Source organism: Deinococcus yavapaiensis KR-236 (assembly GCF_003217515.1).
Classification (GTDB): Bacteria; Deinococcota; Deinococci; order Deinococcales; family Deinococcaceae; genus Deinococcus_A; species Deinococcus_A yavapaiensis.
The window spans coordinates 1-56,869 of record NZ_QJSX01000022.1 but is presented as its reverse complement, the minus strand read 5'-3'; the positions used below and the strand labels follow the sequence as shown (position 1 = coordinate 56,869).

Below are 56,869 nucleotides of genomic sequence, written 5' to 3'. Positions count from 1 at the left end.
CGAAGGCATGATGCTGCCCATGAACCTCGTCCTGGCCGCACTGGCCGGCGTGATCGCCTGGGGCCGCGCCCGCAAAGCCCCCATTCAAGCCCGCTGAACTCGTCCCATCAGGCGGCATTGACTTGAGGCTGAAGCGTCTCCGTCGTGTTAAAGGGCGGAACGTTCAGCTTCAGGTCATGCACGATTCGCACCTCACCAGTTCCCGGAAACGTCCCACCTGATGGCACGACGAGCGTGAACAACGAAGGCCGGTCGACACTTCTTGTGCTGCAGGGTGGACCGGCCTTCGTTGTTCATCCCCGAGTGCGTAGTTGCACGCCCTCCCACTCTTTCTTCCGCTGGAGGTCCGTATGGACAATGATGATCAACAAGTTGGCCAGGTGCTGAGTCGCCGCCGTGCCCTGCAACTGCTCGGTCTGAGTGCGGGGGGCACGGCGGTCGGTGCGGGCTTGTATGGCTGGTGGTTCTTCACGGGCAGGAACAGCGCCGGCACGACTGGGGCCAAAAGCTTGCCGGGTTGCGTGGTCCGCCCAGCTCAGATCGAGGGCCCGTACTTCGTCTCCAATGAACTCAACCGCCGCGACATCCGCGCCAACACGAGTGGCGGGGCCGTTCAGGATGGCGTTCCCCTCACCCTGGAGTTCGTGGTGTCCCGCGTGGCACTCAACACCTGCGAGCCTCGTGCGAATGTCAAGATCGACGTGTGGCAGTGCGACGCGCTGGGCGTGTACAGCGGCGTAGCGGACAACGCCGATCAGTTCGACACTCGCGGGCAGGACTTCCTGCGCGGGTATCAGCTCACCGACGCGAACGGGAAGGCCTCGTTTCGCACCATCTATCCCGGCTGGTACGCCGGGCGCTCCGTGCACCTGCACTTCAGCATGAGTGTGATCACCGACGGGAAGGTCACCGGGGAGTTCACGACGCAGCTCTACTTCCCGGACTCGATCACGGATGTCGTGCATGCCCGCGCGCCGTACAACACTAAGGGACAGCGAGACCGGCTGAACAGCACGGACATCCTCTACCGCAATGGTGGAAGCCAATTGCTGCTGGACCTCAAAGGCAGCCTCACGGAAGGGTACACCGCGACCTTCGACGTCGGCCTGAACATCTGAAACTCTACATGGGCGCGGACGTTGTCCGCGTCTTGGACGCCGATCGGTCACTCTCTCAGCTTCGTCAGGAGTTACATGAATCCGTCTTCCTCTGATCGTCACGCCTCGACTCGCAGAACCGCCCGCCGCATCTTCCGGGTGGGAACGCTGATCTTGCTGGGGGCCATGGCATATCGTCAGTACCGGCTCGCGTCGCGTCCAGTTGACGCCTCCGTTCCCCTGGATTCAAGGATGAGGGTCCTCGACGCCCTGCTCAAAGGACTGCCCGGTCCTGTCGTCGCGGACCTTACCGCGGAAGAGCAGATTCAGCGCTCGAGCGCGCCGCAGTCTGGCTTTGTCTTTCGGCTCATCACTGGCTGGCCTCGGCGTGGGGTGCGCCAGGAAAACCGGATGATTCCAGGGCGTGCGGGTCACATCCCCATCCGTATCTACACGCCCGAGCGTCCTACCAGCGCACCGAGGCCCTTGGTTCTCGCACTGCACGGCGGTGGCTGGGCTCAAGGGGATTTGAACATAGCGGACTGGATGAGCAGCACGGTCGCTGCTGACCTCGACGCCGTGGTCGTCTCGGTGGAGTACCGCTTGGCACCTGCCCATCCGTTCCCGGCGGGGCTGGAAGACTGCTTCGATGCGCTGAAGTGGAGTGCGGCGAACATGGCCGCTCTCGGCGCGGAAGGCCGAATCGGCGTGATGGGTGAAAGTGCAGGTGGCAATCTGGCGGCCGTGCTGTGCTTACTCGCGCGAGATCAGGGTGGCCCTGTCATTCACCATCAAGCGCTGATTTACCCGGCCACGGATTTGAGTCAGGAGTCGGAATCACGTCGACGCCATGCAAATCAAATCATCCTCAACGCGGCTGATATGAAGGCGTACGAACGGTTCTACATTCCGGAAGGAACGTTGAGGACGGACTGGCGGCTTTCGCCACTGCGAGCGCCGAGCCATACGAACTTGCCGCCCGCCCTCATTCAAGTGGCCGGGTACGACGCGTTGCGTGACGACGGCCTGCGGTACGCGGAGGCGCTGCGTGCTGCGAACGTCCCGGTCGTTGTAGGCGACTACCCCGCCATGCCGCATGCCTTCACCAGTTTCCCGTACTTCAGTCGTGATGCAAAACCAGCGTTGAAGCAAGTGGTGGCCGAGCAGCGTCGATACTTGAAGTCTGGCTTGTGATTGACGCCCTGAGGCGGAGGTCAAACGACACGCTGCCTCAGGGTGGGTCCTGCTGGCAGATCCCCGTCACCGCCGGGGAGAGCCGAACGAAGGTGGCCTGACCGGTCTGTGGTGGACTGCTCAAGGCGTTTTCGATGAGCCCATGTATCGGGCAGACCTGGAAGGTCAGTGCGACAGAGTCAAACACGTTGTAGGTTGCTCGAGGTCAAGCGGTGAACTTGCAGGCGTGGAAGGCGGCGGTCTGCGAACAGTGGACTTCTCGCCCCTTTGTCTTAGCTCCACTTTTTTTCGTTGCACGGCTTTTCCGTTCCCCTTGGCTCTTTTCGCTTCCTTCAGGGCGCAGAGGGCACCCTGAGGGAAGGCAGATCCCGGAAGTGAACTTACTTCCGGGATCTGGGCTTGAAGTGGCGTGTTGCTTTGCCGCTCAGCGTTGTTCGTTCAGCCCGTAGATGATGCCTCCAGGGCCACGGAAGTGCCGGTAGGCGTAGTTCATTTCGGGCACCCGGTTGATCTCACCCAGCAGCTCGTACCCGGCAGCTTCGAGTTGCTGACTGGCCACTTCGATGTCGTCCACCCGGAACCCGAAGGCGACATTGCCGTTGTATCCGAAGGGAGGCACAGCCTGGTGGGTGTAGAGTTCCAGCAGCGTCCCGTTGGACGTGCTGAACACCGCAACGCCTTCGAATTCCATCATGGGTTGCAGGCCAAGCACCTGGATGGTGAGTTGCTTGGTGGCTTCGAAGGCTTCAGGTTCCAGAGTGACGGCGTGCCAGGTGATGCCTTGGACGTTCATGGGCGCTCCTTTGGAGGCTGAGGTTCGATGCTCGGCTCCTCGTCCTCGCTCGAATTCAAGATAGATGTTATAACATCTTATGTCAATCGGTGAATGTTGAGGCCACCGACTTGCCCTGGCCTGCCTCCTGCCTGATATAAAGGCAATTTCCTGGATTCTACAGCTATCATTTCCTCAGAAGGAGGCCGCGGACGCCCTTCTTTTCTGTGTTCCACCACCTACTGCCGAGGGCATAGGCGGTACGCAGCCAAAGTGCGTCGATAAACAGGCCGTTCAGGCTTGGTTGACGTAGCCTCGAGCAGCGCATGCTCGCCGCTTTGCAAGCAAGGAGTCCAACAGCCAGATCCCTATCTCTCCAGTGAGGTCTTGTCGTTTGGAACTCCACTCCCTCGAAGGTCGTCCACTTGGGGAAGTCAGCGGGCAGGAAGCGCCCAGCGCAGCGGTCGTGACGACGTAGAGCGTCGCGCCCTCGAGGTCGCGGCGATTCAGTACTTCAGTACAAGTGGACGTCCTGTGTCGAAAGAACCTGGGAGTTGCCGAGTGAAACTCATTCGCCATCGGTGACGTGACCCAGATCGCAGGTCGCCATGCCTCACGGTACGGCCAAGAGTGCGTGTAGAACGAACTCCAATCGTTCATATACGCACTCTGGCACCGCTTGTTCTTCGTTCAAGAACGCCGCGGGCATGAATGCACGCTATGGAAGTCCGCGCCTGAGCATGGCGCGGAACAGTTGCCGCTGCGAGAGGGGTGGGACCGGCAGTGTCCGCGCGCCCTCCGCTCGGAAGCCGTCGAGCGTGAGCGCGAGGTGGCGTCGCCACGCGTTTGGCGCGACTGGCGACGTCGCCGCAACGACCGCTCCGGTTCCTATCAGGACGAAGGCGAGATCTTCCGGCGTGACGTCCGCTCGCAAAGTGCCTTGCTGCTGCGCCCGGGCGATAAGTTGTGACATCTGTTCGCGTAGCCGCGCACGGCCCGCCTCGAGGTGCCGGTTGCCGGGTAGCGTCGTCGTGAGAGCGTCGGGCAAGCCGGCATGGGACGCTTGGTGTTGGCAAACGCGCTCGAAGTAGTGTTCGAGGCCGCGCCAAGCGTCGTCGAAGGCAAGGGCTTCGTCGAGGGCTGTGCCGTATTCGGTGTACTCCTCGTCGTAGAGCGCGCCGACGAGGTCGGCGCGGGTGGGGAAGCGGCGGTAAAGGGTGGCGATGCCGACGCCGGCGCGTTCTGCGACCGCTTCGAGGGAGGCGTGAACGCCGTGGGCGGCGAACACGGCGCGTGCCGCCTCAAGGATGCGGGCGCGGTTGCGTTCCGCGTCTTTCCGGAGCGGAGTCGGCTGGGAAGTGTTCACATTTGTAGTCTAGCAAACGGAGGCATGCCTCCGTTTGTATGCTATGGTATTTCATAAGCGGAGGGTAGCCTCCGCAAGTTGAGAACGACCACGAACCACCATCCTACCGGAGGCCCCATGATCACCGAACCAGCCAACCCCACCCCAAGCACCGTTCCAAGCGACTTCGCCACCCTCGGCCCAGTCCACCTTGACGTCACCAACCCCGAGAAGTCCCTCAAATTCTGGCAAGACACCGTCGGCTTGCGACTGAGAAGCAAGAGCGGCAGCGTACTCGAACTCGGCACCGAGCGCGAAACGCTCCTCGTACTACACGGCGGAGCCACCTCCCCCGTAAGGCGCGGCCACAGCGGCCTCTACCACGTCGCCATCCACCTGCCCAACGAGATCGAATTCGCCCGCGTCCTCGCCCGACTGATCATCCGCCGGGAACCGATCTCCCCGACCGACCACGTGATGTCCAAGGCGATCTACCTCAACGACCCCGACGGCATCGGCCTCGAGTTGACCCTCGAAACGCCCGAACGGCAACGCTCCATGAGCGTCACCGCCGCGGGAATCGAGATCATCGACAGCGAAGGCCGCGTCCGCAGCGGGCGCGACCCGCTGGACGTCCAAGCGCTCCTGGCCGTGCTGCCCGACCGTGACTTCAACCGACCCGTGCCCGAAGGAACCAAGGTTGGGCACGTGCACCTGCACGTCCCGAACCTCGATGCGGCCCTCCGCTTTTACCGCGACGACCTCGGCTTCGAGGAGAACCTCGTCATGCCACAGATGGGCGCGGCCGACTTGCACGCCAACGGACGCTTCCCGCACCGCCTCGCCATCAACACGTGGCAAGGCGTCGGTGCACCACCGCCACGGCCCGGAACGGCTGGACTGCGCCGCTTCACCATCCGCTACGACTCCCCTGCTCGACTTGACGCAGCCCTGCAGCGACTTCCTCGCGCCGAACGCGTCGCCGACGGATTCCTCGTTCGTGACCCGGTGGGCCACACCCTCCTTCTCACTGCCTGATCTCGGGCGCTTCTAGGAGCATCGAATGCACATCGTCTTGTGGGTCCTGCAAGTCCTCCTCGCCCTCGCGTTTCTCGCCAGCGGCCTCGCCAAACTCAGCAAACCTAAGAACCCGGCGATGGCGTGGACGGCCGACTTCGATCCGAGCGCCATCCGCCTGATCGGTGCCGCCGAAGTCCTCGGAGGGCTCGGGCTGATTCTCCCAGCCGCTCTTGGAGTGCTGACGTGGCTCACGCCCGTCGCGGCGCTCGCGCTCGCGGCGCTGATGCTCGGCGCGGTCAGCGTGCACTTGAGACGCCGGGAGACGCCGGTGCCGGCGTTGGTGCTTGCGTTGCTCGCGCTGCTGGTGTTCGCCGGTCGTTTCTGGGTCACGCCCTTCAATTCCTGACCCACGCGCTCGACTGACCACTCCGGTAAGTCTGAAAAAGAGCCTGAACGCGAGACCTACCGAGAGACATGTCCAGAGTGGGCTTGTACTGGCTGAGCGTTGACGGCATGGGTGGGTGCATCGTGGTCGTTAGGTTTCTCCACATGCAGGAAGTGAGCTGATCTGGTCATTCCTGGTCAAGGGTCAGAACTGGAGGGTAGTTCTGTGCTGCGGTTTGAGTTGAGGTGGGGACCCCTTGCATTTCCATGTTGTAACACCTATACTGTTTTCCATGAGCGACACGCTCCGCGAAGAAATCCAACAACAACGCCCCTTCCAAAGCTTGGAAGAAGAAGCGTTGCTCAACTTGCACCGCACCGCCCAACTTCTCGCCGACCAAAGCGAACTTTTCTTACGCGAGTACGGCCTCAGCCCCACCCAGTACAACGTGCTGCGTATCCTGCGCGGTGCCGGTGACGGAGGACTCGGTCGGAACGACATCCGCGATCGGCTCCTGAGTCGCATGCCAGACGTCACCCGCATGCTCGACAAGATGGAAGAAATGGGCCTTGTGAGCCGGGTTCGCAGTACCACTGATCGCCGCTGCGTTCCGACGGCACTGACCGAGAAAGGCCGGACGCTGGTGGATTCTTTGGACGAACCGCTTGCGGCGTTGCATCACGCACAGTTTGGGCATTTGACGCCGGGGCAGTTGTATTCGTTGATCGAAGTGCTCTCGTTGATTCGCAAGCGGCTGGTGGTGAAGTAAGTTTCCTTCTCTTCTTCTGGATGGATGTTTAAACACTAAAGGACGTAACAAGGAGTTGGTGATTCCTTCTCGCACACCAACACCATCCACCTGCACGCCGCCTGAGCTCTCACCACCCCTCACTCACACCTCCAGGAGTACGCCATGACCACCACGACCCGCACCACCGCCCCCCGCACCAACCGCGCTCTGCACATCACCTTCTGGATCCTGCAAGTCCTCCTCGCCGCCGCGTTCCTCATGACCGGCTTGATGAAGATCAGCATGCCTATCGAGCAGCTCGCCACGACGCTACCCTGGGCCGGTGACGTGCCCGCCTTGCTCGTGCGCTTCATTGGCCTCGCTGAAGTGGCCGGTGCGCTCGGCTTGATCCTTCCTGCCGCCTTCCGCGTCCGCCCGGCCCTCACGCCCCTTGCCGCGCTCGGCTTGGTCCTCGTGATGGTGTTCGCTTCGATCTTCCACCTGACGCGCGGCGAAGGCATGATGCTGCCCATGAACCTCATCCTTGCCGCGCTCGCTGGCGTGATCGCCTGGGGCCGCTCCCGCAAAGCTCCCATCCAATCTCGCTAAAGCTTCCCGAAGGATCCATGCCTCGACTGACCCTCGCGTTACTCGCCGCCGCCGTTGCCGGGACTGCCTGGCTCATCAACCGCCGACGCTTCACCAACGAATCTTCCTCGACGCCCGTCACGGCCAGCCCTTCCTCGCCCACTGCCTCACCTCGTAAGGAGCAGCACATGACGAACCCCAACAACCCGAAGATCGCCGTCATCATCGGCAGCACCCGCGACACCCGCTTCGCAGACAAACCCACCGAGTGGTTCATGAAGCGAGCTGCCCAACGCACCGACCTCAACTTCGAAGTGCTCGACTTGCGTGACTTCCCACTGCCACTGTTCAACGAAGTCGCCTCGAACGCTTGGGCACCCACGCAAAACGAAGTCGGTCAACGCTGGCAACAACGACTCGCCGAGTTCGACGGGTACGTGATCATCACCGCCGAGTACAACCACGGCCCGACCGCCGCGCTCAAGAACGCCCTCGATTACGCGTACCCCGAGTGGAACAAGAAGCCCGTCGCCTTCGTCGGGTACGGCTCCGTCGGTGCGGCGCGCGCCATCGAGCACCTGAGGGGAATCGCGGTGGAGTTGCAAATGGCTCCGTTGCGTACGGCGGTACACATTCAAGGTGGGGACTTCTTCGCGGCGTGGCAGCAAGGCAAGAACCTCGATGAACTGACGTACCTGGAGCCGAGCGTGACGGCCCTGTTCGAAGAACTCGCGTGGTGGACGACGGCGCTGAAGACGGCTCGTGAAACGACGAACCCGCCGCAGGAAATTCAGGTGTCCTCCTCGGGCGAGTAAAGATTCAGCCGGGCAGGAAACGCACCGGTAGATTTGAGCAACAGCAGGGTGGGCAGAGGAACGTTCCTCTGCCCACCCTGCTGTTGCCGAAGGGCCAGCACGTCCCTTCGCTTTCTGACCAAAGCTCTCAGGCAATCTAGGGTATACCTCAACTCGACAAGAGGGGAAGGGCGAAAAAGTGTGGAAGTAGAGTCGGTTGAGCGGATTATTTGACCCTCCCGGCGAAAATCTAAAACCCTAACTTGACGCCTTCGTCTTCCATGTTCAGGTCGACGCCTACCTACGGTCTCCACGAAATCCTTCCTGCCCGAGCGTGCGTCACGAGCAGGGATATCAGGCAGTACTGCTCGCCCAGATGCCGCCTATACTCGTCGCGTGCTGCTCGTACCCGCCATGCCCTTCGCCGGCCGCACGCCCGACGAAGCGTACGCTCCCGAAGTCGATGCCGCCGAGCGGCACGGGCTGCCTCACGCGCTGCTCGACCTCGAAGCCCTCCTCGACGGCCACCTCACCCGCGCCCTGCGCTGGCTACCCCGCCACCTCGACGCCTCCCCCCTCGTGTACCGCGGGTGGATGCTGCGCCCCGAAGCGTACGACGCCCTGCACGCCGCGCTGATCGAACGCGGCGCCCGCCTTCTCACCGACCCGAGCGCGTACCGCTTCACGCACCTCCTGCCCAGTTGGTACGACGCGCTGCGCGACGACACCCCCCGCAGCACTTGGATTCCCGGCGACACGCCCAGCGACGTCAACCACGCGCACGTCGACGCCGCCCTCGACACCTTCGGCGGCTCGCCCCTCATCGTCAAGGACTACGTCAAAAGCCGCAAGCACGAGTGGTCCCAGGCCTGCTTCATTCCCGACGCGAGCGACCGCCCGTCCGCTCGGCACGTCATCGACACCTTCCTCGCGCGGCAAGGCCGCGACCTCGTCGGCGGCCTCGTCCTGCGCGAATTCGAACGCTTCGCGGCGCTCAGCGCGCACTCGAAAAGCGGCATGCCGCTCACGCGCGAACACCGCCTCTTCGTCCTCGACGGAAAGGTCGTGCTCAGCAGCGAGTACTGGGAAGAAGGCGAGTACCACGGCGAGACCGTGCCCATCCACGCGTTCGAAGCGCTCGCCGCGCGCGTGCCCAGCCGCTTCTTCACGATGGACGTCGCGAAACGTGAGGACGGCGCGTGGCGCGTGGTGGAACTCGGCGACGGGCAAGTTGCCGGCCTGCCGGAACGCGCGAACGTCGACGCGCTCTTCGCGGCCCTCGCGCGCCTGACCTGACACGACGGCGTACGCCACGCAGCCCATCCCCCCTCCCCGTGGACGCTTTACACTCGACTTCATGAATCGCGCCGCCCGAACCCTGAGCAACCTGTCCTTCAATCGCGCCTTCACCCAGCGAATGAGCACGACAGGAATGCCTTCGTGGGAAGGACGGAGCGCGCGACATCCTCGCTGACGACCTGCCTTCTCCCCCGCCGCTCGAACTCGTGCTCTTCGTCGGGTTGCAAGGCGCCGGCAAGTCCACCTTGTACCAAGCGCGTTTCGCCGCGTCGCACGCCCTCGTCAGCAAGGACCTCTTCCCCAACAACCGCAACAAGACGAGACGGCAGCTTCAACTCGTCGCCGAAGCGCTGCAAGCGGGACGAAGCGTCGTCGTGGACAACACCAACCCGACGGTCGAAGAGCGAGTGGACCTCATCGCCCTCGGGCGGGCATACGAAGCGCGCCTCGTCGGGTACTTCTTCGTGCCGAACGTGCGCGGCTCGCTGGAACGCAATCGACGCCGCGAAGGCAAGGCGCGCGTACCCGACGTCGCCGTCTTCGCGACTTTGAAGCGCCTCCAAGCCCCGACCTTCGCCGAAGGCTTCGACACGCTCTTCGACGTGCGCCTCGAAAGCGACACCTTCCAAATCCAAGAAAGACTTCTGCGATGAACAACAATGACTTCGAAGCGCGCCTGCGCGCCCTGGAGTACTACCACAACCTCAAACTCCTGCCCGGCGCGTGGACGGTCTTGCGCGTCGACGGGCGCGGCTTCTCCACGTTCACGGCGACGCGCTTCGCCAAGCCGTTCGACGAACGCATGAGCGCCTTCATGACTGAAACCGCGCGGGCACTTCTCGAAGAATTCGGGGGCGTGTACGCGTACACGGAAAGCGACGAGATCAGCGTCCTCTTCCCGCCGTCGTGGACGCTGTTCGACCGGGAACTCGAAAAGCTCGTGAGCCTCTCGGCGGGCTTCGCCTCGGCGACGTTCAGCCTCGCGTGCGGGGCACGCGCGACCTTCGACAGCCGCGTGTGGCTCGGCGTGAAGGAGCAGGACGTCGTGGATTACTTTCGCTGGCGGCAAGCGGACGCGGCGCGCTGCGCCCTCAACGGCCTCGCGTACTGGACGCTGCGGCAAGAAGGCAAGAGCGTCGCCGAAGCCACGCGAATTCTCGAAGGGCAAACGGTGGCCTTCAAGAACGAGTTGCTGTTCGAGCGCGGCGTGAACTTCAACGAGGTGCCCGCCTGGCAGCGGCGCGGCGTCGGCGTGTACTGGGAAACGTACGAGAAGGACGGCTTCAATCCCGTCACGAACGAGGTCGTGAAAGCAACGCGCCGCCGCGTGAAGATCGACACCGACCTGCCGATGAAAGACGCGTACGACGCCTTTCTACGGCGCCTACTGGATGACGTGATGTGACCAATCCTCGCTCCTTTCACTGATACGACTTCGTCAAACGCATGGAAAGCCCGTGGAAGGTGGAAGGAACGAGCAGGCGAGCGGCTTCTCGCGTATGACCTCGCCGTTCTATTCGATTGCGAGGAGATGGGTTTTTGGCAGTGGCGGTGTCACGACGAGCTCGCTCTGATGGCCGCCGAACTTAAGCTTGCCGCATGAGACGGACACAAGCGTTGGTCGACGTTCGTGCAACCCCAATGGTCGTACCTCGTCGAAGCTCAAGTCGTACACCTCGCGGTCATGAACCGAGAGACGAGCGTCGATGTGCGAGAAGGGCCGCTCTGGACGTGACGTCCCGGGTGGTTGACGGTGAAGTCACAGCCCAACGAGGGCAGCAAGTCACGCAAGGCGATCTCCACGGCTTGTACGGTCAACGACGCGCTCGACCTCCCAGTTGATTGTGCCGCACGGTCAGCCTGTCGGCCACGCGCTCGTCCGCCGACGTGCGGATGCCCGTTCGCCGCGCCCTTGCTAGCGTAACGACATGAATCACGCGCGCATCGACTTCATTCACTCCCGCCTTGCCGAGGCGCGCCGTCAATCACGTGACGTGTTCGGCTCGGGCGCGCACCACTTCCATCTCGGCCCACCGCTCGGCGAGGCGGACGTCGCCGCGTTCGAAGCGCAGCACGGCGTTCGCCTGCCCGACGCGTACCGTGACTTCCTCGTGCACGTCGGCAACGGCGGCGCCGGGCAAGACTACGGCTTGTACTCGCTGCACGAAGCCGCGCAGGAAGGCCGCGTGGACCGACCGTCCCCGCTGCACCCGAACATGCCCGACGGCGTGGACTGGCGCGTCGCATTGCACCTCCCCGAGGACAGCGACGCCATCTACGACGGGTTCGTGACACTCCTGACGCAAGGCTGCACCTTCGACGTGCTGCTGATCGTGTCGGGCGCGCATCAAGGCAGGATCGTGTACGTCGACTGGAACCTCACGTCGCCGCCGTTCTTCTCGCCCTTCCCGGACTTCTTGACGTGGTACGAAACGTGGCTGCGAGAATTGCTCGCCGGGTACGACATGAACGGCTTCGGGTGGGGCTTGCCGCTGCTGGAACCCGACCTCGTGAACGTCGTGCGGACCGCCGCGCAGGATGTCGAGGTGCGGCGCGCGGCCCTCAGCACACTGCTGCGCGCGCCAACGCTGGACGTCGCGTTGCTGAGCGTTCTTCGCGGTGCGCTGGACGTGGAGGTGGACGCGCACGTCGCGACGTCGCTGCTCACGCTCCTGGCGAAGCACGGCGTGCACGACGTGGCCGCAACCGCGTGGACGTGGCTGCCACGCGTGCAGGAGCATGACCTCGTGCGCCTCGTCGAAGTGCTGCGCGTGCTTGACGCGCCGAACTGGACGCGCGCCGCTCTGGACGTGCTGAAGCGCGATGAGCACGCCGACGCCTCTCAACGCGTGCTGTTCACGTTGCAGCGGCACGACGCCGTGACACCGGACGTCGTCAAGGTCGCGTGGACCTCGCGGCACGCCGAAGTCATCACGACCGGGTTGTACGTCAACCACGAGCAAGCGCACCCCCTGCCGGTCCCTGAGGAATTCTTGCAGCACGAAAGCGAGCGGGTGCGTCGCCGTGCCGTGGAGTACGCGACGGACGCGGACCTCACGCCGATCGTGCCGCGCGTGCTGGTGTTGCTGAGCGAGGAGCGCGTGGCGTACGTGCGGCAAGGCTGGGTGTTGCGCCTCGGCAAATTGAAGGAGCCTGTGGTGCGCGGCGCGCTCGTCCGCCGGCTGGGCGAGGAACCGAACGCAGACGTACGCTCGGCATTACTGCGCGTGATGGAGCAAGGGCGGTACCGGGAAGCCGTGTACGCGCTGATCGCCTTGACGCACGACGAGGATGGCGTGCTGCGCCTCGAAGCGGCGCGCGCCCTCGGAAAGCTCGGGCATCCAGCGGCCATTCCGGCGTTGCAGGCGTTGCTGACGCAGCACGAACGACCGATGCGCGCTTTTGACGGCGAGACGCTTGGCGCGAGCGGGTACGGCATCACGATCGCGAACGTCGCGCACGACGCGTTACATGCCATCGAGCACGCTTCACGTGAACGACGCGGCGAAGCAGGATCATCATGATCTTTCATCGTGACGCCATGCCGTTCCAGCCAGGAGCGCAGCGTGCTTGATGATCTTGCCGCGTTCGAACGCGCGTTGCACGACGGGTTGGGCCGCGCGCTTTTGCACCTTCAACGCGCGAGTGACGCTGAACGCACGGCGGTCCGCGCGGTCGTGCTGGACGCGTGCGTGCGTGACACCGCGTTCGACGCGCAACTCGAAGGGCGCACGAGCGTGTACCTTGCGGACGCCGCGAAACTCACCGGGGTGTGGCCGGACGTACGCCCGCACGTCTTGCGCGCCCTTGATGACCTGCGCGATACGACCGCGCAGTTTTGGGATGCGCGACAACTCGTGGAGTTGCTCAAGTTGCTCGCCTTCGACGGAGACGAACACGCCGCGCGCGAGTTGCGAGCGCGCTTTCGCCAAGCAGCCGACGCGGACGATCAACTCGTGCGGTTCTTCGGACCGGCCCTGCTCGACCTGCGCGGCCTTCGCATCCTCCCCGAGTTACTGCGCGACATCGGCCGGGCGTTGCGGCGTGACGCGGAGCGCGTGGAGGACGGGGAGTTGCTTCAGGATGCGCGTGGATTGTTCGGCGAGGACGTCGTGAATGATCTGCTTCGCGTTCACGAACATGACGAGGATGTGCGCGCATACTTGGACCGCGTCGAAGAGCTCGCAGGGCGCGTCACCGCGAACAGCTCGGAGCGTGCGGCGCTCGACGTGTCCCTGGCGTGGGCACGGCGGGAAGTCGAGCGCAGCCGCACGTTCAATCCGTCCTTGATGCGGTGGGGTGAACGGGCCGCTGACGCGGACGTTGCGGAACTCGCGCGTGACCTCGACGTCGAGCGGGACTCTGGGCGCCTCAAGGCAATGCTGACCGTGTTCCTTCGTCGGCCCTTTCCACGCGATCCAACGCGGTTGATCGCGTTGGCGGAGCACGACGACAGCGTTGTCTCGTACCGGGCCGTGCGCGCCTTGGGGCACCTTCAGCATCCGGACGTGCGCACGCTCGCGCTGCGGTTGCTGCGCACGCCCGGACGGGAAGGCGACGGCGCGGAACTACTGCACGGGCACGTCGAGCTCGGCGATGAAGACCTGTTGACCGACGTGGCGTCGCGCGCCTCGACGTGGTCGCCGGACGAACGGCACGCGTTCGTCAAGAACGTCACGAAGCTCGCCGACGCGCACCCCACCTCGGCCCTCTTGACGCTGCTGGCGTCGTTGTTCGCGCTGCAACCCTGCGCGGCGTGCCGCGCGTTGCTCGTTCGAGCGCTCGCCGTGCACGACGCTTTGCCCGATTGGTTGCGCGAGGAGGCCGCGTGGGACGCGAGCGAGGAGTTGCGGGCGTTCGTCGCATCGCTGATGCATGTCGATGGTCACGAGGACCGTCCGGGTGAGGTGTGACATCATGGACTTCAACGAGATGCCGACGGACGACGAACAACGCCCGATAAGAAGTGGAGACTCGCGTCGATCACGATGTGAACGTCAGGAAGCGTACCTCACTTCCAGAGGAAGCTCATGCCTTTTGGGAACGGCGTTTTTCGAATGTGCACGATCCCAGGTTTTCGTTTGCACGAGCGCGCTTGGTGACGTCAAGGCGTGCGCGCAAGCAACGCCAAGGCCGCCGCCAACGACGCGTCCAGCACAACGTCCGGCTTGTCTGGGAACACGCCCGCGTCGCTCGGCACGATCACGTCCGGCGTCACGCCCACCCCGTGCACGCTGCGTCCACTTGGCGTGAACCACGCGCGCACCGGCACGCTCAACCACCCGCCTTCCGGCGTGCGGAACGGAAAGAACATCACGCCGTTCCCAGCGGTGCGCGCGCCAACCGCGCGCGCGCGACCGTGCGCTTGCAACGCCGCCGCGAGCACTTCACCGCCGTTCTCCGTGCCTTCGTTGACGAGCACCACCAACGGCGCGTCCACGTCGAACATGCCATTCTTCGCTTCAGTCTGCAAGGACGACGGCGTCCACTCGCCGTTCACGTCGTACACCCGCGTGATCACCCCCTCGCGTAAGAAGACGTCCGCGAGATTCGCGCCGTCTTGCACGGAGAGCGACGCGTTCCCCCGCACGTCGAGAATGAATCGCCGTGCGCCTTGCCGCTGCAACCGGTTGATTTCCGCGCCCAACTCGTACGGCAACGCCTGTAGGGAGGACGCGGAGGCGCGCACCCCGATGTACCCGACGCCGTTCGGCAAAAGGACGGTGCTGAACGAATCGTTGATGGGCAGGCGTCGCGTCACGGTAACGTCGAACCGCCGTTCGCCTCGGCGCACCGTGAGCGTGACCGTCGAGCCGTCCGCGCCACACACGGCCGAGAGCAACGCCAGGGGCGTGCGTTCCTCGACGGCTTGCTGGTTCACGCGTTCGATCACGTCTCCGACGCGCACGCCCGCGTTGTACGCCGGGCTGCCCAGTTGCACGCTGATCAAGCCGCGCGTGGCCAACGCGTTCACGTCGTTCGGGACGCCAATGCCGATGCACGCGGGTGCACGCTGCTGAGCGCGCACGGTCGCCGGGTCGACGTACACCGCGCCAGGTAAGGTGCGCGCGAAGTCTCGCACGGCCGCTTCCTGCGCCGCGGGCTCTCGTAGGGTGCGGGTGATCTCGTCGAGGCGTTGCGCGACGACGCGGCTCTCGATGAGTGGTTGCGGCAAGGAGGGTTGCGCGAACGCGATCGTCAACGCGATCGCTGTGACGCACGCGACCGCTCGAGCCTTGAAGTTCGAACGCACCCCTCCACGTTATCCGAAGACAGTCCGTACATGGCGGCAAGTGCCGTGCGGTCAACGACCGTTCCACCGCGGGGGGTGCGCGGCGCCACGCACCCCCGACCGTCGCGCTTCGTCAGCGACCCAAGCGAGCGAGGGCGGCTTTCGCGTCCGCTTGTCCTTGCGCGGCCGCCTTGCGATACCACGCCACCGCTTGCGTCACGTCCTTCGTCACGCCCCGGCCGTCCTCGTACATCGCTCCCACCTCGAACTGTATATCCGCATCCCCTTGCTCCGCCGCTTTGCGGTACCACGACAAGGCGACGCTCAAGTCCACCGGCACGCCCCGGCCATTCTCGTACATCCACCCGGTGTTGATTTGCCCGCCCACGTCTTCTTGTTCCGCGGCTTTTCGGAACCACGCCAAGGCTTGCTGATCATCTTGCGGAACGCCTTCCCCTTCCAGGTACAGCATGCCCACGTTGAATTGCGCTGCAGCATCGCCTTGCTCGGCCGCCTTCCGGTACCACGTGAAGGCGGCCGTTAAGTCTTTCGTGACACCGCGACCGTTCTCGTACATCCAGGCGAGGTTGTAGTACGCGTCGCCGTGCCCTTGCGCGGCCGCCTTGCGGTACCACGCCAGGGCTTGCTGATCGTCTTGCGGCACGCCTTTCCCTTCCGCGTACAGCACGCCGAGGTTATGCTGCGCGAGCGCGTAGCCTTGATCGGCCGCTTTTCGGAACCAAGCGGCCGCTTGCGCTTCGTCGTTTGGCACGCCGCGTCCGCTGAGGTACATCACGCCAAGGTTGGTTTGCGCGTCCGAATCACCTTGCGCGGCCGCCTTGCGGTACCACGCCACGGCTTGCTGGTCGTCGCGTGGCACGCCTTGTCCTTTGGCGTACATCACGCCAAGGTTGAATTGCGCGTTCGCATACCCTTGTTCTGCGGCCTGATGAAACAACGACAACGCCCTCGCGAAGTCGCGCGGAACACCTTGACCGTTGAGGTACAACCCGGCCAGGTTCGACTGCGCACCCGCGTTGTCTTGCTCGGCCGCTTGTTCGTACCAGCGACGGGCTTGCTCGAAGTCTTGCGTGACGTCTTGCCCCAGCTCGTACTTCAAACCCAAGTTGAATTGCGCGGCCGCGTCACCGAGCACGGCGGCTTTCCGGAACCAGACGAGGGCTTGCGCTGGATCCTGAGGCACGCCGCGACCTTGGTCGTAGATCACGCCGAGGTTGTTTTGCGCGCCCGCGTGCTCTTGCTCGGCGGCGTTGCGGTACCACAGCAGCGCTTGCTGGTCGTCTTGGGGAAGGCCGCCCAACCCGCCTTGGTACAGGCGCGCGAGGTAGAACTGCGCGACCGCGTCGCCTTGACGGGCCGGTTCGGCGAGTTCCCGAGCGGCTTGGGTGTACTGCTGACGGTCGAAGGCCTGCACGCCTTCGTTCGTGCCTGCGAACGCGGCCCCGAACGTCAAGGCCAACGTGAGCGAAGCCCAACGCGTGAATTTCATCATCTTCTCGTTCTCCTGGCGGTGTTCATGCCGCGCCGCCTTGTTCGGTCGGCGCGGTCGAGCGCAAGACACGTCGCTTGGACGTGCCCTTGATGCCTTGAGTGTCTGCGTTGCCGTCACGCGGCGCAGACGCCCGCGTTTACTTGAAGGTCTGCAGCAGCGCTTGCTTTCCGAAGGTGCAAGCGCGAATCCACTGACGCGCGTTGGGTTGCAGCGTGTCCTTCGCTTGAATTTCGAACGTGACGGACAGCATCTCCTCGCTCGGTTCGGCGAGCAGGGTGGCTTGAAGGCCAGCGTCGTTGTACGTCCACTTGTAGGTGTCTTGAGGACTGTTGCGGGTCGCGGTTTGCCTCAGGACTGCTTCTTGCCAGCTCTTTCCCTTGCTTTCCGGCTTCCAGCTGTCCACGTCGAAGCAGTGGAACGCGAAGGTCGTCAAGGCGGCGAGCGTCACGAAGAGTGGTTCGCCGTTCGTGGTGACGCTGGCGTTGAGGGTCAACTTGTTGATGAAGGTGCCGTTGGGCGCTTGGGTGGCGATCAGCGTGCCCCTGAGGCCTTCGCCGTTCATGGTGTACGTCCGCTCTCGCTGATCGACCTTGGGATCGCTGATTTGAAATCCGGCGAAGCGTTCGACGACGAGCGGCAAGGGGGCTTGCACGGTGAACATGCCCGCGCCGTACTGTTGCTCGAGGGCGCTTCGTTGCGCCATGCCGGGCAGTTCTTTTAACAGCGTTTCGCCGGTTTTTTGAGGTGCGGCGGCGGTCGCGGAATTTAAGGCAACTGTGAGAAGAAGGAAAAGAAAACGTTGCACAGGAAAGCATGGCATGAGCCTGCAGAACGTGGATGAGTCGAAGGAAGGCGTGGAACGTCAAGCGGCATGGCCGCTCGGCAAGCACCCTCGACGTCGGCCCTCAAGTGAGGGCCTCTCCTATACCGCAGATGGTTGGAAAGCGCCTCTCGACGACTTGCGACACGCCTCAGGCGGTGCCGATTCAGGCGGAGGTTGGGGCTCGGTGACAGCGCTCCCGTTGGCATTTCGTTGTAAGGCCAGACACGCTAGACTCCGCGACGCATGAAACGTCTTCTCCTACAACGTCTCACCACCGCCCTCACCGTTCCCCTCGCGCTGGCTGCCTGTGGCAGCAACCCGACGGCATCAACCCCGGGGTTCACCGTGAACCTCGTGACACTCAACGCGGCCGCGACGCAAGGCGTTCCCGTGCAAAGCCAAGCCATCATCAAGGCCACCGGTGGCTTCAACGGCGCCGTCACCGCGAGCCTCGTCGACCCACCGCTTGGCGTGACCCTCACCGCCGACCCCGTTCAAGTCAACAGCGCCGACGCGTACTTACGGCTCACGTTGAACGTCACGAACGACACGCCGCTCTTCACCAAAGTCAAAGTCCGGTTCAGCGGCCAAGGCGTCACGCAGGAACGGGACGTTCAATTCGTCAGTCAACCGTCGTTCACGCCCCCCGGTCTTCAAGCGGCGGTGCGAATCGAGAAGTTGCTGCGCGCTCCGGACGGCACCCTCTGGCTGAGCGCAGGGCAACATCAAGTGGAAAGTAACGCCATCTTTCGCTTCGACCCTGCCGCCCGCACGTGGCGAACGTACCGCTTGCTGCAACAAGCGTCGTCCTTCACGGACACGGACACCTACGACTTCCTGATCGCTCCGGACGGCATGATTTGGGCGGTCGTTCAAGATCCGGTGGCGTTGCTGCGCCTGAATCCCACGAACGGCGCGGTTGACATCTTCACACCCGAGGACAACGCGAATCTGCTGACGTCCATCAGTCGCGCCAGCAACGGTCACCTCTGGATCAAGCGTCAGAATAATACCTTCACCGAGTTCGACCCGGCCTCGCTCGAGTTCAAGGAGTACACGGTGCCTGATGCGCAGTTAACATCACGAAGCACGATGGACGCTCAGGACAACCTGTGGTTCATGCAGTTCCCTTCCAACCCGGCGCTTGTGCAATTCAACACCACCACGAAGACCTTCAAGAAGTTCCCGATTGGCGGGACGGACATGCCGTATTCCAGTGTCGATGCGAAAGATCACGTGTGGTACGTCGACTCGCGCACGAACACGCTCGGTGTGCTCGATCCCTCTACGGGGACGATTGATCAGCGTCTGCTGCCCAAGTCTTTCAAAGGAGGTGACTTCAAGCTCGATCCTTTTGGTGGCATGTGGACGTTGCAGGAAGGCGCGTTGAAACTGTTCGACCTTGAGGAAGACCGCCTGCTGTCCTTACCAACGGTCGGTAACGCCCTGAGTCTGGAGTTCGCTCCGAACGGCGACATTTGGTATGTGAACAGCGATGGACGCCTCGTGTCCTTTCCGTTGGAGTAACGCGAAACCGACCCTTCTATGTCGAAAGGCCCTCTCTTGAGGGCCTTCTTCTTTCCGCACGCCTCAAATTGTTTCTCTTGACGATTTGCGACATGCCCTTAGGCTGTGGCCGCTCGAGAGGGGTCATCACGTAGGAAACGGCCTACAAAGCGGCGTCATGCCTTCTGACGCGTGATGCGACTTTTGCCTCTCGATTCCGTCTCCGACTCTCTATCTTGAGGCGTGACTTCTGAAACCAACCGCAAGCCTGGCATCATGCTCGGCCCATGGATCGAGCGGCGCCGCAACGTGTTTCAATTCGTAACACCCATCCTCATCCTCCTGGTGACCCTCGCCTTTGAGCCAGGTGACGCACCAGCCAAGCTTGCGGAGCCGCTAACCAATGCCTTCTTCGTCCTCTGCATCAATGTCGTGGCGTTGAGAGTCACGCGCACCACGTCCAAGCACTATTGGCTCTGGGACATTCCCTACATCATGTTCTTGCTCTTTTACGTGTGCACTTTCCTGTGGTTCTTGGGATTTATCGGCGCAAGCAACATCTCACAGTAAGACGGTGTCTTCCACGGCGTGCTGGTCAGCCATTCAAACCTCGTGTTGCTTCCGCGCAGCAGCGGTCCAATGCCTCCTCGCCACTCGTCCACAACAGCACGGCGAGGTCAAGCGTAGCGAGGTCTTCCGTCGTGCCCGTCACGTCAAGCACGTCACTCGGGCGCCGCCCGTACCGTTTCGCGAGACCATCAGCGGATTCAAGGCGTTGATGGCCGTCATCAGCACGTCGTAATCCGGTCCAAGACCAAGGTCCGCGTCGCAATCGTCGATGCGCGCGCCGTACCGATCCATGAGCTCCTCAAGGCGTGGGAACACCAAGGCGCTGCGAAGAACGCGTTGCGCGACCATGATTTCGCTTTCCGCTTCCAGAGCGCACAGCGTCTGCTCGTCCGTCGGGCGTGGCAGGCTCTTGCTTTGCTGCGCGAGCGCATCACTGCCTTCCTGTGCATCCTCCGACGCGAACTTGAGGAGGGTACTGGCATTGCTCACGGATGCGATGGTTGTCCGCGAGGAGTGCCCGCGCGACGTTCTCGAGCGAGCCGTGACGCTCGAGGAGGCTAGCGAGATCCACGGGTGTCATGGCCGTGGCCGGGGGTGACGGACAGAGGGGTGACAGGCGACGTGGATGGCGTGACGCTCGGGGTCGTATCGTCGAAGAACACGCCGTCGAGACCACCGAGTCCCGCGAAGAGGGACACGGCGTCGAGAGGGTGATGCGCGCCTTGCGCGTGGCTGTCGGGGAACGCTTTGCGTCATGCAACGAGCGTCAAGGCGCCGGGGAGGGGTGCGCACACGAAAAAAGCCGCCCTTGTGTTGGCGGCTTGGAAGCTACTGAAGAATTACTTGTTGTACGTGATCACGCGGGAGTACATGTCTGGGTCTTTCCCGTTCAGCTTGCCAATCCTGGTCATCCAGTTCCCGTGAGCGTCCACTTTCGTGTACTCAAGCGTGAATAAGGAAGACTTGGCGCTGAAACCGTCTTTGGTTTCAACGCTGACCGGCCAGCCCTTTTCGTTGTACAAGCCGACGGACGTGGAGTACACGGAACCATCGTCGTTGTACGTTGTCTTCTTGTACTGGCTGCGGAGGCCGTTCTTATACTCGAACGTTTGAACGCTTTCCAACTTCAGGGGTTGCCCGCGCGTGGCCCTGTAAGTCGTGTAGCGAATGAGTTGCCCTCGCGTGTCGAACTCACCAACAGCTCGGACCGCGTCTGGTCCCAGCAAATCGTCCTCCTGCACCACGTTTTCTTGGGGGTAGGTGCAGACGAGATGCTCGATCACGCCAAGTTCGGGAACAAGGAAGTCGCTCTTGAACACTTCGAGCTTCTCGCTCGTCATGCGACCTTGCGCGTCGAACGTGTACGTCCTGACGTGGTGCTTCTTGTCTGAACGCGTTTCGATGGAGATCAGTTGCCCTTGGGTGTTGTATGTGTACGTGTCGAACTCGTGGTCAGCGTCAGTGCTGGAGTACCGCCAGGAGAAGCGTGTCACGTTGCCGTTGGCGTAGAGGGTGGTGGTGACGGGACCATCGACGCCTCTGTAGTCGATTGAGGAGTCTTGGACGGACGCGATGGCTTTCGCGTCTTGCAAGATGTCTTGGTCACGTGGTTGGAGGCAGCCTGGGAGCGCGGCGGATGCGGACGTTGCGACGGCGAGGAGGATGACAGTGAGGAGGATGCGCATGAGATCGCCGCTACTCTATCAGCGCGTTGTCGTGCTGCCTGCGCATTTGTCAACGTGTAGGTCACGTTCGAGCGCATGGTGGTGTGCACTTCCTGCCAGGTGTCACGGTCATCCATCCACGCCGTGAGCGCGGCGGTCGCCTCACGGATGCGTGCTTGCTCGTCAGGGGTGGGCTCCTGGCCTTCCTGCAGTTCACGCGTGACGGTGAGACTCCAGGCGGGCTCGCGGCCGATGACGCTGCTCGCGTGGCGTGCGAGCCCTTCGTCGAGGAGGTTGCGTCCGACGAGAGTGCGTTTGATTTGCTCGACGACGCGTGCCGCTTCCGCGGTGGTGTCGGTGGGGAGGGGACCCGTCCAGCCGTTCCCGTCCGCCCAGAGGTCACCACGAACGAGTTTCGCGGTGATGTCGAGGGTGCGTGTGCGCGCACCGCGATCGCTCGTGGCGCGTGTCGCGAGGCGCGCGATGGGATGGTCGGCAGGCGCGGTTATGCTGACACGCTCGCCCGTACGGGCAGGGGTGGCGTTTCAGTGCAACAGGAGCCAACCGAGCGCATTTGCATCGGCATCAACGAAGACGAACGCTAGATTGAGGCGGTGAAACGCCTGTGTCTTTCCCTTCTCCTTCTTGGTGGGGTCGTCTTGTCCAGTTGCGCGCCTTCAGCGACCGCTTCTCTTCAATCGCCGTTGAACACCATCCCACTTCGACAAGGTCAAACTTGGTTGGTTGAAGGGATGTATCAAAGCCAAGTGGTCAAGCTGGGCGTTAACTTGAACCCGTTGGTTCAGAGTGGCGGAGCACCGTACAGCACCATTGGACATCAGGATTACCAGGCACTTGTGAATGCGAGTTTCGAACGAAGGGCGGTGCGGCAGCCCATGGTGGGATTCGACCCTGCGCGAAGCATGATCCGTTTCGTGTGGGCGTGGCCGATAGTTCGGGGGCCAGGGCGAGGTGAAGCGGCAACTGCGCTGTTCGACTGTCGAATCAGGCAGTACAACGCGACGGATACGCAAATGTCGGGAACGCTTCACTTGCGCGGATGGGCGCTGCTGCCGTCTGGTGAGTTCGCGCAGGATACGTGGACGGCTTCAGGTCAATTTGTCGATGCGGGCGCCTGGGAGGAGGTAGGGTCGTGCACGGCGACGTTGGGCAGTTGATGTACGGCTGTTAGAAGCGCTTCGAGATCTTCGGGGGATCAGGGCGGGCGCGGGGAGCGTTGTGAGGGCGTGGTGCACCTCAACGTCATCGTCATGCACGCCATTGGTGGCGGAGCAGCGCGTGTACGACGTGAAGCGCGCGGACGTTGCCGCGCGCTTCGGGGAGACACCACGTCAGCTTCAGCTGAGTTCGTCGCCGGTGTCCTGGTACTTCGGATTGATGACCTTCAGGTGCAGCCGCGCGCCGTCCTGCGCGCGCCGCTCGGGATCCTTCGGACGCACGACGACGCCTTCCTTGATGTGCAGTCCCTTCCCGGACACCGTCTCCGTGCCTTTCGCGAGGGTTTGCACGAGCGCGAAGTCGAGCGGCCCTTTGAACAGCACGGGCACCCACAAGGCGCGCAGGTCGTCCGTGACGTCGCCTCGGTCCACGGTGCGGCCGTCCACGCGCACTTCGAACAGGCGCACGGTCGGCTGCGTGAAGCCGTACGAGAATCCCTTCTGCACGGGGATCACCTCGCCGAAGAGTTGCACGTCCCGGCTTGGAAAGGCCGCGCGGGCGAGGTCCGGCAAACGCGTCGAGCGAACGGCGCGCCAGTACGCGTTGTGCGCTTCCTCGCGAAGCCCGAGGCCACGCGCGCCGATGCCTTTCGACGTGACGCTTTCGCGCTGGGGCGTGACGTACACGTTGACTTGCGAGCCATGCAACTTCTCCGTCACGATCACGTCCTGCCCGTCGAGTTCCGTGAGGTACGCGCCGAGGTGCAGCACGTCATGCTGACCGAAGAAGGTGGTGTCAGCGAGGCGTTCGAGTTGTCCGGCGAGGGCGAGGGGGATGGGCGGTTCGTACTTCGTGATGCCGAGCGCGGTGGCGACGTTCTCGCCGACGTCCGCGTTCGACACGGCACGCTCGACTTCCTCGCCGAGGCGCGCGAGGTCCGACAAGGGCCACGTGACGCCGCACGAGAATTCGCCGCGCAGGCGCATGTGCGTCACACGGTCGCGATTCGGGCCGACGAGGTACGCTGCGAACGCGTCACGCACGGGACCTTCGGGCAGGACGGACTTCTCAGCGATGAACAGCACGACGTCCCCGTCTTGATACGTGCCTTTTTTGACGACGAGTTGGGACGTGCCGACCTTGGCGAGGTCGAGGGCGTCAGCGTTCGGGTGGGGGCGCAGTTCGATGCGCTGCTTCGAGACGGTCCATTCCATGAAGACAGCTCCTTTCGGAAGGGTCATTGTGCCCGATGGCGCGACCCGAACAGGAGCGCATGATGGCGGAGGACGCCGTGCGGCATTCGGCGTAGCCGTCACCGTTGTATGGCTGGAGCCGCGCCACACGAGGAGACGATGATCGCTTCAAAGAACCTGTGACGGTTGGCGTGCTTGGCGGGTCAGAAGAAGCGGTCGTCGAACGGTTCAAAGCCACCACGGAAGAAGTTCGTTTGATGCACGCCTTTCAAGACGCTTAGAAGGTTGCTGAGGACGCCGTGGAAGGCACGCTGGGCGAGCACGCCCAGAGGGTCATGACTACCATTGACGCATGACGCATACGACGCGATGTCGAAGGGATCAGCGGTCAGGAATGGCCGCTTTCTTCATTCCCGGGCACTGTAATGGGACTATCGAGCGAAATTGTGCCGTCATACTTGCGTCTTTATCGAATATCAGTAATATTGATATTCGATAAGGAGTCGTCCATGCTGTCCACCGAAGCGGCCCGCACCGTCCTCAAGCTCTTCTTGACCCTCGGCCTGATCATCATCAGCCTCTCCTTGATCGCCAGCCTCATCTTTGCCGGTCGCAGCCTCCTAAACGACAGTGAACCCATCCACTTGTCTTGGGGCGTACCCATCGACATGAGTCTTGGCGTGCAGCAGCAAACCTTCCGCATCTCGGAAGTTCGCGTGAATTACACGGCCACTCCTTGGATGTACACCACCTTCGTACTGTTGGGTGCGGCGACCCTTGGTGTCCTCTTCCTCGTGTACCGCCGCGCGCTGCGCTTCGTGCACCGCCTGCTCGACGACCCTTTCGCCGAAGCCAACCGCGCGGACTTGCAAGCCGCAGCCCGCTTGGCGCTCGCGTGGCAAGGCGTGCTGCTGATCACCAAAAGCGTGATGTGGTGGACAACCTCCCAGCAAGAACGCCAGAACGGCCCCCTGTGGGTGCCTTTGTACGAAGCGGTTCGAGGCGTCGAAGGCGTGACGTTCATCTCTGAGGACGTGCGCTTCAACATCGACCCGTGGAGCCTCTTGAATCAATTGCTGGGTGTGGACTTCACGCCCCTCCTCGTCGCGGCAGGGCTGACGATCCTTGCCACTGTGTTCAAGCGCGCCCATGACGTGCGCGAACAAGAGCGGCAGTTGCGGCGTGAGCAAGAACTGACGATCTGATGCCGATCCGCGTTCACCTCGATCGTGTGCTGAACGAGCGGCGCATGACCCTCTCGGAACTGTCCGAGCGGGTCGACATCACCCTCGCGAACCTCAGCATCCTCAAAACCGGCAAGGCGAGGGCCGTACGTTTCAGCACACTCGAAGCAATTTGCGCAGTGCTGGACTGTCAACCCGGGGACTTGTTGGAATGGACACCAGGACCGCCAGACCCCGAGGAGTGAACGTCCCGCCTTCTTCGACGTGGTCATGGCGGTCCTTTCAGATCGAGCACCAACGGTGCGCTCGCGAAGCCCTTGACATTTGGAAGGCAATTACGCCTCAACCACCATGAGCACACGACCTAATTGTCAACCGATCACTTGGCATGCGGGCGCGTCAGGTAATGACGCCTCTTTTTTTCAGGTGTCAACCTCGACAAGCGAGCCGCACCGCTCTTTTTTTAGGTGTCAGAGTTGTCTGTTTCGGACGACGAGGCGCGCGTGATCGGCATGAGTGGAAAGACTTACCCGATATTTCAGAGCTTATTCGAGCGCAGAATACTTCCTATGATCGAGTTGCTGTCTAGCGAGGAATTGACGAGCGAACAACTCGAAAAGTTACGTTGGCTGAGCACACTCAAGTTCGATGTCTACCTTGTGAAGCCTTATGGTCAGGAGCCAGGTAAAGTCATCGCACTCACAGGCCCGGATGCTGACCTCAGCAAGTTGCTCGGCAAGGCCTTGGAGTGGATGAATGTCTTACAGGGCCATACCTGAACGCACGTCAGAGGTCGAAGGCGTCCTCGTGAACGTGGAAGTTAAAGCCGGGCGGTGTGGATCGACGAGACAAAGGTGTGACGGTGAGCACGCGGGTCACGCTGGCGGGGGAAGTTGAACGCCGAGCCGCTCGAAGCATGAGAAAAGCGCCCTTTCGAGGCGCTGATAAGGAAAAGATAGCGTCGTATGCACGGTGGGTCAACTCGATCCGCAGACTTCTAAAAATTTCTACTCATGGGCGCTTACCCGTACGGTGTGCACGATGTCGCAGTGGACTCGCTTGTCCTCCCGCTCGTGAGTTATTTTTAAGCCGACCTTTACAAAAAGGCGGACGAGTGAGTGAAGCTTAAGGGTACGCTCAACAAGTCGATTGACAACCGGGATACAACGGCCTCCACCCCAGCACGGTCATTTAGGGTAGAGCGAGCGAATAGTGAGACCGTCCCGGAGGAGGTCCGTATGAAACAGGCTCCTGCACGCCGTTCACACGCTTCCCAAGACTTCACCATTCACCTTGTCCCCCTCAAAGCGCTCACCGTAACGCTCGCCGTCGGCGCATTCACGGCTCTCGCTGGCGGCGCAGGCCCATCCACAGTGACATCCATGCCCATGCAAGCGGTCAAGCCCGCACCGGCAACTACGGGCATCAAAGTGATGTCTTCCCTGGAAGGGCAAACCACGCTTCCCCTGAGAACCAAGTGGACTGTCACCACCAACATCGATCCGGAGCAAGTTGCTTCTGTCACGTACGCCATCGACGGTGTAACACGTTGGAGCGAGAAGAAAAGCCCATACTCGTACGGATTCGACGCCGGGTACTTGATCACCACCTTTCTCAGCCCTGGTCCGCACAAATTCACGGCGACTGTGACAGCCAACGACGGAAGGACCGCCTCCAATACCGTCACAGCTACCGTCAGCAAAGCGCCTGCGCCTCCTCCCGCCCTTGCTGGACGCTGGCGACGCACCCGAGAAAATGTGAACTTCGAGGGTGAATGGGACATCATCTTCGATGAAGTGGGCGCATGGATCATCGATCCAATGAAGGGTGGTGTTGTCGAGCAGATCAACGTGCAGGGCGATGTGATCCGAGTGTTCGCGCCCATACAAATGGGCTTGGCTGACCTCGGCGTGTCCGCGTATGGCGCGAAGGACATCCAAGGCGTCATTTGCCAGGAGGGTGGCCCGGAAGGGGCGTTCAAGTGGGCGCGGCAAGGAAATCAACTGAAGTTGACGTGGCTGAGCGGCTTTTGTGGAGGACGCGTCGATATTTGGCAAGGCACGTGGACACGCGTTGAATCCTCCGCTCCGCGTGGACCATTGACTCCGCGAAAATAAGTCGTCTTAAATTGGAAGGGGTTGTGGCAAGTTGTTCGGGTAGGGTGACGCCGTGCTAAGCGGTCAGAAGCTTCCCGGCTATCGTTTTCCTCTCGCGGTGATCATCTATGCCGTGTGGTTGTACCACCGCTTCACGCTCAGCTATCGGGATGTCGAAGAACTGCTGTTGGAGCGAGGAATTTGTGTCACCCGTGAATCCATCCGGACGTGGTGCATCAAGTTCAGCGACCTCTTTGCTCAGGAACTGCGCCACCGAGAACCCCGACGAGGTTCTCGGTGGCATCTCGACGAAATGCACGTGGAAGTCGGCGGGGTCAAACACTGGCTGTGGCGAGCCGTCGATGAACGTGGAGCTGTGCTGGACGTCTTCCTCCAGCAACACCGGGATACTGAGGCCGCCCGCTCGTTCTTCGCTCGCCTGCTCGGTGACTACAAGGTTCCCGACATCATCCATACGGACAAGCTCTGGAGTTATGGTGCAGCGCTCCGGGAACATCCTGTGCTCCACACCGTGGAGCACGTCCAAGTTGTCTCCACAGCCCGTTGCAATAATTTGATCGAACAGTCCCATCGACCGACACGCCAGCAGGAACGACAACAGCGAGGATTCAGGTCACGAAAACGCGCTCAGGGCTTCCTCGACCTGCATGCCCGCGTCAGCAACCTCCATCACCCAGCCCGCTCCACCGTTCCCGCTTACGACCGTCGTCATCATCAACAAGCCGCCTTTAAGACGTGGCAGGAAGCCGTGTGGCAGGCGGCCTGAACTTTAGGCCACCTGCCTTCCTGCAACCCCCCTACTCCCTTGAAGCCAACAACTTGCCACAACCCTCCCCCACTAAGAATTTCTTTTTCTGTTCGATAATCACTGTTATCATCCAAAACATGACCCCCCCCGAGGAGACCCAAGGCCGACCGTCGTACACCCTCGACCGACCCCGGCGGCACCTCCTCGACGAAGCCAGCACTTGGATTTCCCTGACGGACGACGAGCGACGCCGTCGCGCCATGGAAGCCGCGAGAGATAAAGACGTCATGGCGTTGTGGAGCTTGACGCAGGCCTACCTGTCCACCATGACCACCGTAGGCATCACCATCAGCCCACACACCCTGCGCGCTTACCGCACCGGCGTCCGGCAGTTCCTGCGGCACGCCGAGTTCCGCGCGTGGAACCTCCTGCGACCCCGGCGCAACGACGCCGCGTACTGGGTGGCGAGCCTCACCGTCGGCAGCGACACCGAACGTGCGAAGTCACCGGCGACCGTGCGTTCGCGCGTCGCCGCCGCGAACGCCCTCTACGCCGCCCTGCGCTGGGCCGAAGCGACGACCGAGCATCCCTTCGAGGACGTCAAGCAACCCCGTGAACGCACCAGCGCCATCATGAAACGCCCGCCGTACCGTGAAACGACTGTGCACCGCGCCCTCGCCGCCGCCGAACGCGCGGACCGCAGCGACCTGCGCGTCCTGATCCTCCTCACCGCACACGCGGGCTTGCGCATCGACGAAGCCCTGCAACTCAAGTGGACGGACGTCGATGTCGCTGCACGCCGTGTCACCGTGCGTGGCAAAGGCGGCAAAACCAGAATCGTCGGCTTGTCCGGCACGCTCGTCGACGCGTTGCGCGCCCACGAGGGGCGCGGTGAAGACGGGCGGCTGTTCACGTTTCGCTACCGTTCGGGCGCCGCGTACCACTTGCGGCGCCTCATAGAACTCGAAGGGTTGCGCTGGGAAGGCTTTCACGCCTTTCGAAAGTTCAACGGAACGCTGCTGTACCGCCGCACGCGAGACTTCGCGCGCGTCGCGCATCACCTTGGACATGCGAGCGTCAACACCACCCGCGCTTATGTGGAAGTTCCCGCTGACGACCTCGCCGACGAACTCGCGGACTTGTAAACGTTGGCCCGTATGCCCGAGCGACTCTCATTGAGCAAGGTAGTGTGCATCCTGGCGTGGCTGGGCTGTGCTCCCTTGTTTTTAGGCCAGGGGACAAAGGGGGAACTTCCCGACCAGCGGGTACGCTGGCAGAAAGGTCCTCCTCATGCCTGGAAGAATACACAGCAAAGAGTTCAAGCTCGATATTCTGCCATCCGCCAGTTCAGTGCGGACGGAAATCCGTACGTGATTGACGACCACACTCAAGCGGAGATAGGCACGAAGGCTGTGCCGTTCGTCACCGCGTTCGTACGCCGCTTCTACATGGCACGTACAAGACTGCAACATGGCGAGCTTCTCGCGTTGCTGCCGCAGCAACACCGACTCCCACGTCTTGATCTCCTCGGCTTTTATGAAGAGAGTCTAGACTAGTTTATGGTACCGCCTCACGTGCTGCTCATCGAGGATGAGACCTTAGACATCGAACTCATTCGCGAAGGACTCCTGGCCGTCCGCCCCGACCTCACCCTGACTGTGACGCGTCGAGGCGTGCGAGGACTCGAACGTGCCCAGCGAGAACACCCTGACTTGATTCTCCTCGACCTCGCCCTGCCCGACCTCAACGGCCTCAACGTCCTGACCGCCTTGAAAGCGAGCAGTTGGACGCGGTACATCCCCGTCCTCGTTCTAACCAACCACGCGCAGGAGGACACGATTTGGCGGTCGTACCATGAGTACGCCTCGGCCGTTCTCGTGAAGCCGACGAAGACGGCAGACTTCCTGAACCTGCTGCGCACGACGTGCGCCTTCTGGTTCTCAGCGGCGGCGTTGCAAGGACGGCTCCCGAGTGGCTGTCGTCCTGCCTGACGCCGAGCAGGATGCTGGACTCGCAGCATGGTGAGGGGGGCTCTACCTTAGGGCAGCTCTTCGAAGTCACGACGAAGTCATAAGGCGAGGGGGTAATCAGGGGTGACGCTCAGCACCCGTGCGAGACGTTCGACTTCCTCGCGCCTCACCCAGCGTTTCCCGCAGAGCGTGAATTGCACGCATGCGACGTGCCCACGGTCAGCTTGTCCCCTCGGCGTCTTGTAACTCATGCAGAGCACGTGGGCAATCACGCTGAGCGAAAGGACGTTCGGCACACCGTCGCTCACGCGGCCCCTCAGCGGTGCGTGTCCTTGCCACTTCCAGCCCAGCGACTTCCACCGCGATAGACACGACGAGCGAGGGAGGATGCATCGGGTACATCTGGGCAGTTCGCGCCTCGCTTGCCTTCACGTACTCGAGGAGGGCCGTGCCCGCATTCGTCACGTCCTCGAAACTCGGCGGCCATATGGCGAAGGTGATCGTGTGAGTGTAGGCGTACCCCATCGCGGTAATCGTCGTGAAGTACAACGCGCCCGTGGGCCGCTCGGCAGACTCGCGGAGAGTGAAGCTCAGCCCAGCGTACACGACGCCCTTCGGCGTCGTCTTCACACGCTCAGCAGGAAGTTCAGGAGGGAAGGTTTCTTCACTCACCCTTGATGAAGTAGGGCACGGCGACATTCGGTAACCATGGATTGATCACGCCCCGTCGCCTACCTTCCTTTCACGAATGGGAGGAGCCATGAACAGACTGAGGAACGCCGCCTTACTCGCGGTCTTGCTCGCTTCGACCGCCTTGGCGCAGACGAACGAGCGCTGGGTCGGCTGGAGCGACGCGTCGCCCGCCGCGACCGCCACGCTCACAGAGAGCCAGCTCGAGTACGCCTTCGCGAACCGCTTCCCGAACCGCCCGGACATCAAGGCCGAGTTTTCCGTGATTGTCGCGTACGAGCGCGCGCTCGCCACGATGAAGCCCACCGACCCGAACTACAAAACGACGCAAGCCGAGCTGAGCAAACTCAAAGCCACCGCGAAGGGCAACTTGCCCGGCTCGCCGAGCCCCGTGAAGGGCTCGGTGAAGCCCATCGCCTTCGCTGAGGCCCTCAACAACGCTCGCCAAATCGCATACCTGAACGCATCGCAAAAGGACATCGACGCCCTCGCGAAGTTGTTTCAGGGGAAGACGACCGCACACCTACAAGGCGTCGTCGCGACCGCCGTGCTGAAGGACCGTCCTGCAATCGCCCTCGCCGCCCTGCTCGCAGCGCACACGAGGGACGCGAAGAATCCGAACCACCTTGTGAACGCCGCCGGCCTCTTGAGCTTGCTCGGAATGCCATACGAAGCGCTCGCCTTTCTCGACGAGGCGGGAAAACTCGGAAGCGTCGAGAGCACCTTCGTCGCCCGCGCCGTCGTGCTCAACGCCCGAGGTCACGCGCTCCTCACCCTCGGCAAGTTCGCGGAGGCCGAGAGCGTGCTGCGAGAAGCCGTGAAGCTTGATCCTACCCTCTCGGAAGCCAAGCGCAACCTCGCCCTCGCCTTACGCGCGCAGAACAAGAGGCAGGAGGCGATGACTTTCTTCGCTGCCGGAAGCCGCCGAGCTCCGGTTCCCAAGCTCGTGGCGTCGACTCCACCTGCGCCGCCCGCTCCCGGAACACCGACCTCGCCGCCGTCCGCTTCGACGCCTCAAGCGCCGAGCGGCGTCGAACCAGCCCTCGCGTTCCTGCCCGCCCAGGAGGTGTACGACCTCTCGCGTGGACGCGGCTGGAAGCTGCCCTCGCTGAAGTACCCGAAGAACGTGCAGGACGGCCCCGCCTTCTTCGACCAAATCGAGGCGCTCAGGGCGTACTACCGCTTCCGGATGAACGCTCGGCAAGAGCGGATCATCGCGTTGGGGCAGCAAAAGGTCGCTCAGACGATGGCGCGCATCGGCCAGCCTCCTTCGCCTGGCCAGGCCCTCGCCGACGAGCGCGTTCACGACATCTTGTTTCGCCTCTCGGCCTTGCCGCTCGAGCCGGCTTTGAAGCGGCGCTTCGCGCTCGTGGACGAGGAACTGTCGCGTGACGAGGGCGCCGTGAATTTCGGCGGCTCGCAGTTCGATCCCACGAAGAATCACACCCAGAAGACGGTGGTCTATAATCCGCGCACGCCGAGCGGGCATTGGAACATCGCGATGTTGGAAATCGCCGGCTCCGAAGCGAGGGCGCACGCGGCGTGCACGACCTCGCTTTGCCACGAGGCCGTGAAGCGCGAGCACGACGCCCGCCGCTGCCCGGTCTTCGCGGAGGCGCATCGCCGTTGGCGCACGGCGATGCTGCGGCTCGACGGCGCGTACGGCGAGCTTCTCGATCCAGTGAACCGGGTTGCCACGGGCCTCGCGAGCAATATCGGCGATCCGCTCGACTTCGAACTCGCTCAGCTTCACGCACGCCAACAATCCGAGCTCTTGATCGACGGGTTGCTCGCCGTTGCCATGTCCCCCGGCGGCTTGTGGGGACAGTACGAGTCGCACGTGCAGGGCGGCATGGTGTGTGACCCTTCACGCGAGCAAGCCGTGCAACCTCAGGAGGAGGCGCCCGAGGCGTTCAAGTGCCCGGTCACCGGGGCGTACAAGCTCAAGGTGGATTTCAAGATCGCCGAGCTCAGCGGCAACTGCGAGAAGATCGCGGTCGAGTTCACGCTTGGCGGGGACATCCTGATCTTCGAGGGCGGGGCCTTCACGGAACTCGAGTACGCCTTCGAAGGAGAAGTGACGCTCACGCTCGGTGGGAAGATCGAGGCGAGCGCGGGCGCCACGGCGGGCGCGAAGGCGGGCGTCTACATCAAGGTCGGCGCGGACGGCTCGTTCAAGGACTTTGGCGTGAAGCAGTCCACGGCGTCGGGCGTGATGCTCGGACCGGTGGGCGGCGAAATCGAGATCGAGAAGAACTTCAGCCTCATTCCCGGCTGAGTCGGACTCTTCAGAAAGCGGGCCGCGCCTTCATGGACGGCCCGCTTTCCTTTTCGCGATCACCACGCGACCATGCGTCGATCATGGTGCGCGTTGTGGATGACTTGGTTTTGCGTACCTGAGGCAACGCCACGAGAATCAAAGCGAGGGGGCGTGTGGGACAGCGCAAACGGTACAGCAAGGAGTTCAAACAGGAGGCCGCGCGGGTCGCCAAGGAGCGCAATCAAAGTGCCCTCGAGGTTGTGCACGACTTGGGAATAAGACGCGGTTTCATAACCCGATGTGATCAAGCCGTACGCCACTCTGGCCGTCCGACGTCCAAGATGCGCTCGATCCGCTGGTCCTCTTCGTCGCCGTTCCCCAGTTCCTCTTGCAGCATTTCCACGGTTTCATCGTCCAAGGACAACTGATCGAGCAGGTCCGTCAAACTGTTCGCCACCATCACGAACTCCGACTCCGTGTTCCAGCCCGTCCAGGCCGGATGGCCCATCACGAACGCCACCACGCGACCATCGCCCTGCTCGGTCAAATCCAAAAAGACGAAATCATGCCAATTCGAGTTCGCGATCGGCAGCACCTCACGCGGAACTCCGAACGTCTTGCATGTGAAGTCGAGCGCGTCCTCGAACGTCGTCGGCCCTTCCACCCCATGCCACTCCCTCAAGGCGATCCTGCGGGTGCTGCCGTCCACGAGGGTGACGTTCGTCGAGAAGGCGCAATCACCGCCGCCAACCGCCAACAGGAAGTCAACGACATCGCGCGGCAGGCGCGCTCCGAGCGCAGCCTCCAGGTGGGCGATGTCCTGGGGTGAGGCGGGACGGGAGACGTTGTCAAACACGACGTTGCGGTAGATGGCGTGCACGTCCTCACTCTAATGGTGGGCCCGTCGCGTCGGCGCGTGGTTGACGTGCTTGTCCCCGATGCGCTTTGGGCGATTGTGCAGCCCTTGCTTCCCATGCCTGTTCATCCTCGTGGTGGACGACCTTTCGCTGATCCTCGAGCGACATTGGCGGGCATCATCTACGTGCTGCGTGAAGGTATTCGGTGGGCGGCCTTGCCCTGCTCGTTGGGCTTTCCCAGCGGCGTGACGTGCTGGCGACGGCTGCGTGACTGGCAGACACAAGGCGTGTGGCCGCGGATGTGGGGGCGTGTCTTGGAGGGGCTGGCATCCAGAAGCGCGATCGACTGGTCACGGGCGTCGGTGGATTCCGCGAGCGTTCGAGCCTTAAGCCGAGGAGACGTGACTGGACCGAACCCCACGGATCGAGGACGACTGGGCACCAAGAGGCACTTGGTGGTCGACGGGCAAGGCGTACCGCTGGGCGTGGTGCTGTCCGGAGCAAACCGTCACGACAGCGCGTGCTTCGAAGCGGTGCTGGACGCCATCCCCGGCATTCGAGACGGTCGCCCAGGTCGGCCGAGACGAAGACCGGAGAAGGTGCATGGCGACAAGGCGTACAACCTTGGTCGCTGTCGTGGAGCGTGTCGTACACGGGGCATCACGGCCCGGCTCGCTCGGCGTGGCGTGGAATCGAGTGAGCGGTTGGGACGGCATCGCTGGGTGGTTGAGCGCACGCTGTCGTGGTTGAACGGGTTTCGGCGTCTACGAATTCGGTACGCGCGGTACGCGTCGCAGTTCGAGGCGTTTCATCTCCTGGCGTTGGCGCTGATCTGCTTCCGCAGGCTGGTGCGGTTGTGAAACCGCGTCTTAATCTAAGGCTTTGTTAGACGCTCTAAGGTGTCCACGGCGGCACCTCCAATTGAGGGCCGTGAGGATCGAGCTCACTCGTCGGACACGGCAGGTCGTTCGAGCGGCTGGGTTCCTCACGAGGTCTGGCGGCGAACGGACGCGAACTTCGACAATTGAGTACGCTCGAGAGGCGGTGTCCGCCGAAACCAAATCAATCTAGAGAGCAAAGGCGCCGCGAAGGCGGTGCAAGCAGTACGATACATCTCACATTGCGTGCGCTCGAGCCGCAACGCGACGGCCTCACTCGTCAGGAGAGGGAAGTTCCAAAACATTGCCTTCGCGTTGGTGATGTCCGGTTGCGTGGCTGTTCAGCTCGATTCATTGCGGCTCTCCTTATCGCTGCACAGCGAGGCTGCTGCCTCAGCGCATTTTGTCCGGTGCGCTTGGAGCGCGAGCGTCAGGACCAGGTAAACTCGTGTCATTCATGCGCACCCTCACTTTTATGAATCACGCGGGTGGCGCCGCGAAAACGACGACCGCGCTCAACATTGGGTACACGATGAGCGCCAGCGGGTATCGAGTGTTGCTCATCGACGCGGATCCACAAAGCAATTTGACGCGTTGGTTGGGCCTAAACGTGCCGGATGGGCCGGAAGCGAAGCTGGAGACGTTGTACGCGGCCGTACTCGGCCCGGCGGATCAGCTGTCACTGCCGGCGCCTGTGCAGGCGCACGGCATGGACGTCGTGCGGTCGTGCCTGGACCTTGCTGAGGTCGAGCCGCTTTTGCCCGGCCAGGTGATGGGGCAGATGAGGCTGCGAGCGGCCGTGCGGAAGCTTGCGGATCGGTACGACTTCGTGTTGATCGACCCGCCGCCGAGCCTCGGTCAGCTGTCGACGCTCGCCGTGCTCGCAGCGGACGACCTCGTCGTGCCCGTTCCGGCGGGCAATAAGGGCTTGGAGGGCTTGGCGGGCGTGACGCGCCTCGTGGCGACGTTCCGTCAAGTGGCCGTCCCTGACCTGCGCATTGCGCTCATGGTGCCAACGCGCGTGAACACTACGGTGCTCAGTCGTGACAGCGTAGAGGCGCTGCGTGCCGCTAAGATCGCGCCTGTGAGCACACCGTTGACGGAGCGGCCGAGCCTCTACCCGAACTCGCAGTTGCACGGCATGCCAATCGCGGTGTACGACCCGAAGTCGCCGGCGGTGGCGGAGGTGCGCTCCGTGGCGCGTGAGTTGTTGGAAGCGCTGGGGGAGGTGCCGCGTGCCGAAGCCCAAGGGTGACGCCCGCAGAGGCGCGCTCGGCGCGTTGATCGCGAACATCACGCCGGTGGCGTCGAGCGAGCTGCCGCGCGAGCTTGACGTGGCGGCGTTGACGCCGAGCCGTGTGCAGCCGCGGCGGCACTTCGACGAGGGAGCGCTGCGGGACTTGGCGGCGAGCGTGCGCGCGAACGGCGTGCTGCAGCCGTTGCTCGTTCGGCCCGTCGGGGATGCTTTCGAGATCGTCGCGGGTGAACGGCGGTGGCGTGCCGCGCAGCTTGCGGGTCTTGAGCGCGTGCCCGTGGTGGTTCGTGTCTTGAGCGATGAGGACGCGCGGGATGCGGCGGCAGTGGAGAACTTGCAGCGCGCGGACCTCAACGTCATCGACGAGGTGGACATTACTGTCGCGCTCGCTGCGCGCGTGCTGGCAGTGCCGGTCGATGACGCGCCCAGCCGTCTGTATCTGCTCGCGAACCGACCGACGGAGGATCTGGAGGCCGTGGCACAGTTGGAGGACTTGTTTGCGCGCCTTGGGCGGGGGACGTGGACGTCATTCGTGAAGAACAAGCTGCGGGTGCTGCGGTGGCCGGAGGACGTCCTCACGGCGATGCGTCACGACGGCTTAGGGTATAGCGTGGCCGGCGTCGTGGCCGCCTCGCCAGAGGAGCGCCGCGAGGAGCTGCTGCGCATGGCGCTGGGCGGTGCCACGAAGGCCGAGCTGCGAGAGTACCTTCTAACTTTCCGGAAAGGTAAACCGATCGACGCCACGTCCCGAGTGGCCAAAGCCCTGCAGAACAAGCGTCTGCTCGACTCCTTGAGCCTCAAGGATCGACGTCGTGTCACGACCCTCGTCGCCGAACTCGAACGCCTGCTCGGGCAGCCGACCGACGACCACAACTCGGCCTGACTCGCTCACCTATAGATCGTCGGTAGTAGACGTTATCAGAGCACCTTTTCAAGAACATCGAAGGCTTGAGGCCGCGCGATTGCACGCCGCCTCGCTACGTCACGGCCAGGGTTGTGTTAAGGTGTTGCCTTCGAAGGCGCAGAGGAAGATGGGAAGGCAGGCGAGCTGAAGTTCAGCTCGCCTGCCGCAGCGTTTCATGCCACGTCTTGAAGGCGGCCAGTTGATGATGACGTTGGCGTGCGGAAATGGTGGAGCGAGCTGGGTGGAGAAAACTCGCGATCCGAGCATGGAGGGGGAGAAAACCGTGTGCTCGGTATCGCGACCGGAATTCTCGCTGTCGACGTTGCTGACGTCGTGTCGGGCGATGAGAATGCCCAATCAGTTTGGTGCAGCAAGTGATCGACACGACCTGGACGTGCTAGACACCATGGACCACGGGAACTTCCCAAAATGCCGCACGATCACTCCCGAGTTTGTCGGAATGCAGGACCTCCGGCACTTCGTAAGCTCCCAGAAGTCGTTGAAAGAACGCTCTGGCGGGCTTAGTGTCGCGGTGGTGCTGGAGGAAGAAGGAAGACGTCCAGCACGGCTCTATGTTCGTTGACACCGCGCCACAGCCACTACTTAATACCGCCTAGGTCCACGGACATTTCATCGAGGTGCCATCGAGGTGCCACCGGGAACCACGTCGTGGTTCCCGGTGGCGGAGTTCCTGGGCGAATAGATCGCCAAACTTGATGCACCAGTGGCGGATGGATTCACGGGTGACGACAATGCCTCGCTCCAACAGGAGCTCTTCAATGTCGTGATCGCTGAGGGTGAAGCGATGGTCGAGCCACCTCTCGTCCCCGAGGACGGAGACGGGGAATCAGTTGCCGGGGAGTTTCTGACCGCTCAGCACCACGGCACCCTACCCCGACAACGTGCCACAACCCGTCACATCACCTGGACGGGTCGCTCAACCGGGTCCTACCGCTCAGCAGCGTGCACGCCAACGCTAAACCCGAGAAGCGCCGTGAGCAACGCCTGTAAAGATTGTTGTCGCTGACCACGGCGTTAACACAACTTGCGAATCTGCCAACAAGCTTCGGAATAGTGCTTCTAGGGTGACAAAGAGGGGAGGGGGGTGTATGCTCAAAACACAAAAACGCTCTCCTAGAGCGCATTTTTGTGTTGACCTTTGAGGGCAACAGGTGTAGGCTAGTCCCAAACGCAATCACGCCTCGGCCGGCAAGCTGAGGCGTGAAAGTCCGAGGTATGCAAACCCCCGAGATCGCAAAATCAGGGTTGCACACCTCGGCGGAAAGGTCAAGCCGTGCAAACCCCACAATCCAGCCATTCCTTCGCGGCCAAGAAGGCCGCGTGGCTTGCCAGCATGCTCTCGCTCCGCCGTGAAGGTGAGGCCATCCGCGTACCCACCTCCACGGGCGTCGCACCTTCACCAGCCTCAACGCCCACAGAATCCTCTTCAACTTGCTCCGAAACCCCGCCGCACGCTGCTCAAAGCGAATGCGAAGCCATTCTAGCGGGCATGAAGGTACCACCCAAAGTGCGCGAGGTGTTCGAAGCACTCCTCGAGATCGCCCTTCGCGTCGTCGAAGGCCGTGCGTACCGCGTCCGCCCCGACACCGTCTGCTTCCACGGCGTGCAGGAACTCCTGGCCGCACACCTCAGGATCGGCCGCACGACCCTGTGGCGCTACCTCGGAAAGCTGAAGACGCTCGGCGTGATCGACAAATGCCAACACAAAGGCACGTCAAGGGGCGTGACACGCAACACCGGAACGCTGTTCAAAGTCGCAACGCGTTCGAACCTCAGGGTGAAGCTACTCGCGGAGGAACTTAGGTACGCTTACCGTGACCTGGACGCTGACCGTGAAGTGGGCCGCACCGCCTTCGCCTTTTTGAAACAGTCAGAGAAACACTCGGTAAGTCGAGTGAAAATTCAGGATCTTGCAGGTTGGGCGTTGGGAAAAAATATTGTACAACCCGCCGTTCTTGTTCCTGACCGTTCCATGTCGGCAAGCGAGGTCGTGGACGCCTTGCCCCAGCTGCTCTACACGCCACCCGCCAAGCGCGTGCAGTTGATCGGATCGATGGCGAGCGTCCTCAGCGTCGCGTTGCGCGACCAGCACAGCCGCGGGTTCTACATCCTCGTGCTGGAGAAGGCCGTGAAGGCCGAATTCCAGGGTCTGCGGATGTTGAGTCGCGTGCAGTGCGTGCTGCGCCTCCTCGTGGTCGCGGCAAGGCAAGACGAGTGGCGCGACTTGAAGAGACCCGGCGCGATGGTGGTGCGGAAGCTGGGCGCGGACCTCGACATCCTGCGCGCATGCTGACGAAAGTCAATTACGGCATGGGCGCCTGAGGACTCCCGCGGAGAAGGAACCGCTCTTACGTGCACGCCTGGAAGTTCAAAGCCTCAACCTCTCGGCGGGACATCGCCATGCCGACCCTACTGGCCCTCGCATCAACGAAGCAATAGGGCTTTCGCCGTGTCAGCACGATGACTAAGCTCCAGCGACTCCCTGTGTCATCGCATTCGACCAGACGCCCCTCCCCCCGTGATTTGCCTCAAACGCCATGACGAGGCCTCCCTATCACGGATGTCGATCAAACGAGGGCGCATCACCGACGTCGCACCTTATTGGCAACCAGACGTTGCCCGAAGTTAAATCGAACGCGCTGGATCTGGCAGCGCCACACCGTTAGAACACAACCCACACCTCCCACCGTCCATGGCGGATCTTGAGGACGGATAGGACGGAAACAACGGCGCGTTCGATTCACATGCGTTCCAAGGAACAGTTGGGGAAGAAACGAAGAGCTCAGGGTTCTCATCGTCGGCGCACACCCGAAAGTAACGTCACGTAACGGGGAACGAGTGACCCCCAACGAAGATTTTCACGAACAAGAACCAGGCAGGACATCAAAAGCACCCTACACCCCCCCCTTGCTCCCCCCTGCTCATTCTGGTAAACACCGTCTAGACGCGGGTCTGAGCGCAGAGCACCCTGGTGCTGCTTCGGGCGGGCTTGGGGGAGACCCACTCCTTTTCCTGGGGAGAACCTCGCAGCGATACTAACCCCCTTGACCCCACCCCCTCACCCCACTCCCTCACCGCTCGAGAGTCGAGTCACGCACGTCCCGCCCCGGCCACTGTCGCTCGAAGCATGCAAGATCACGTGAACGTTCACGCGTCCCTCGTCCATGGATCGACGCGCCCTCACGACTTCCATCCCCACCACCTAGCGCGTCCCCAAGCCCTTCGAGCGATCCCATCGACCAACCACCAACGACGACCTCGGCCACACACCGTCTATTTTTCACGCTTGAGGGGCGCCTCGAGTTGCGTGTACCGGCAAGAAGGACGGGCGCCCTAGCCGTTCTCCTTCGCGTTCGCGTCGGCTGAGGCTTGGGGCAAGGGGGTGGTGTGTGGCCGAGGGGGTTAGGCGGCGCGGTAGACCTCGTTCCACCAGCCGCTCAGTTTGAGTTCGCGGATGATGATGGCGCCGGGTCGGCGGGGTGGCGTTTCGCGCATGTGGATGAGGACGCGTTGTAGTGTGAATTGCAGGCGTGACAAGGCGGGGATGCCTTGGAATTCGGCGGTGACGGCGCGGTGCAGGAGGCGGCAGTAGTGTTTGATGCTGCCGGGATCGCGGTAGAGGCGGGCGAGGGCGGTGGCGGCCGCTTCGATGGCGTCGCCGCGCGCTTGCGGAGTGGTGGACAGCACCGCGGAGAGGTTCCAGACGACGTCGGCCGGGTCGTTGGCGGCGGTGAGGGAATCAACTCCAACGGAGGGAGTTGAAGTGGGATTTTCTAACGTCCACTGCAAAAGGCCTTTAATTCCAACCTTCCTATCTGGATAGGAAGATGATTCCCTCACGCGCTTTTCGGCGACTTCCTTTCGAAGTTGCCAGGCGGTGCGGCCGCGTTTTCGGTCCGCGTCGAGATCGCGGGGCGCGGCGGTGAGGTCCTCGGGGCGGAGGTGGGCGCGCGCGCCCACGCGGGCGCGGAGGAGGACGCACACGAAGACGCCTCCGCAGCAGCGTTGCGGCTCGAACGTACCATCGGCGGTGGGGAAGCGCGCGCTGGTGTACCAGCGGCGGGTGTGTACCAGGCCGACGTCGCGCAGGTCGCTGAGGGCGCGTTCGCACGTGGCGGCGCTGAGGTTCGTGGCGACCGGCAAGGCGTCGAGGACGGTGAAGTACACGTAGCTGGTGACGTGTTCGCTGTGGCCGCGCAGCGCGACGAGGGTGTACGCGGCTTCGACGAGGGCGGCGTACACGGTGCGGGCGCGGTCGTGCACGCCGGGGCGCAGGCGCGCGAAGTGCGCTTCGGCGAGTGTGAGGGCGCGCTGCGTGCGGTCGAGGACGTCGACTTCCGGTTGGGCGTGCGGCACGCGGCGCGTCGGAATGACCTTCGCGGGTCGAGGCGACGCGATCGGCGTGGGTAGCTTGACGGGGGGTCGGGAGAGCACGCTGGGGAAGGGGAGGGGGCGTTGCTCGCTTTCGCGGAGAACGCGGCGGAATTCGAGGTCCGCTTGGCGTTTGGTGAGCAGGTCGCGTTGCGCTTGCTGCAAGCGCGCTTCGTCGGATGGAGGGAGGTGCGACACGACGGGATGTCCGTCGCTCAGTGAAGAGACGGTCATGTGAGCCTCCTTGAGGAACAAGAGGTTGTCTCGGTAGGATGACCGTTGCGTAGGTCGCTCTACCGAGCGTGCAGTCCCCGGTTGCCGCCGGAGATGTTTATTGGCTTATGAGCGCGTTGGGAGCTAGGACCTCCTGGAGGGCGGGAGCGCTGATCGTGTTCGACGTTGCTTGACGTTCACTGGCCAAGTTCGTAATGGCACTCATGAGAGTGTGCTTATCAGTTCACGTTGCGCCCAGTGTACACACGCCCTTTTCGCATCCAGAGTGCCGCTGAGACGTGGAGCGCCGACATTCACCTAGCGATGGTGAATGTCGTTCAAGCGCGTCCACGCAGATGTTTGTATTGACGAGTCCGTGGTGGTTCGGCAGCCAGGTGGGGTGGAAACACCTGCGCATTCGGCAGTCAGGTGGGGTGGAAACACCCGCGCGTTCGGCAGTCAGGTGGGGATGTAAACGCACGCGTTCGGCAGTCAGGTGGGGGTGCGTTCGGCACGTGGGTGGGGGTATAACGCCGCGCGTTCGGCAGTCAGGTGGGGGTGAAACGCGGAATCCCGTGAAGTGGTGACATTCAGGGCACGTCACCTTGACGCTTCAGCTTGCCGTCGCGCTCGCACCGCCGTGTCGCGGTGCGGTAACGTGTCGCGTTCGGCAGTCAGGTGGGGTCAGCGCGTCCGGCTCGTGCGTTCCACGAGCGCTTGCGTCGCGGCGAGTAGGGGCGCGGGCACGCGAATTTCGATCACGCTTTGCAGCCATGCGTCGTAGAACTCTGGCTTGCCTTGCAGGCGATCGAGGAGAGCAGCGCTGTCCGGCACGTACCGCCATCCGTCGTGCACGCCGAGGTCATGCAGCAAGTCAAGCGTGCCTTCCAAGCGTTCGAGCGCTCGGTTGAAGTTTTTGTTGGCGCGCATGTCGTTGACGTCGTTGAGCAGGCTGGCCCGTTCGAGCAACGCGTGCACGCTGACAAAGCGCACGTCGCCTTCAAGGTCGGCGGTTTCACGCACGAGGTACGTGAGTTCCGTGCCGACTTGCTTCGCCCATAAATTCGTGGCGGAATTCGCCGGAAGCTCAACGAGGCTGCGGAAGATAGGCGCGTAACTCTTGGGGAAGTACTTCGCCCACTCGCCGAGCACGACCGTCCACGAGTTCGGGATGAACTGACCGTCGATTTGTCGCGTGTACCCGCGTTCCATCACGGCGAGGACGCGCTTGCGGGTCACGCGGTCCGGGAAGCGCGTGTCGGGCATCGTCAACCACAAGCGCTCGAGGTGATGTAGGGACCGCGAGCAGTGCACGAGGTCTTTGCCGCGCATGCCGCCCTTCGGGTGCGGTTTGAGACCGAGGGCGCGCGCGAGTTCGTCCGGGCGGATGGTGATCGGCGCGAAGACGTCGTCGCCGTCCGCTTCGAGGGCGCGCGCCGTGAGGAGGCGCCACACGTCGCTGGTGCGCGGGTCGAGGGTCATGAGTTGCTGCCGGAGCTGCTCGGGCGCGGCGTCTTCCTCGAAGTAATCGAGGGCGAGCGTTTCCTCGAACGCGTCCCGGTATTGCAGCGTGACTTCGTCCCAACCGTGCGTGCCGCGCGTTGCGCGATCGATGAACACACCGGGTTTGTTCGCGAAGACCGTGAGGAAGGGGCCGGGCGCTTGCGGGGCGGACGCGGTCGTGACTGCGTCGGGTGCGACGACGGCGGGGAAGTGCGCGTTTTGCACGCCTGAGCGCAGCACCCATTGAGGCACGCGCGCGGGCAGGCGGTAGTACGCTCGCAGCGGTTGCACGTACAACGCCCGCTCTTTCCACAGGGCTTTCTCGTCGCTGTTGCCTGCGCGTACACGCCGCACGCCTTTCAAGGGCGCGACGACGTCCTCGTGAAGTTCTTGTCCGTTGATCCGCACCCACTCGACGGCCATCCACCCGAAGTACTCCGCTTTGAGGAGTTCCGCCGCGCTGTTGGCGTCGGTGGCGCTCGGGTACGCGTCACGCCAAGTGCTGGCGTTGAGTAACGCGGCGCGCGCGTCGTCATCGGCGAATCGTTCCAGCGCCACGCGCACGGCGTGGGTCATTTCCGGAATGCTCGGCGTCTTTTGACGAGGCACAACCGCATTCTAGGTCATGTAGGCCAAGGGGGAAGACGACGCGTCAGCGCTGTGTAGAGCGCAGGTAGAATGAGTTGCTTCCAAGAGGTCATGCTGAGGCATGACGACCCTGCCCACGTCGTACACCCTCCGTGACGCGCACCCCGACGATCTCGCCGCGTACGTCGCCATCCTCAACACCGACGAGACCGAGCCGTACACGCCGCAAGCATTCGCCGAGTCCGAGCGCTTCCCTCGGCAGATCGCCAGCTACTTTCAGCGCCTCGTCCTCGAAGACGCCGACGGGAACGTGCAAGGCACCGCCGTGCTCTTCACCAACGCCATGCGGCCGGGCGTCTTCATCACGCACCCGGTCGTCGCGCCCGACGCGCGCGGACGTGGGTACGGCGAGGCGTTGCTCACGCGCGTCCTCGACCTCGCGCTTGCCCAGGGTGCGCACACGTTGGAAGTCAGCGTGCGCGACGTCAACCCCGAAGGACGGGCCTGGGCGGAGCGGCGAGGCTTCGCGCTGCACTTCCACCGCTTCGAATCCACCCTCGACCTCACCACCTTCGACGAAGCCGCACACGCCGACGTCGAGCGCCGCGTGGCCGACGCCGGAATCACCTTCGAGGACATGCGGACGCTGGGCAGCGACGAGGCGAACTGGTCGCGGCTGTACGACTTCCGCAACGACCGAGTGGCGGAAACGCCGGACTACCGAGGGATGCCGCGCATGCCGGTGGAGCAGGTACGGCGCATCATGCGTGAATCCCCGATGGTGCGGCCCGAGTGGATCGTGCTGGCGACGCGCGGGCAGGAGTGGTTGGGACTGAGCGTGATGGCGTCGTTGCCGCACGGCGCGTACAACGCCATCACGGGCGTGGCACCCGAAGCACGGGGGATGGGCGTCGCGCGGGCGTTGAAGGTGAACGTGATTCGTCGGGCGCGTGCGGCGGGATTTTCGACGATGAGCACGAACAACCTGAGCATCAACGCGCCGATGCTAGCGGTGAATCGCCGCTTGGGCTTCGAGGCGCGGCCGGGCTTCTGGGTGATGCAGCGCACGCTGGCGTAGCGTACACCCTTGGCCAACACGACCTAAAGTGCGTATATGAACGACTACGAGTCGTCCTGTACGCACTTTTTCACCGTACCGTGAGGCATGTCGACCTCCTATCCAAGCGACCTCACCGACGTGGAATGGGCTTTGCTCGAACCGCAACTCCCCGGTCCCTTTGACACAGGCCGACCACGTGTCCTCAATCGCCGCGACCTTGAGGGCGCGATGCTCTACGTCCTCAAGACCGGTTGCGCCTGGCGCTTCCTGCCCGCCGACTTTCCCAAGTGGACGACCGTGTACGCCCTCTATCGGCGCTGGCGACTCAACGGCACCTGGGAAAGCCTCCACACGTACTTCCGCGAGTTGCTCCGCATGCGACTCGGGCGCAATCCTCAACCGACCGCGGGCATCATCGACTCGCAAAGCGCCAAGACCACCGAAGCGGGCGGTGCGCGAGGGTTCGACGGCGCCAAGAAAGTCAACGGCCGCAAGCGGCACATCCTCGGCTTGATTCTTCGTGTCGCGGTACATCCGGCCGACATGCAGGACCGAGACGGCGGCAAGCTCGTACTGGAAGGCTTGCACGACGAGTACCCGAACCTGCGACACGTCTGGGCGGACCAGGGGTACACGGGGAACTTCTTGCGCTGGGCGAAAAGCGAGCAGGGTGTGACGCTCGAAGTGGTGTACCCCTGGTGGCGGCAAGCGCAACGTTACGACCCGGAACTCCTCAAGCAAGTCGAACAGCGCGGTACGTTCAACGTCCTGCGGAGGCGCTGGGTCGTTGAGCGGACCTTCTCGTGGCTGAACAAATGCCGTCGGCTTTCGAAGGATGACGAAGCGCTAGCGGCCACGACGGAGGTTCTCGTGTACCTCGCGATGATCCGCTTGATGCTCCGTCGCCTCGTCCGGGCACCGCCACAGGTTCTCAATTGACGTCACGAAAACGTGGCAGCCCTCGTTCGCCAGCCTCGTTTCTCCAGGCTGCGTACATCTTCGTGCCGAGCGATCGACGTGAGGTAGTACGTCAGCGCTTCGAGTTCCGTGTCCATTTCGTCGCCCGTCCACGGTGAGACCTTGACGAGGTGTCCATAACCGCAGGCGTAATTCGACGCGACGTCATCGACAACGAGAACGCGATGACGAGGGTATTTGCTGCGAATCCACCCGGCGTTGAACTTGCGTGCGGGCTTGCGGAACGCGTACGCACCGTCCTCGGTGCGCTTCCAGGTACACCGCTCGCGGTGCCACAGGAAGAACGCGCGTTCCGCAAGGTCGAATTCGGCCGCTTCACGAATGGCGGTGAGGCCCGCGTGCATCCAGTCTTCGGTCGCCGCCGTCCACACGGCAAGGTCATAGTGCTGACCAACCGTTTCGAGGAAGGTGCGGAGGTGAGGCCGGAGGAGAAAACGGACGCCCGTCGGCTGTGTCGGATCGTCGATGCCGTGCCAAAGCGTTTCGTCGAGGTCCAGCACGAGGAGGGGACGAGAGGTGGACACGGCTTGCATGCCTTCATCGTGTCAGAGGACGACGTACTTCATTGGTCACCGCTTCGCAAGGCGTTCATACACGCTCTTTAGTCAGTGAGCGTGGTGCTCATGGCTGTTTCCGCTCCGACCTTCGTCACTTCGTAGCCGGAGCGTGAGATGCGCGAACCGTCGGCTCGGCAGCCGAGCGTGATGTCCCATCGGTACTTCTTGCCGACTGAGCGAACGGTGCCTCGGCCGTTCGGCTTGCGGCGCGACGACGGATCTCGCGTGTCGGCAGGCAGCGCGTCACGAGCAGAGAGGACGGGCAGGCGGCGCTGTTGATGCTGCTGCTCGACGTAAGGAACAGCCTGCCTGCCGTGAAGGAATCGTCCTTGCAACCGCGGAGTAACAACACGTTCGTTTCGTGAGTGAAAGCGCGTGGACTGAACGGTTCACGCGCCTTGGTTGCTCTCGGCGTGTGAAGATCACGGAGCGTCGTTCAGGTCGCGCGAATGGTGAAGACGGGCGCGCGTGTCGCGAACAACAAGCGCGTACCAGGCGGCATGAGGAAGGCGTGTTCGCGGCGCGGCGCGAGGCGATCGTCGAACAGGCCATCCGTGACGATGAGCATCGGCGTGTCCGGGTGAATGCCGTCGGGTTCGTGTTCGAGTTGCTCGGTGAGCATCAACGCCGGGATGAGGGACGTGCCGCCGCCACCTTTCAGGACGAGGCGGTCCCCGGCGCGCCACGGCGCGCTCCACCCGTGGTCGGTGACGCCCGCGTCGCATGACAGCACCCGCACGCGGTCGACGCCCAAGACCTGACAGGTGGTGCGCACGCCGCCGAGCGCTTCGGCGAGGTCACGGTCGCCGACGCTGCCGGACGTGTCCACCACGAGCACGAGCGAGTGGCGCGGGCCGGGTTCGTCACGGCCGCGTCCCGCGCGTGGTTCGTTCGGGTTGAGGCTGCTGCGGCGACTCGGGTGCGCGTACGTGCGGCGACGCACGCGTACCGGCACGACCTTCGAAAGGTACGCTTGCAACGCGGGTCGCCACGGAATCGGTTCGGCCCCGCGTTCGCGAAGCGCGCGGTTCAACCCGGCGGGCATGGAGCCCGCCCAGCGAAGCGCGTCGGCTTCTTCCATGCCGCGCGCGGCCGCGTCACGCCACGCGCGGTCTTCTTCGTCGGTCAAGGCGCGCGCGGCGTCTTCACCCGCGCCGATCAAGTCGGGCAGGCTGGCGCCACGCAAGCTGGGACGGCGCCGCAAGAGGCTCGGGTCGTCGAGCAGACGCAAATAAATCGCTTCGGCCGAGTCGAGGTTCGACAGCGTCGCGTCGTACGGCGCGCCGTCGGGTCGCGTGCCGTACCCCATGCGCTCGAGCCACCCGGCGAGCAGCAAATCACACGCGTAATTCCACGCGTTTGGTTGCTTGTCATGTCCGCGCGCGGGGTGACCGAGCGCGAGGTGCAGCGCGAGTTCAGCGAAGGCGTACGTGAGTTGCTCGTGCTCGAAGCCCGCGCCGAGGTTGACGTACACGACCTTCAAGGTCGGGTCGAGGGCGACGCCGGACACGCGGGCGCGCAAGCACCGCACGGGGTCGAGTTCGAGTTGCAACTCGGCGAGGGTCGGGCGAAGGTGCGGGATGTTCTGACCGACGTCACTCCACGCGAGCAGCACCGCGTCCACGCGGCGTTCGTTGGCTTCATTGTCGCGGTCGCCGCGTTTGCCCGCCAAGACGGGCTGCAAGGCGGTGGAGAGTTCTTGCATGGCGCTCGCGAGGCCACTCGGGGCGTCCTCACGCGCGTGCGACGCGTGGTGTTCAAGGCGTTCTTGCGCGCGGCTCATGGCCGCTTCGCGCGCGGCACGTCCGAGTTGGTACGCGAGGCGTGACGTGACCGTGGAACGGCGCGTGTTCGCCGTTCTTTCGAAGCGGTGCGAGGCGTCGGGGTGCTCGTGCGCCCACGCGACGTTCGCTTCACCGCCTTCACCGCCTTGCGCGGCGCGCGGGTGGCCTTGCACGGCGCGGTTGAGGCGGCGAAGGGTGTTCGCGATGCCGCTGGGCACGCCTTCGAAGGCGCCGTCGGGGAAGACGCCGGTCGCGTCGAGCATCGGTCCCCACGGTTCGATGAGTTGAGGCGTCAACCGTCCGCTTTGCACGCTGGCGAGCGCGTCTCGCCAGCCGTGGCGACCGAGGGGCACGCGACCTTGATCGGCCCACGCGGCGTGCCCGCTCGGGTCGTCGTCGAGGAAACCGCCGTGGGCGTGCACTTCGCCGTCAGCGACGATGATCATCGCGGCGGACGCGGTGCGTTCGAGCAGCGCGAACGCGTCGAGGTTCGCGTCACGCCACGCGTTCACGTCGCGCGCGCGCAACTCATCGGCGATCCACGCGCTCGCGAGGCGCGGCAAGTCCAGTTTCACGCTCGCTCGGGCGAGCGTGGCGAGGTAGTGCCACCACAAAGCGTTGACGTGCTCGGAAGCGGCGAGGCGCAGCGGTTCGGCGAGCGTCCACGCGCCGCTGGACACGCGCAGTGGGCGCGTGCGGGCGTAGGGCGCGCCGGCCCGCGTGGTGTTCGCGGCGATGATGACGTCCGCTGGGTCGAAGTCGTCGTCCCAACGCCAATCGATGACCGTGACGTGCCGTTCGAGGAGCGTGCGCAGCACGCGCGCGTCCATCGCGCGGGCGGGCGCGATGGGCGTCCAGATGGTCGGAGTCGTCAAGGTCGCCTCTTTCAGTTGTGCACGGCCGCGAGGCGCGCGCCGACCCGCTCGAGGAACCACGCGGGCACGCGCTCGCTCGCGAGGAGGGCGTTGCCGAGCTCGGGGGCGCTCACGGCGAGGGTCTGCACGAAGCTCACGGCTTGCGCGGCGAAGACCTTCGCGTCGCCGCGCAAGTCCGCCTCGAGGCGCGGCAGTTCGTGCTCGAGGCGGCTGCGCAGCAGCGTCACGAGGTGCGCGACGAGCGCGCGGTGCTCGAGGGGATCGGGTAGTTTCTGCTCGCCGCGCAGCACCGCTTGCAGCGACAAGTTCTGCGAGCGCCTGGACAGCCACGCGCCGAACTCTTCGGCGTCTCGCGGCGCGACGGCACCACGCACGATCTGCGCGACGCGCTTGGCGTGCTCGGCGCTGCCCGCGTTTGGCGCGCGGTCGATTTGCCAGCCGTACAACGCCTTGGACGCGATCGCCCACGCGCGTGGATTCGTGGCGAGCTCGTCGTCATCGCCAGGCTTGCCGATGAGGTACTTCAGGCCCGCTTCTGCGATGAATTCACGCACGAGGGGGTGCACGCCGTTCGCGTCGGCCCATGCGAGCCAACCGCGCGTGGAGGTGATCTTGAGGTGCACGTGGAACATGCGGCTCATCAGGGGCGCGGGAATGGGTCGCGCGACGGAGTTGTGCGACGTGGGGTTGGCGGCGCATACGACGACGGTGCCGCGCGGAAAGAAGTGCCCTCCGATGCGGCGTTCGTTGATGAGCGGGAAGAAGGCGCGCATCACGTCCGGTTCGGCGGCGTTGAGTTCGTCGATGAACACCACGCTCGGCTCGGCGCGCATGAGGGTCGCGGGCGGGCACATGCGTGTGGTGTACGTGGCGGGGTCGATGAGGGGCACGGCGAGATCTTCAGGGCTCATTTGCGAGCCGAGCAGGATGGACACGGGCATGCCGAGTTCACGGCCGAAGGTTTCGATGACTTCGCTTTTCCCGACGCCCGGCGGACCCCACACCATCAACGTCTGCTCGGTGCCCATGGAAACGAGGAGGTCTTTGAGGCTGTCGTGGTCGACTGCCGGGATGGATTCGATGTTCAAGGAAGCTCCTGAAGATTGACCGGGCAGTGGCGTGAAGGAAGCAGTACGGTGACATTCAGTATGCCGCGCTTGTTTCTTGCGTGCGTAGGTGAAGTGGCATACGCCACGCGCGCGGCCCGGGACGGCCGGTGGTTGGCTCTTCCTTGGGGCGTTTACGCAGCTCACCGGGTACGGCGCCTGCAACGTCCTTTTCTTCATGCTCGCGCTCCTCACGTGGCGGCGCGTGGTACTTCAAAAGCATGAACGCGAAAACGAAGGGCGTGCTGCTCGCGCTGATAAGCGTCATCATGGCAGTCAACGTGGCGCTGATCATCTTCGTGCCAACGTTTTCCGAACGCGCGGCGTCGCCGACGCCCAGCGAGCCGCCGCCAGCCATGGCGCCGCCGGAAGCGGCGGAAATGCCGGATTACGTGGAGGCGCTGCGGGCGTTGCGTGACATCTGGAGCCCGAACGAACCGGTGCGAAGCGTGACGACCGATGCGTACGACGCGCCGATGGGCACGTGAGGCTTCATGTCTCACTATGCGCACTTTTGTCCGCTTTCCAGCGTATCGAGTTGACCCACCGCGCATACAACGCTATCTTTTCCTTATCAGCGCCTCGAAAGGGCGCTTTTTTCATGCTTCGAGCGGCCCGGCGTTTTTCCCGGCGTTCACCTTCCCTCTCTAGCGTACTCGGCGTGTTACTGACATCGGTCGAAGTGAAGCGGGAGGCGCCCGCGTATTTGCTCCGCGATAATGGCGGCCTCAGTCCCATGCCGCCCGCGTAACTTTTGCGGTTATCAATAACCGTCACGCCCCTGTCTCGTCGATCCCATCCGCCCGGCTTTGACTTCCACATTCACGAGGATCACTTCGACCTCGCGCACGTCCACATTCACGAAGACGGCACAGCCCGCGTGAGCTTCCTCGAACCGCCCACGCGTGCCTTCACCGTCACCTTCGACGAGGGCACGCCCAGCGAGATGCGCGCGCACCTCACGCCCATCCTTGTGAAGCTGCTGATGAACACCTCGCCTGCGACAGTTCCTGTTGCTTGCAGAGAAATTAGGCATCCCCATGCGACGCTTGACTCTCCCGTAACTGGAGCCCTCACCCTTGGAAGCAAGGAGGGCAACATGGACACCGCTCAAGCCCGCTTTCAATACGAGTTGTTCCGCATCCAAGACCGCGTCACCGAACAACTGACCGACGCCCCCATTGACGCTCCATTCGATGCACCCCTCAAGGCACCTCAAGGCTCAGTGTGGCGGCACACCCTCGCTTCGCTGCTCCACCGACTCGCCTTGCGCATCGACTCTGTCACCCGTCAGCCCGCCTGAGTTCATCACGCTCTCCCCGGCGAGACCTATCGTGACGGGACGGAGGCAGGGATGGACGTATCCAAGGAGGCGCTGTTCAGCATCGGGCAGTTCGCCAAGCTGAGCAACATCAGCATCAAGACGCTGCGGTACTACGACGCGGAAGGGCTGCTCAAACCCGCCTATATCGATGCGCAAAGCAATTATCGGTACTACACGCCGACGCAACTCGAGCACGCGCGCCTCCTGCAGAAACTGCGCTTCATCCACGTGCCCCTCGACGTCCTTCGAGACTTCATGCAGTGCCCCACCGAGGCGTACTTGCAAGAAGTCCTGGATCGGTACGAACGGCAGTTGCAGCAGGAACTCGAAACCCTCACGGGACGCATCGAGGGCATTCGCCGCAGACGCGCGTACCCACGAGATCTGCGCCCTTATGACGTGCGCGTGGAAATTCGTCCCTCCGTGCCCTTCGTGTACCTGCACTACCAAGTGGGGCTTTCACGAATCGAGGAAGCGCGGGACCTCGCGTTCAAGGAACTGCGCGCGTACCTCGCTCGCTTCAGCATGGAGCCCGCGAGCCCTCCGATGTGCTTCGGTCCACCACACCCACCGTCACGCGACGATCAGGTTGTACACCAGGTGATCGCCGGGTTCGAAGTTTCGCAGCCGGTTCCTGATGAAGGCCGCATCTTGTCGGGGTGGACGCCGGGCGGAACATGGTACACGGCGCGGCATCACGGGTTGTACGACTACATCGGGTACGCCAAAGCGCCGACGTTTCAACGCGCTCGGGAGGACGGCGTACCCATCGGTAAAGGGTCAGAGGAGTTTTGGCATGCCGAGGTGTACCGAATTGGACCGTGGGACACGCCGGACCTCGGGCAGTTGCTGACGGACGTCCGGTGGTTACTCGAGGCGGACACGCTCGGCACGCTTGCTCTCCCTACCTGAATTGCTGTTCCACACGGTATGCACCACCTCGCGCCGATCCTCGTGAAGCTCCTACAAGACGGCCTGCCCCTCGTCGATCCGCTCGAGGTTGCTACGTTTTGCTAAGGTTTCGAGCGCGACCTGACAACACCTGACGCGCATGGTCCGCGATCCTGTTTCATCCTGTTCCGCTGCTGTCACCTTCATTTCTTCAGGGCTGAAACTTCCAGGAACCGCCCGCGCTCCCTGTCGAGCTGCCCGGCGCACCTAAGATTCCCTAAGATCAGCCCGCGTGGTGAGCACCCCCAGCGCTGCCCGGCGAAACAGACAAAACAGACACCATAAAAAGGGGCGTTAGTACATGACGTGCTCTCGTGGTACGCAGGCCTTCATTTCTTCAGCGCTGAAATTTCGAGGAACCACCCCCGAAACGTTCCAGCTCGGTACCCCATGACAGATACCCGTGAAAGCGGTTGACAACTATCAACCACTCCTTTGAAGGTAGGAATGTTGCGCTTCACCACCCGCACGCCCGCGCGTACCACAGTCTGGGTTGACGTTCAGGGAGCAATGCCCAGCCACCTCAACCGACTCCGACGGATGAACTGACAGCGTGCCCCCGGTCGCACCACGAAGCGGTACCGCAAGTCGTACAGTGAAATTAATATGAAAAACCTACGCCAGATCGCCAGCTTGTTGTCAGTTGCCCTGGCGCTTGGTAGCTGCGCTCAGACTCCTGTCGCCACGCCGCCCTCCCTGACCTTCGGCAACAACGGGACGGTCAGCTTCAACGGCACCGCAGGTCAGACCGAGACCCGGAGCGTCACCGTCACCAACAACGGCACGAGCGCCGTCACAGTGAACGTGGAGGGCCTCAACAACCTGCCCACCTGGATCACGGTGAGTGGCGTCACGAACGGCAGCATCACCGTGCAGCCCAACGCCACTGCCACCCTGGGCTTCAGCGCCGCCTGCCCAGCAACCGGCACTGGCTACAACCAGGACAAGACGCTCACCCTGACTGCCGGCACCGGCGCCAACACGCTGACCAAGACCATTACGGTCCATATCGTCTGCGCCGCGCCCAACCCTACGCCCACGACCATCGGTAACGGCACCTCTTCGGCCACCAATCTGCTTCCCGGCCAGAACACCACGCTGAGCGTCACCACCAACAGTGATCAGGCCGTGACCTACACGGTGACCGGCGCCAACGCGAGTAGCGCCACCATCACCACCAACACCGGTAACAACCAGCAGGCCACCTTCAGCGCCACCCAGCCCGGCACCTACACCATCACCGCCACCAGCGGTGGTGTCAGCACCACCTTCACCGTCACGGTCAACGCCAACCCGACGGTCACCCAGCCGCAGGCCAACCCCAACCCCGGGACCGTGGGCGCCGTGACGACCCTGACCACCACGACCACCGGCGGGGCCAACGTCGCCTTCAACGTCACCCGGCCGGACGGCACCACCTTCACCCTTGGCGCAACAACCACCAACGGCACCTCCACGGCGACCTTCACCCCTGCCCAGGTCGGCGTGTACGTGATCGGCGCGACCGCCACCAGCGCGGACACCACCGCGGTGGCCACGAGCACCACCATCAACTACACCGTCAACCCCTCGCCCGCGGTCGTGAGTAACACTGCCTGTAGCACGGACCTCGTGGCGGGCAACCAGGGCAGCATCACCAGCACGGTCACCGGCAGCACCGCGGGCGTCACCTTCACCGCTACCGGCCCGGCCACCTTGACCTTTACGTCCAACCCGAACAACAACAACGCCGCCACCTTCACCCCGACCACGGCGGGCACCTACACCATCACCGCCACCCCGAAGGGCGGCGGCACGGCCCAGACCACCACCTGCGACGTTGCCGCGACGACGATCACCGTGGCGACCAACGCGACCACCGTGACCGTGAACGAGGCCAGCACACTGACGGTCACCACCAACAGCACCCAGGTCCCCGTCATCGTCGTCAGGAATGCTAACAACAACGTCATCACGTCCGGCTTCACCCTCACTGACAACAACAACGGCACCTACACCATCGCGTTCAGCACCGCAGGGACCTACAGCGTTGCGGCCCGGGTGAACGGTACCACCAGCGGCCCGGCGACCATCACGGTGCACTCGGTCTTCGCTACCACCAGCTGCCCGGCCGTGACCTCGGGCCAGACCGGCACCATCAGCAGCACGGTGACCGGCAGCAACACTGGCGTGACCTACACGGCCAACGGCCTGACCTTCACCCCTGACCCGGCCAACGCCAACAACGCCACCTTCATCGCACCCAACGTCCCCGTCCCCGCCCAGTCGGCCTACAGCGTGACCGCCACCAACATCCAGGGCGGCGTGACCACCACGACCAGCATTACCTGCATCGTCAACCCGGTGAACAACACGCTGGTCGCCAACCCGACCAGCGTGCCGGTGAACCAGCCCAGCACGCTGACGGTGACCACCAACGGCACCACGACCCCCACCTTCACCGTCAGGGATGCGAACGGCAACGTCGTGCCCATAGCCAACTACACCCTCACCACCAACAACAACGGCACCTACACCTTCATGGCGAGCATCGCTGGCACCTACAGCATCAGCGAAGTCGTGAACGGTTTGACCAGCAACACGGTGACGGTCACCGTCACCCCGGCGCCGGTAAGCTCGGTGACCATCGCCCCGACCAGCGCGACGGTGGCCGTGAACACCCAGCAGACCTTCACCGCCACTGTGAACGGCGGGAATGGCTCAGGCATGACCTTCAGCACCACTGCGGCCGACGCCGTCCTGGTCAGCAGCACCGCCACGAGCGCCACCTACAGCTTCCCCACCGCAGGCAGCTACAGCGTGACGGCCACCAGCGTGCAGGATCCGACCAAGACCGCCACCTCCACACCCGTGAAGGTCAATCCGACCATCGCCAACGTGGTGTGCAGTCCGAACTTGGTGGCGGGCAACCAGGGCACCATCACCTCCACGGTGACCGGCAGCACGGCCGGCGTGACCTACAGCGCTACCGGACCGGCCACGCTGACCTTCAGCAACGTCGCGGGCAGCAACAGCTCGACCTTCACCCCGACCGTGGCCGGCATCTACACCATCACCGCCACCCCCAACGGTGGTGGCACTGCCGTCACGACCACTTGCACGGTCGCCGCGACCACCATCGCGGGCGGCACGTCGACTCCCAGCCCGGTCGCGGTGAACCACAGCAGCACCCTGAGCGTCACCACCAACAGCACCAAGGCGGTCTCGTACTTCGTGTACACCGGACCAGCCGGCGCTGCAGTCAGCGTCGTGCCTGACCCGAACAACAACCAGCAGGCGACCTTCATCGGCGGCACTGCCGGCGACTACACCATCGTGGCCCAGGTGAACGGCGTCAGCACCAGCTTCACTGTGACGGTCATCCCGACCATCGCCAACCTGGTGTGCAGTCCGACTACAGGCGTGGTGGGAACGCAGAGCACGGTCAGCTCCACGGTGACGGGCAGCACCGCTGGCGTGACGTACACGGCCACTGACCCCAACGGCAACACGGTGACCTTCACCCCCACCGCCGCAGGCAGCAACAGCTCCACTTTCACCCCGACGGTGGCCGGTACCTACACCATCACCGGCACCACCAATCAGGGCGGCCAGACCACCACCACCTGCACCATCAACCCGGTGATCAACACCCTGGTCGCCGACCCGGCCATCGTGGCCGTGAACCAGGCCAGCACACTGACGGTGACCACCAACGGCAGCACGGCCCCCACCTTCACCGTCAAGGACGCCAACGGCAACGTCATCACGGCTGGCTACACCCGCACCGACAGCTTCAATGGCACCTACACCATCGTGTTCAGCACCCCGGGCACCTACACCATCACTGAAGTCGTGAACGGGGTGACCAGCAACGCGGCCACCGTGACCGTCACCGCGCCGGTGACAGCTGTAACCCTCTCATGCCCTAAGTTACTCTCCGCGGGCGGTGAGGGTTTCATCGTGGCAACTGTCACCGGCGGCGACGGCGTTTCGGGTGTGTTATTCGATGTCTTTCCGATAAACGACCTCCCCTACGACCTGATCGTCAATTCGGCGACAACCGCCACATTCATTGGTACGGGTGAGAGCTACTTGATCGGTGCCCATAGCGTTGAGAACCCGGACGTCTCTGGTGGCTGCGTCATCGCGGTGCGCTGAGACTTTCAGGCACTGTCTTTAAGCCCGGTTCCTGCACACGCGGGGGCCGGTTGCTGCTGTCCACCCGGCCCACTTCCAGGCAGGTGAACCTCTGGCGGCAGCAGGGTGAAGCTCGACATTCTGCCTTCCAGATGTCGGTCCCGCCGCCGTGGTCTGTGAAGCTCCTCCAGGACGGCCCCGCCCTCATCGATCCGCGCGAGGTTGTGAAGTTTTGACAAGGTTTCGAGCTTTCCCGGCGATCTGCTCGAAGGTCATCAGGTTTTATAAGGTTCCGAGTGCGACCGAACAAGAGAGATCAAACAGATCCTTCCTCTCCAGGTCAGAGGGGCGATTTTATGCCTAACTCCGCAGTTCAGATTGCGTTGCAGACGTTGAACGGCACCGTCAACACTCGTTTACGACATGCACACGTCAGAGGTGTCCCGCCCGGAGAAATCAATCGTAATGCCGTTGAGCGCCAAGCCCGGCAAGCGGTAGTCAGCACGCTCGCCCCTGGATTCAAGAGCAAGAACGCCGAGTACCGAACGGCGGTGAATGCAGTCAAGGATGCGCTGACTGCGCACGGCGTGACGCGCATCTTGTGGGTACTGGACCGTGGCTTCGACGCCTTGGACTTCCTGCGCTTTTTGCA

49 protein-coding genes and 2 pseudogenes are annotated in these 56,869 nt (G+C 63.2%); 34 read left to right on the top strand and 17 right to left on the bottom strand.

Annotation, left to right across the window (positions count from 1 at the left end; all coding sequences use genetic code 11):
* The first annotated feature begins 350 nt into the window (after positions 1 to 350).
* A complete protein-coding gene (locus DES52_RS20290) occupies positions 351 to 1,118 on the top strand; it encodes an intradiol ring-cleavage dioxygenase (RefSeq protein WP_110888657.1) in 768 nt (255 codons plus the stop codon).
* A gap of 75 nt (positions 1,119 to 1,193) precedes the next feature.
* Entirely contained in the window at positions 1,194 to 2,291 is a 1,098-nt protein-coding gene (locus DES52_RS20285; protein ID WP_110888656.1) for an alpha/beta hydrolase, read from the top strand.
* 424 nt (positions 2,292 to 2,715) lie between these two features.
* Here DES52_RS20285 and DES52_RS20280 read toward each other — a convergent pair whose 3' ends face one another.
* Positions 2,716 to 3,084, bottom strand: coding sequence for a VOC family protein (locus DES52_RS20280; protein ID WP_110888655.1), 369 nt, complete (start codon positions 3,082 to 3,084; stop codon positions 2,716 to 2,718).
* 697 nt (positions 3,085 to 3,781) lie between these two features.
* Entirely contained in the window at positions 3,782 to 4,429 is a 648-nt protein-coding gene (locus tag DES52_RS20275; protein ID WP_110888654.1) for a TetR/AcrR family transcriptional regulator, read from the bottom strand.
* Positions 4,430 to 4,546: 117 nt separating this feature from the next.
* Between DES52_RS20275 and DES52_RS20270 the strand changes: the two genes are divergently transcribed.
* The 10 genes from DES52_RS20270 to DES52_RS20225 all read left to right on the top strand — a co-directional run bounded on the left by DES52_RS20270 (position 4,547) and on the right by DES52_RS20225 (position 14,137).
* Positions 4,547 to 5,446 carry a VOC family protein gene (locus tag DES52_RS20270; RefSeq protein ID WP_110888653.1) on the top strand — a complete coding sequence of 300 codons (900 nt, stop codon included), beginning with the start codon at positions 4,547 to 4,549 and terminating at the stop codon, positions 5,444 to 5,446.
* 25 nt (positions 5,447 to 5,471) lie between these two features.
* Positions 5,472 to 5,834 (top strand): DoxX family protein, encoded by a 363-nt coding sequence (locus DES52_RS20265; RefSeq protein ID WP_110888652.1) that lies wholly within the window; start codon positions 5,472 to 5,474, stop codon positions 5,832 to 5,834.
* A 271-nt stretch (positions 5,835 to 6,105) separates the two neighbouring features.
* Positions 6,106 to 6,582 carry a MarR family winged helix-turn-helix transcriptional regulator gene (locus DES52_RS20260; protein WP_110888651.1) on the top strand — a complete coding sequence of 159 codons (477 nt, stop codon included), beginning with the start codon at positions 6,106 to 6,108 and terminating at the stop codon, positions 6,580 to 6,582.
* 144 nt (positions 6,583 to 6,726) lie between these two features.
* Positions 6,727 to 7,152, top strand: coding sequence for a DoxX family protein (locus DES52_RS20255; RefSeq protein WP_110888650.1), 426 nt, complete (start codon positions 6,727 to 6,729; stop codon positions 7,150 to 7,152).
* Between the two features lie 17 nt (positions 7,153 to 7,169).
* Positions 7,170 to 7,946 (top strand): NADPH-dependent FMN reductase, encoded by a 777-nt coding sequence (locus DES52_RS20250; RefSeq protein ID WP_245901189.1) that lies wholly within the window; start codon positions 7,170 to 7,172, stop codon positions 7,944 to 7,946.
* Between the two features lie 375 nt (positions 7,947 to 8,321).
* A complete protein-coding gene (locus DES52_RS20245) occupies positions 8,322 to 9,221 on the top strand; it encodes an ATP-grasp domain-containing protein (RefSeq protein ID WP_110888648.1) in 900 nt (299 codons plus the stop codon).
* Between the two features lie 209 nt (positions 9,222 to 9,430).
* Positions 9,431 to 9,877 (top strand): ATP-binding protein, encoded by a 447-nt coding sequence (locus tag DES52_RS20240; protein ID WP_245901186.1) that lies wholly within the window; start codon positions 9,431 to 9,433, stop codon positions 9,875 to 9,877.
* Positions 9,874 to 10,629, top strand: coding sequence for a tRNA(His) guanylyltransferase Thg1 family protein (locus DES52_RS20235; protein ID WP_110888646.1), 756 nt, complete (start codon positions 9,874 to 9,876; stop codon positions 10,627 to 10,629). Before DES52_RS20240 ends, DES52_RS20235 begins: the two co-directional genes overlap by 4 nt.
* 523 nt (positions 10,630 to 11,152) lie before the next feature.
* Complete coding sequence (locus DES52_RS20230) at positions 11,153 to 12,748, top strand: HEAT repeat domain-containing protein (RefSeq protein ID WP_110888645.1); 1,596 nt, start codon at positions 11,153 to 11,155, stop codon at positions 12,746 to 12,748.
* Between the two features lie 42 nt (positions 12,749 to 12,790).
* Positions 12,791 to 14,137, top strand: coding sequence for a hypothetical protein (locus DES52_RS20225; RefSeq protein ID WP_110888644.1), 1,347 nt, complete (start codon positions 12,791 to 12,793; stop codon positions 14,135 to 14,137).
* A gap of 191 nt (positions 14,138 to 14,328) precedes the next feature.
* On the opposite strand, the gene DES52_RS20220 is transcribed toward DES52_RS20225, so the two are convergent.
* The 3 genes from DES52_RS20220 to DES52_RS20210 all read right to left on the bottom strand — a co-directional run bounded on the left by DES52_RS20220 (position 14,329) and on the right by DES52_RS20210 (position 17,672).
* A complete protein-coding gene (locus tag DES52_RS20220) occupies positions 14,329 to 15,477 on the bottom strand; it encodes a S41 family peptidase (protein ID WP_110888643.1) in 1,149 nt (382 codons plus the stop codon).
* A 112-nt stretch (positions 15,478 to 15,589) separates the two neighbouring features.
* On the bottom strand, positions 15,590 to 16,969 hold the full coding sequence (locus tag DES52_RS20215; RefSeq protein ID WP_110888642.1) for an SEL1-like repeat protein: 1,380 nt from the start codon (positions 16,967 to 16,969) through the stop codon (positions 15,590 to 15,592).
* 136 nt (positions 16,970 to 17,105) lie between these two features.
* Positions 17,106 to 17,672 carry a hypothetical protein gene (locus DES52_RS20210; protein ID WP_110888641.1) on the bottom strand — a complete coding sequence of 189 codons (567 nt, stop codon included), beginning with the start codon at positions 17,670 to 17,672 and terminating at the stop codon, positions 17,106 to 17,108.
* 363 nt (positions 17,673 to 18,035) lie between these two features.
* Here DES52_RS20210 and DES52_RS20205 point away from each other — a divergent pair, with 363 nt between their 5' ends.
* Together DES52_RS20205 and DES52_RS20200 are read left to right on the top strand one after the other, a co-directional pair.
* On the top strand, positions 18,036 to 19,319 hold the full coding sequence (locus DES52_RS20205; RefSeq protein WP_146237404.1) for an NHL repeat-containing protein: 1,284 nt from the start codon (positions 18,036 to 18,038) through the stop codon (positions 19,317 to 19,319).
* A 222-nt stretch (positions 19,320 to 19,541) separates the two neighbouring features.
* Positions 19,542 to 19,868 carry a hypothetical protein gene (locus tag DES52_RS20200; RefSeq protein ID WP_146237403.1) on the top strand — a complete coding sequence of 109 codons (327 nt, stop codon included), beginning with the start codon at positions 19,542 to 19,544 and terminating at the stop codon, positions 19,866 to 19,868.
* Between the two features lie 138 nt (positions 19,869 to 20,006).
* On the opposite strand, the gene DES52_RS20195 is transcribed toward DES52_RS20200, so the two are convergent.
* The 3 genes from DES52_RS20195 to DES52_RS20175 all read right to left on the bottom strand — a co-directional run bounded on the left by DES52_RS20195 (position 20,007) and on the right by DES52_RS20175 (position 23,925).
* Positions 20,007 to 20,357 carry a hypothetical protein gene (locus DES52_RS20195; RefSeq protein WP_110888638.1) on the bottom strand — a complete coding sequence of 117 codons (351 nt, stop codon included), beginning with the start codon at positions 20,355 to 20,357 and terminating at the stop codon, positions 20,007 to 20,009.
* Between the two features lie 350 nt (positions 20,358 to 20,707).
* Positions 20,708 to 21,553 carry a hypothetical protein gene (locus DES52_RS20190; RefSeq protein WP_110888637.1) on the bottom strand — a complete coding sequence of 282 codons (846 nt, stop codon included), beginning with the start codon at positions 21,551 to 21,553 and terminating at the stop codon, positions 20,708 to 20,710.
* A gap of 1,337 nt (positions 21,554 to 22,890) precedes the next feature.
* Positions 22,891 to 23,925, bottom strand: a complete 1,035-nt coding sequence (locus DES52_RS20175; protein ID WP_110888634.1) for an RNA ligase (ATP) — start codon at positions 23,923 to 23,925, stop codon at positions 22,891 to 22,893.
* A 488-nt stretch (positions 23,926 to 24,413) separates the two neighbouring features.
* On the opposite strand from DES52_RS20175, the gene DES52_RS20170 reads away from it, so the two are divergent.
* The 7 genes from DES52_RS20170 (at position 24,414) to DES52_RS20130 (ending at position 29,944) form a co-directional block, all read left to right on the top strand.
* Positions 24,414 to 25,109, top strand: a complete 696-nt coding sequence (locus DES52_RS20170) for a DUF2975 domain-containing protein (RefSeq protein WP_170131191.1) — start codon at positions 24,414 to 24,416, stop codon at positions 25,107 to 25,109.
* Complete coding sequence (locus DES52_RS20165; protein ID WP_110888632.1) at positions 25,109 to 25,333, top strand: helix-turn-helix domain-containing protein; 225 nt, start codon at positions 25,109 to 25,111, stop codon at positions 25,331 to 25,333. Before DES52_RS20170 ends, DES52_RS20165 begins: the two co-directional genes overlap by 1 nt.
* A 324-nt stretch (positions 25,334 to 25,657) precedes the next feature.
* Positions 25,658 to 25,867, top strand: coding sequence for a hypothetical protein (locus tag DES52_RS20160; protein WP_146237402.1), 210 nt, complete (start codon positions 25,658 to 25,660; stop codon positions 25,865 to 25,867).
* 459 nt (positions 25,868 to 26,326) lie between these two features.
* A complete protein-coding gene (locus tag DES52_RS22680) occupies positions 26,327 to 27,205 on the top strand; it encodes a hypothetical protein (RefSeq protein WP_146237401.1) in 879 nt (292 codons plus the stop codon).
* 52 nt (positions 27,206 to 27,257) lie between these two features.
* Positions 27,258 to 27,971: an IS6 family transposase gene (locus tag DES52_RS20145; RefSeq protein ID WP_110888628.1), complete on the top strand. Its 714-nt coding sequence runs from the start codon at positions 27,258 to 27,260 to the stop codon at positions 27,969 to 27,971.
* 119 nt (positions 27,972 to 28,090) lie between these two features.
* Positions 28,091 to 29,098, top strand: a complete 1,008-nt coding sequence (locus tag DES52_RS20140; RefSeq protein ID WP_245901183.1) for a tyrosine-type recombinase/integrase — start codon at positions 28,091 to 28,093, stop codon at positions 29,096 to 29,098.
* 414 nt (positions 29,099 to 29,512) lie between these two features.
* Positions 29,513 to 29,944, top strand: a complete 432-nt coding sequence (locus tag DES52_RS20130) for a response regulator (RefSeq protein ID WP_110888626.1) — start codon at positions 29,513 to 29,515, stop codon at positions 29,942 to 29,944.
* A gap of 198 nt (positions 29,945 to 30,142) precedes the next feature.
* On the opposite strand, the gene DES52_RS20125 is transcribed toward DES52_RS20130, so the two are convergent.
* Positions 30,143 to 30,553, bottom strand: coding sequence for a hypothetical protein (locus DES52_RS20125; protein WP_110888625.1), 411 nt, complete (start codon positions 30,551 to 30,553; stop codon positions 30,143 to 30,145).
* Between the two features lie 130 nt (positions 30,554 to 30,683).
* Between DES52_RS20125 and DES52_RS20120 the strand changes: the two genes are divergently transcribed.
* Both DES52_RS20120 and DES52_RS23820 read left to right on the top strand, forming a co-directional pair.
* Entirely contained in the window at positions 30,684 to 32,891 is a 2,208-nt protein-coding gene (locus tag DES52_RS20120; RefSeq protein WP_170131190.1) for a tetratricopeptide repeat protein, read from the top strand.
* Between the two features lie 155 nt (positions 32,892 to 33,046).
* Positions 33,047 to 33,151: pseudogene (locus DES52_RS23820) on the top strand (transposase); the annotation flags it as partial.
* Positions 33,152 to 33,177: 26 nt separating this feature from the next.
* On the opposite strand, the gene DES52_RS20115 reads toward DES52_RS23820, so the two are convergent.
* A complete protein-coding gene (locus DES52_RS20115; RefSeq protein ID WP_110888623.1) occupies positions 33,178 to 33,753 on the bottom strand; it encodes an SMI1/KNR4 family protein in 576 nt (191 codons plus the stop codon).
* Between the two features lie 12 nt (positions 33,754 to 33,765).
* Between DES52_RS20115 and DES52_RS20110 the strand changes: the two genes are divergently transcribed.
* The 3 genes from DES52_RS20110 to DES52_RS20100 all read left to right on the top strand — a co-directional run bounded on the left by DES52_RS20110 (position 33,766) and on the right by DES52_RS20100 (position 36,746).
* Entirely contained in the window at positions 33,766 to 34,590 is an 825-nt protein-coding gene (locus DES52_RS20110) for an IS5 family transposase (RefSeq protein WP_245901191.1), read from the top strand.
* A 475-nt stretch (positions 34,591 to 35,065) separates the two neighbouring features.
* Positions 35,066 to 35,863 (top strand): ParA family protein, encoded by a 798-nt coding sequence (locus DES52_RS20105; RefSeq protein ID WP_110888622.1) that lies wholly within the window; start codon positions 35,066 to 35,068, stop codon positions 35,861 to 35,863.
* Positions 35,844 to 36,746 (top strand): ParB/RepB/Spo0J family partition protein, encoded by a 903-nt coding sequence (locus tag DES52_RS20100; RefSeq protein WP_170131189.1) that lies wholly within the window; start codon positions 35,844 to 35,846, stop codon positions 36,744 to 36,746. Before DES52_RS20105 ends, DES52_RS20100 begins: the two co-directional genes overlap by 20 nt.
* A 172-nt stretch (positions 36,747 to 36,918) precedes the next feature.
* Here DES52_RS20100 and DES52_RS20095 read toward each other — a convergent pair.
* Positions 36,919 to 37,614: pseudogene (locus tag DES52_RS20095) on the bottom strand (DDE-type integrase/transposase/recombinase); the annotation flags it as partial.
* A gap of 507 nt (positions 37,615 to 38,121) precedes the next feature.
* Between DES52_RS20095 and DES52_RS20090 the strand changes: the two are divergent.
* Complete coding sequence (locus DES52_RS20090) at positions 38,122 to 39,081, top strand: hypothetical protein (RefSeq protein ID WP_170131188.1); 960 nt, start codon at positions 38,122 to 38,124, stop codon at positions 39,079 to 39,081.
* A 1,109-nt stretch (positions 39,082 to 40,190) separates the two neighbouring features.
* On the opposite strand, the gene DES52_RS20085 is transcribed toward DES52_RS20090, so the two are convergent.
* Positions 40,191 to 41,393 (bottom strand): hypothetical protein, encoded by a 1,203-nt coding sequence (locus DES52_RS20085; protein ID WP_110888619.1) that lies wholly within the window; start codon positions 41,391 to 41,393, stop codon positions 40,191 to 40,193.
* Positions 41,394 to 42,056: 663 nt separating this feature from the next.
* Complete coding sequence (locus tag DES52_RS20080; RefSeq protein ID WP_110888618.1) at positions 42,057 to 43,484, bottom strand: hypothetical protein; 1,428 nt, start codon at positions 43,482 to 43,484, stop codon at positions 42,057 to 42,059.
* Between the two features lie 100 nt (positions 43,485 to 43,584).
* Here DES52_RS20080 and DES52_RS20075 point away from each other — a divergent pair, with 100 nt between their 5' ends.
* Both DES52_RS20075 and DES52_RS20070 read left to right on the top strand, forming a co-directional pair.
* Complete coding sequence (locus tag DES52_RS20075) at positions 43,585 to 44,541, top strand: GNAT family N-acetyltransferase (RefSeq protein WP_110888617.1); 957 nt, start codon at positions 43,585 to 43,587, stop codon at positions 44,539 to 44,541.
* A gap of 87 nt (positions 44,542 to 44,628) precedes the next feature.
* Entirely contained in the window at positions 44,629 to 45,462 is an 834-nt protein-coding gene (locus DES52_RS20070) for an IS5 family transposase (protein WP_110888616.1), read from the top strand.
* 2 nt (positions 45,463 to 45,464) lie between these two features.
* On the opposite strand, the gene DES52_RS20065 is transcribed toward DES52_RS20070, so the two are convergent.
* The 4 genes from DES52_RS20065 to DES52_RS20050 all read right to left on the bottom strand — a co-directional run bounded on the left by DES52_RS20065 (position 45,465) and on the right by DES52_RS20050 (position 49,805).
* Positions 45,465 to 46,034 carry an HAD family hydrolase gene (locus tag DES52_RS20065; RefSeq protein ID WP_110888615.1) on the bottom strand — a complete coding sequence of 190 codons (570 nt, stop codon included), beginning with the start codon at positions 46,032 to 46,034 and terminating at the stop codon, positions 45,465 to 45,467.
* 68 nt (positions 46,035 to 46,102) lie between these two features.
* Positions 46,103 to 46,393 (bottom strand): hypothetical protein, encoded by a 291-nt coding sequence (locus DES52_RS20060; protein WP_110888614.1) that lies wholly within the window; start codon positions 46,391 to 46,393, stop codon positions 46,103 to 46,105.
* A gap of 101 nt (positions 46,394 to 46,494) precedes the next feature.
* Positions 46,495 to 48,717, bottom strand: a complete 2,223-nt coding sequence (locus DES52_RS20055; RefSeq protein WP_146237399.1) for a vWA domain-containing protein — start codon at positions 48,715 to 48,717, stop codon at positions 46,495 to 46,497.
* Between the two features lie 11 nt (positions 48,718 to 48,728).
* On the bottom strand, positions 48,729 to 49,805 hold the full coding sequence (locus DES52_RS20050) for an AAA family ATPase (RefSeq protein WP_170131187.1): 1,077 nt from the start codon (positions 49,803 to 49,805) through the stop codon (positions 48,729 to 48,731).
* A gap of 239 nt (positions 49,806 to 50,044) precedes the next feature.
* Here DES52_RS20050 and DES52_RS20045 point away from each other — a divergent pair, with 239 nt between their 5' ends.
* From DES52_RS20045 to DES52_RS22675, 5 genes are all read left to right on the top strand, one after another.
* Positions 50,045 to 50,311, top strand: coding sequence for a hypothetical protein (locus tag DES52_RS20045; RefSeq protein WP_110888611.1), 267 nt, complete (start codon positions 50,045 to 50,047; stop codon positions 50,309 to 50,311).
* 611 nt (positions 50,312 to 50,922) lie between these two features.
* Entirely contained in the window at positions 50,923 to 51,126 is a 204-nt protein-coding gene (locus DES52_RS20035) for a hypothetical protein (protein WP_110888609.1), read from the top strand.
* A gap of 51 nt (positions 51,127 to 51,177) precedes the next feature.
* Positions 51,178 to 52,059: a MerR family transcriptional regulator gene (locus DES52_RS20030; RefSeq protein WP_110888608.1), complete on the top strand. Its 882-nt coding sequence runs from the start codon at positions 51,178 to 51,180 to the stop codon at positions 52,057 to 52,059.
* 645 nt (positions 52,060 to 52,704) lie between these two features.
* Entirely contained in the window at positions 52,705 to 56,238 is a 3,534-nt protein-coding gene (locus DES52_RS20025) for a beta strand repeat-containing protein (protein WP_110888607.1), read from the top strand.
* 335 nt (positions 56,239 to 56,573) lie between these two features.
* Positions 56,574 to 56,869 (top strand): hypothetical protein (locus DES52_RS22675; protein WP_146237398.1); only part of this gene is annotated, 296 nt, incomplete at its 3' end.

Bases quoted from the DNA above. Each gene is read 5' to 3' on its own strand.
- DES52_RS20290 (WP_110888657.1), top strand. From the start codon at position 351: ATGGACAATGATGATCAACAAGTTGGCCAGGTGCTGAGTCGCCGCCGT.
- DES52_RS20285 (WP_110888656.1), top strand. From the start codon at position 1,194: ATGAATCCGTCTTCCTCTGATCGTCACGCCTCGACTCGCAGAACCGCC.
- DES52_RS20280 (WP_110888655.1), bottom strand. From the start codon at position 3,084: ATGAACGTCCAAGGCATCACCTGGCACGCCGTCACTCTGGAACCTGAA.
- DES52_RS20270 (WP_110888653.1), top strand. From the start codon at position 4,547: ATGATCACCGAACCAGCCAACCCCACCCCAAGCACCGTTCCAAGCGAC.
- DES52_RS20265 (WP_110888652.1), top strand. From the start codon at position 5,472: ATGCACATCGTCTTGTGGGTCCTGCAAGTCCTCCTCGCCCTCGCGTTT.
- DES52_RS20260 (WP_110888651.1), top strand. From the start codon at position 6,106: ATGAGCGACACGCTCCGCGAAGAAATCCAACAACAACGCCCCTTCCAA.
- DES52_RS20255 (WP_110888650.1), top strand. From the start codon at position 6,727: ATGACCACCACGACCCGCACCACCGCCCCCCGCACCAACCGCGCTCTG.
- DES52_RS20250 (WP_245901189.1), top strand. From the start codon at position 7,170: ATGCCTCGACTGACCCTCGCGTTACTCGCCGCCGCCGTTGCCGGGACT.
- DES52_RS20235 (WP_110888646.1), top strand. From the start codon at position 9,874: ATGAACAACAATGACTTCGAAGCGCGCCTGCGCGCCCTGGAGTACTAC.
- DES52_RS20230 (WP_110888645.1), top strand. From the start codon at position 11,153: ATGAATCACGCGCGCATCGACTTCATTCACTCCCGCCTTGCCGAGGCG.
- DES52_RS20215 (WP_110888642.1), bottom strand. From the start codon at position 16,969: ATGATGAAATTCACGCGTTGGGCTTCGCTCACGTTGGCCTTGACGTTC.
- DES52_RS20210 (WP_110888641.1), bottom strand. From the start codon at position 17,672: ATGGCGCAACGAAGCGCCCTCGAGCAACAGTACGGCGCGGGCATGTTC.
- DES52_RS20205 (WP_146237404.1), top strand. From the start codon at position 18,036: ATGAAACGTCTTCTCCTACAACGTCTCACCACCGCCCTCACCGTTCCC.
- DES52_RS20190 (WP_110888637.1), bottom strand. From the start codon at position 21,553: ATGCGCATCCTCCTCACTGTCATCCTCCTCGCCGTCGCAACGTCCGCA.
- DES52_RS20175 (WP_110888634.1), bottom strand. From the start codon at position 23,925: ATGGAATGGACCGTCTCGAAGCAGCGCATCGAACTGCGCCCCCACCCG.
- DES52_RS20170 (WP_170131191.1), top strand. From the start codon at position 24,414: ATGCTGTCCACCGAAGCGGCCCGCACCGTCCTCAAGCTCTTCTTGACC.
- DES52_RS20165 (WP_110888632.1), top strand. From the start codon at position 25,109: ATGCCGATCCGCGTTCACCTCGATCGTGTGCTGAACGAGCGGCGCATG.
- DES52_RS20160 (WP_146237402.1), top strand. From the start codon at position 25,658: ATGATCGAGTTGCTGTCTAGCGAGGAATTGACGAGCGAACAACTCGAA.
- DES52_RS22680 (WP_146237401.1), top strand. From the start codon at position 26,327: ATGAAACAGGCTCCTGCACGCCGTTCACACGCTTCCCAAGACTTCACC.
- DES52_RS20140 (WP_245901183.1), top strand. From the start codon at position 28,091: ATGACCCCCCCCGAGGAGACCCAAGGCCGACCGTCGTACACCCTCGAC.
- DES52_RS20130 (WP_110888626.1), top strand. From the start codon at position 29,513: ATGGTACCGCCTCACGTGCTGCTCATCGAGGATGAGACCTTAGACATC.
- DES52_RS20120 (WP_170131190.1), top strand. From the start codon at position 30,684: ATGAACAGACTGAGGAACGCCGCCTTACTCGCGGTCTTGCTCGCTTCG.
- DES52_RS20110 (WP_245901191.1), top strand. From the start codon at position 33,766: ATGGTGGGCCCGTCGCGTCGGCGCGTGGTTGACGTGCTTGTCCCCGAT.
- DES52_RS20105 (WP_110888622.1), top strand. From the start codon at position 35,066: ATGCGCACCCTCACTTTTATGAATCACGCGGGTGGCGCCGCGAAAACG.
- DES52_RS20090 (WP_170131188.1), top strand. From the start codon at position 38,122: ATGCTCTCGCTCCGCCGTGAAGGTGAGGCCATCCGCGTACCCACCTCC.
- DES52_RS20085 (WP_110888619.1), bottom strand. From the start codon at position 41,393: ATGACCGTCTCTTCACTGAGCGACGGACATCCCGTCGTGTCGCACCTC.
- DES52_RS20075 (WP_110888617.1), top strand. From the start codon at position 43,585: ATGACGACCCTGCCCACGTCGTACACCCTCCGTGACGCGCACCCCGAC.
- DES52_RS20070 (WP_110888616.1), top strand. From the start codon at position 44,629: ATGTCGACCTCCTATCCAAGCGACCTCACCGACGTGGAATGGGCTTTG.
- DES52_RS20065 (WP_110888615.1), bottom strand. From the start codon at position 46,034: ATGCAAGCCGTGTCCACCTCTCGTCCCCTCCTCGTGCTGGACCTCGAC.
- DES52_RS20045 (WP_110888611.1), top strand. From the start codon at position 50,045: ATGAACGCGAAAACGAAGGGCGTGCTGCTCGCGCTGATAAGCGTCATC.
- DES52_RS20035 (WP_110888609.1), top strand. From the start codon at position 50,923: ATGGACACCGCTCAAGCCCGCTTTCAATACGAGTTGTTCCGCATCCAA.
- DES52_RS20030 (WP_110888608.1), top strand. From the start codon at position 51,178: ATGGACGTATCCAAGGAGGCGCTGTTCAGCATCGGGCAGTTCGCCAAG.
- DES52_RS20025 (WP_110888607.1), top strand. From the start codon at position 52,705: ATGAAAAACCTACGCCAGATCGCCAGCTTGTTGTCAGTTGCCCTGGCG.